This is a genomic window from Anaerovorax odorimutans, assembly GCF_024459955.1.
Lineage (GTDB): Bacteria > Bacillota > Clostridia > Peptostreptococcales > Anaerovoracaceae > Hominibacterium > Hominibacterium odorimutans_A.
The window spans coordinates 1-57671 of the sequence record NZ_JANFXK010000009.1; the positions used below are offsets into that span (position 1 = coordinate 1).

The following is a 57671-nucleotide window of genomic DNA, read 5'->3' on the forward strand; positions in this document are numbered from 1 at the left end:
CTTCGTCGGCTCCCATGGCCAGGCATTCGGCCAGCATGTCTTTGGCCTGCGGCGGTCCCATGGTCAGGGCGATCACTTCCGTCCCCGGCATCTGATCCCGGATCGCCAGCGCCTGTTCCAGCGCGTTGGCGTCGTCGTGGTTCAGGATGGATTCCACTCCGTCCCGGATCAGCGTCCCCGTCTCCGGATTGATGGTGATTTCGTTGGTGTTGGGCACCTGTTTTACGCATACGATGATTCTCATTGTCTTTCGTCCTCCCTATTTAAAGATGTCCCCGGAAATCACCATTTTCATGACTTCCGAAGTGCCTTCGTAGATTTCCGTGATCTTCTGGTCCCGGTACATCCGTTCCACCGGATAGTCCTTGATGTACCCGTAGCCCCCGTGGAACTGCACCGCCTTGTCCACCACGTAGGAAGCGGTCTCCGAACAGGACAGCTTGGCCTGCGCCGCTTCCACCGTGCTGGGAAGGCCACGGTCCCTGCGATTGGCCGCGTGGTACAGCAGGAACCGCGAACCGTCGATCCTCGTTTTCATGTTCGCCATTTCAAAGGCCAGCGCCTGGAACCGGTCCAGGCTCCTTCCGAACTGCTTTCTCTGCTTCATGTAGGCCACCGTCTGGTCGAAGGACCCCTGGGCGATTCCCAGCGCCTGGGCCGCGATCCCAAGACGCCCCACGTCCAGGGAGCTCATGGCCACCTTGAAGCCTTTTCCAAGGGGCCCCAGCAGGTTTTCTTTCGGTATCGCGCAGTCCTCGAACACCAGCTCGGCCGCAATGCTGGCCCGGATGCCCATCTTGTTTTCCTTCTTGCCCCGGGAAAAGCCCGGCGTCCCCTTCTCCACGATGAAGGCGCTGATGCCCTTGTTCCCCTTGCTCTTGTCGGTCATGGCCATCACCACGTACACTTCGGCGATGCCCCCTCCGGAGATGAAGACCTTGCTTCCGTTGAGCAGCCAGTGGTCCCCCATGTCCTTGGCCGTGGTCTGCTGCATGGCCGCGTCGGTCCCGGCGTTGGGCTCCGTCAGCCCGAAGGCCCCCAGCTTTTTGCCCGACAGCAGGTCCGGCAGGTACTTTCTCTTTTGTTCTTCGGTTCCGTAGGTGAAGATGGGCCAGCAGCACAGGGCGTTGTGGGTCTGCACGATGACCCCGTGGGAGGCGTCCACTTTGGACAGCTCCTCCACCGCCATGATGTAGGTCAGGTAATCGGAGCCGGCCCCGCCGTATTCGGCCGGAAAGGGCATGCCCATGACCCCCAGCTCGCCCAGCTTGGCTACCGTTTCGTAAGGGTATTTGGCTTCCGCGTCCAGCTCTTCGGCGATCGGCTCGATCTCCGCCTTGGCGAACTCGCTCACCATCTTCTTCACCATTTCTTGTTCTCTTGAATAACTGAAATCCATTTCTCTTCCTCCTGTTTTTCTCGCGTTTATTGATGCAGCCCCATGGGCTCGTCTTTAAAGATACGTTCTTCCATCAGCTTCAGGTCTTTGGAAATAATCGGCTTGAATTCCATCTGTTCAAAGATATCTTTCTGCAGATTGATTCCCGGAGCAATTTCGATTAAAGTCAAGCCTTCTTTCCGCAGTTCAAAGACAGCCCGCTCGGTAATGTACAGCACCGGCTGCTTTACCTGCACGGCATAGTCTCCGGAAAAGGTTACGTGTTCCACTTCTTTCACGAACTTTTTGCGCGCCCCTTCCTTTTTTATCTCAAGGCCTCCGTTATGGCATTGGATTTCCAGCCCTTTTGCAGTGAATGTTCCGCAATAGCAGACTTTCTTGGCATTCTGAGTGATGTCGATGAATCCCCCTGCTCCGGCCAGTCTGTCTCCGAATTTTGACACGTTCAGATCGCCGTTGGCGGCTGTTTCCGCCAGACCCAGAAAAGCGATGTCCAGTCCGCCTCCCTGATAAAAATCAAATTGAACGTTGTGTTCTAAGATAGCCATGGAGTTTGCCGCTGCGCCGAACTGCGTTCCTCCCATGGGCACGCCGGCAATGGAGCCTGCTTCTACCGTCAGCGTCATGTAGTTGGAGATGCCTTCTTCCGCCGCTACATTGGCGATCACTTCCGGCATGCCGGTTCCCAGATTAACAATGGCGTCCTGCGGAAGCTCCATGGCTGCCCTTCTGGCGATGATCTTTCTCTCGGAAAGAGGCACCGGCGGAATTTCATTGAAAGGAATCCGAAATTCGCCGGTCAGGGACCCGTCATAGGACATTCCCAGGCACTGCATGTTTTCTTCTTCCGTGCCCACTACAACGGTATCCACATAAATTCCCGGAATTTTTACCAGCTTGGGGTCCAGGGAGCCTGCCGCCACGATGCGTTCTGCCTGGACGATCACCCTGCCGCCGCTGTTCTTGCAGGCCTGTGCCATTGCAGTAACGTCCAGCGGACCGATTTCTCTGTGCACGGTACAGTTCCCATATTCGTCCGCGTAACTGGCCCGCAGAAAAACTGCGTCAATGGGGAAAAGTTTGTAGAGCAGCCGCTCCTGTCCCTCTATTTCCACCAGCTTTACCAGATCTTCTTCTGTGGCGTCGTTCAGCTTGCCGCCGCCTTTTCTCGGGTCCACGAATGTGTTCAGTCCCACATGGGTGATGGTGCCGATATTATGAGCCGCAATGTCCCGATACATATGAGTGATGACTCCCTGGGGAAGGTTGTAGGCTTCAATCTTATTTTCCAGAGCCAGCTTTCCCAGTCTGGGCGCCCGGTCCCAATGACCTCCGATTACCCGTTTTACAAGGCCCTCGTGGCCAAAATGATCTCCCCCGGTTCCGTCTCTGTGGCCCTGTCCCGCAGCGAAAAAAAGAGTCAGATTCTTCGGGTGCCCGGTTTTTAGATATCGCTTTTCCAGAGCCTTTGACAGCGCTTCCGGACAGGCGCAGCTGACGAATCCTCCGGTGGCGACAGTCATATTATCCTTAATCTCCATGACCGCTTTCTCCGCGGTCATGATTTTTACTTTTTTCATAAGCCCAAATCCTTATTATTTATTTACAAACTCCGCATTTCGTTTTTCCAGAAAAGCCTTCATTCCTTCTTTCTGGTCTTCCGTCGCGAAGCACATGGCAAACAGCTCGTTTTCAATCCTTATTCCTGTATCAATATCCACGTCCAGTCCCCGGTCGATCGCGGCCTTGGAATATTTCACAGCGATCGGTCCGTTGCCGATCATCTTTTCCGCCAACAGGACCGCTTCTTCCATCAGCTTTTCCGCGGGAATCACCTTATTGGCCAGGCCGATCCGCTCCGCTTCTTCCGCCCGCACAATCTCTCCGGTAAAGATCATCTCTTTGGCTTTGCCTACGCCTATGCGCCTGGGCAGTCTCTGCGTTCCTGAAAATCCGGGAGTAATGCCCAGCCCCACTTCCGGCTGGCCGAATTTCGCCTTTTCACTGGCCAGGATCAAATCGCAGCTCAGCGCCAGTTCACATCCGCCTCCAAGGGCGAATCCGTTTACTGCCGCGATGGTCGGTATCTCCAGAAGTTCGATTTTCCGAAAAATCGCGCTTCCCTTCTGCCCCCAGCGCCTGCCGCCCTGGGTATCCAGAACACTCTGAGCCGCGATATCCGCTCCCGCTGCGAACGCTCTGCCTTCGCCTGTAATAATCAGCGCTCTTGCCTCGGTGTTTTCCGCAATCGCGTCCACCGCCTCCTCCAGCTCAGACAGCACTTCCCCGTCCAGGGCGTTGAGCACTTCCGGTTTGTTTATACTCAGAATTTCTATGCTTTTCCTCTGTTCTCTTTTTATGTACTTCATCTGTCTCCCTCCTGTGCTTCGTTTTCCACGTTTATAACTCACGCAAGCCCTGTGCCAAGAGAGGCCGCTCCGCCCTATAATATTTTCAAAAAAAGGAAAACCCCCTTTATTTCAACATATTAAAGGGGGTTTTCTTCCCAAAAGCAAGGCGATGCTTTTCCAGGGAAAGGACTTTCGCGTTTTTTTCATTGTTTTTTCAAGTCACGGCTGACTAAAATCTTAAAAAGGAGCTCTCTCCCTTTGATTTCAGTGCCTAGCTATTTTTGACTAGCTAGTTATTTTTGATTATCGTCAGGTTTTCGGTATGTATAATCGGGAACATATTTTCTGAGTTTGCGCGCGGCGGTAGTCTGGCTGATCCCTAAAGCCCTTCCAACCGCAACACTTGTCTTGTATTTTTCCAGCGCGCCCAGAAAAATTTCTTTTTCATATTCCTCCAGCATACGGGAAAGGGAGCTGTCGCCGAGATTGACGTTTTTTCTCTGGCCTGTCTGAAATTCTTTAGGAAGATCTTCCGCTTCCACGGTTTTGCCTTTAAAGGTAATCACCATTCGCTCGATGAAGTTCTCCACCTGCCGGATATTTCCCGGCCACTCATAGCCCTCCAACGCTATGAGTGCTTTGGAAGATACGGACAGATCTTTGTGATACCTTGCGTTGAATTTCTCTACAAAATTCAGGATCAGCGGTATGATATCGTCCCGGCGTTCCCGCAGGGGCGGGATATAGATGTCGATCACGCTCAGCCTGTAATACAGATCTTCACGGAATTCTCCCCGTTTGATGGCTTTTTCCAGATCCTTGTTGGTAGCGGCCACCAGCCTGAAATCCACGGTCATCTTTTCCAGACTGCCGATCCTGCTGATGACCTTCTGCTGAATAACCTGCAGGATTTTGATCTGCATTTCCAACGGAAGCTCGCCTATTTCATCGAGAAACAGCGTGCCTCCGTTGGCCAGCTCGATCTTTCCCAGCTTGCCCTTATGATTGGCGCCGGTAAAAGCGCCCTTTTCATATCCGAACAACTCCGATTCAATTAAGGTCGGGGGAATGGTGCCGCAGTTTATCTCGATAAAAGGGCCGCCGGACCGGCTGCTGGTCTGGTGCAGCATTTTAGCGACCATACTTTTTCCCACGCCCGTCTCCCCGGTAATCAGCACATTGGCATCCACCTCAGCGATCTGAAGGATCAAGTCGTTAATATCGGACATTTCTTTGCTTTTGGCAATCAGGGACTTTTCCTCCAGCTCTTTCATTTTAAGATGGTGGATCTCCGCACTGTATTCTTCCATCAATTCGGTCAGCTTGCTGTAATTATCATGCAGAGTCGTCACATTGGCGATATCAATGGAATTAAAGCTGATGACATATTCGATCTCACCCAGCTCATCCAATATGGGAACCCCTGTGGTCAGCACCTTTTCGCCCTTTTTATTGGTCTGCATCAGCGTGACCTTTTTCTTTTCCTTCAGCACCTCAACAGTAACGGAGGGTTTGAAAATCTCCTGTTCTTCCAGCTCATAGACCGATCTTCCAATGACGTCCTCCTTGTCCACGTCGTAATGGTCTTCGTAGGAGTCGCTGACTCTGAGGACGATTCCCTTTCCATCGGTCAGTGTAACATCGTTTTCGTTATCCATGATCCTGAAAACAATGTCCATTCTGCCTTCATGGCATTTTTCTCTTTCGCTGCATTGTGTACAAATACAATTGATTGGATTCATAGCCCCACCTTTCTTTATTTATTATCTTAAGCCATCGCCAAATGCCAGTCAACAAAATCTAACGTGCAAAAAGGAAGCATCCGGAAACAAGGGTTCCTGACGCCTCCTTTTATTTGCGTTTTCATATACCGCACGAACATGGTTTTACTGGATCAGAGCCAGTGAAGCCGCCGGCAGGTAAGTGACGATCAGCAGCACAATGCTCAGAACTCCTGTAAATACGAACGCAGTCTTAAACATCCGGTCAACCGGCACCTTGGATATGGCTGAGGCCACAAACAGAGTGGAGCCGTATGGCGGTGTAACAAAGCCGATTCCCAGATTCAGAACCAGCATGACGCCGAACTGAATGGGACTCATTCCATAGGATTCTACCAGAGGCAGAAAGATCGGGGCTAAAATAATGATAGCCGGAATAATATCGATCAGCATACCGATCAGCAAAAGCACGATATTCAATAAAAGCAGTATCGCGATCTTACTGTCCGTTATACTGGTGATGGCATCACAGATCATGTCCGGGATTCGTTCAATGCTTATGAACTTGCACATGGACGCCGAAAAGGCGATGATAAAACTGGTGATCCCGTTGATGATCGCTGTTTTATAAATCGCGTCAATCAGTTTTTTAATCGTCAGCTCCCTGTAGATAAAAAATCCTACCAAAATGGAATATACCACGGCTACTACCGCTGATTCGGTCGGCGTAAAGATACCGGCGTAAATGCCTCCCAGGATGATAACCGGAGCCAAAAGCGCCCAGATTCCATTCTTGGCGGACACCAGGATATGCTTTGCGCTCGGCTTCGTATCGCTGCCTCCGTAACCGTTCTTTTTCGAAATGATATAGCATGCTATCATCAGGACCAGAGCCATTAACAGCCCGGGGATAATACCTGCGATAAACAGATCTCCGATGCTGGTTCCCGTAGACACCCCATAAATAACAAAGGGGATGCTGGGCGGAATAATGATTCCGATGGCTCCGGCGGACGCCACTAAGGTGCTGCTGAAAACTCTGCCGTACTTCTTTTCTTCCATGGATGGAATCAAAAGCGCGCCGACCGCGGACGTGGTCGCGTTTCCGGAACCGGTGATCGCTCCGAAGAAGGTACTTGTGAGAATAGCAACCATTCCCAGTCCCCCGGTAACGAATCCGATAATCGAATCCGCCAGATCCACCAGCCGTTTCGCGATACCTCCCTCGCCCATGATAACTCCGGCCAGAATGAAGAACGGTATTGCCAGTAATACAAATGAATTAAGTCCTGTAAAACAATTTTGTGAAATCAGAGAAATCGAGACGTTTGAGTAACTCGCATAGGTGCAGATCGTAGACAGACCAATAGCGTATCCAACGGGAACTCCGATGAAAATCAAAAGGATCATTCCTCCGAACAGCATTACAATACTACCCATTTACTCCCTCCTTTCTCTTGACAAACAAATCGTTCACATTTTTATACATTTCTCCGATCAGTCTCAGGCAGATAATGGCGCCGCTGATCGGTACACAAAGGTACGGTATCCACATGGGGATTCCTGTGGACGCTCCGTAAACGCCGGTATCCATCTGCATGCCCACGATTCCTATGCCGTAATATGTGACAATTATGCTTGTGATGAACCAGCATAGGTTCAGGAGCAGTTCCAGCGTTTCCTGGGCCTTGAAAAGTCCCTTTTTCCTCAGAGCGTCGTGGACCAGCCTTACCTGAATATGTTCTTTTTCTTTCATTCCCGCGCTTACTCCCAGCCAGGAGATCCATACAAAGATAAACTTTCCCAGTTCTTCGGACCAGTAGAGAGCGTCTCCCAGTACATAACGGGTAAATACCTGTGCGGCAATAACGATTACCATAATGAGCGTTAAAACAATCAAAACCCATTTTTCAATAAAGTCATAGCCGCTTACTATTTTGCGTATCGTTTTCATTGTTCTCCTCGTTTCCGCATAAGCAACTTTTTTAAATGGGTGTTCCGAATGGCATATCTCCACCCGGAACACCTGCTTTCAGGATTAGAGTCCCATTAATTCATACAGTTTCGGATCAACAACCTTGCTGTATTCATCGTATACTGCGACACTGGCGTCCTTAAAGGTCTTCAGTTCCGCATCGGTCAGGTCGTGTCTCTTGCATCCTGCGTCATCCATGACTTTGCATGCGTATTCTTCCGCTTCCTTAACGATGGATCTTTCCTGTACGCCATAGGCTTCTTTGCTGGCGTCACGAATTACCTGCTGCATGTCTTCCGGCAGGGAAGCCATGAAATCGGTGTTGATGATGCTGGTCATCAACAAAGCCTGGTGGTTGGTCATCGTGTAATACTTGCCGACTTCGTAGAATTTTCCGCTTCTCTGATACAGAGGCGACGTGTCCACTCCGTCTACCGTCCCCTGCTGCAGGGCCGTGTAAATCTCACTGAATCCCATGGGAACCGCTGTGGATTTCCACGCCTTGTAGATGGACATGTTCATCTGGCTTTCCTGACTTCTGAATTTAAGATTCGCTATGTCTTTGACGGTTTTTACTTCTTTTTTGCTGTTCAGCAGAACCTTAAAGGAGCCGTCCGCAAAATCAAGACATTCGATCTTTGAATTTTTCTTCAGCCCATCCTTTAAGATCTGTCCCACTTCTCCGTCCAGGTGCTTGTACATGGCTTCTCTGTCGGAAAATACATATGGCATATCTACCAAATACCAGTTTTCATCATAGGTAGCCAGATAGCATCCGGAGATAATTCCCATCTCCAGATTTCCCATGTTGACAGATTCGGCGATCTCTCTTTCGTCTCCCATGGCTGAATCACAGAAATATTCCACAGTCATCTTTCCTCCGGATTTTTCCTCAACCTGCTTTTTAAAGATTTCCGTAGCTTCTGAGCAAGGGGTGTCGCTGGTTTCATCGGATGCGATACGGATCATGATCTTATCGCCGTCCGCAGAAGAGTCGTCACCGCCACCTCCGCCGCAGCCCGTCATCAAGCCAAAACAAAATATGAGACATAACATTGCAATTAAAACTTTCTTCATGTTCTCCTCCTTTCATAGGGTAAATAATTGACACTAGTTTAACAAGCAATATCTATGCCATTTACCGCTTCCCGGTACGGCCTGACTGCGGGGCATGTCCCCGTTCCGCTGAAAATCCGGCAAATATTAAAGCCGCGTCCAGTAAAAAAAGCAGAATTCTCCGACTTGTGCGAACCCTGTTCCGCTGTTTTAGGCATCTTTTTCTAATCAAATCTGCCTAATATGTTTTTGATGTCCTAAAATTTCCTTTTTTTCAACGTTTCCTGCCTTTAATCAAATTTAGCTAAATAGCCAAAACTGATTAATCCTCCCTTTCCTGGCCGATTTCCCACACCTGGCCCTGCATCTGACCGCATCCAATCTTTCTGTTTTTTGTTTCAGAAAACTCTTTAACCCCTGCTTTTATGGCACTGTTCTTGCTTCTTTATATATGAACAAACCATATTATTAAAAATTTACTAAGGAGGATAAAAAATGTTGAATTTACCGCAAAACGTCACCATTGTCGGCTCTGGAACCCAGGGTTCCATGCTCGCCTTTCGAAGCGCTGCCTTCGGAAGAAAGGTCTGCCTTTACGATCTCTCCGCCGACCAGCTTACCGGCGCCATGGAAAAAATTAAAGGGTGGTTCGGAGACTGGGTGGATCAGGGAAAGCTGTCCCCCGACACAGCAGCGGCAGCCTACCAATCCATGCGCACAGCTACCGATCTGGCGGATGCTTTGAAGGATTGCGACATTATCATAGAAAATGTCCCTGAAATCCTGACCTTAAAACAGTCCGTATGGAAAGAGCTGGATCAGGCCGCGCCGCCCCATACGCTCCTGACAACCAACAGCTCTTCCCTCAAGGCTTCGGACATCGGCGCTTTCATTGATCGAAAGGATAAGACCTTTAATATTAATTTTATGACCCCTACCACGGATGATCTGGTGGAAGTTATGTGGAATCAGTACACGTCCGAAGAGACGAAGGAAGCTGCCCTGGACTTCCTGACAGCGCAGGACAACGTCCCGATCATCACGCAGAAAGAGATCAAGGGATTCTCCCTCAACCGGGTTTGGCGAGCAATCAAGAAAGAAAGTCTCAAGCTGTGGGCAGAGGGATATATCACACCTGAGGATTTCGACCGGGCGTGGATTCTGGAATGGGGCACGCCTCACGGTCCCTTCGGCCTCATGGATAAAGTGGGACTGGACATTGTCGAGCAGATTGAGCTGACCTATTACGATGAAAGTCAGGACCCCAATGATCGGCCGCCTCAGGCGCTGCGTGAAATGATTGAAAAAGGCTGGCTGGGAGAAAAGACAGGTAGAGGCTTTTACGAATACCCCGATCCGGCATACAGCCGGCCCGGATGGTTAAAGGGAAGGAAATGAGGTGAAAACATGCCAATGAAAAAAACGTTTAAAAAAGTCGCTGTCATCGGATGTGGTTTTATCGGCTACAGCTGGGGCGTGGTGTTCGCGAGAAACGGACTGGAAACCTATATGTACAACCGTAAGTCTCCTACCTTGGACAGTGTAAAGGAACGGATGAAGCAGGCTCTGGAATTTCTCGCCGCGGAAGGTATGATTGAAGAGAAAGAAGTGGAGGAATCCCTTGCGCGGGTCCATACCACCGATTCTCTGGAAGAAGCGGTTTCTTCGGCTGATTATATTCAGGAATGTATGTGGGAAGATCTTCCTTTAAAACAGGACATCTTCGTTAAACTGACGGAATTGGCTCCTGCCGGCGTGGCCATCGGCTCCAGCTGTTCCGGCCTGAAAATATCCGATATTTCCGCCAATGTAAAAAATCATCCTGAAAGATGTATCGTCGCCCATCCCACCAATCCGCCGCATTTGATTCCCTTTATGGAAATCTCCGGCGACAACGCTTCACAGGAAATCAAGGACCAGATCTTTGATTTTATGGAATCCATCGGCCAGAAACCGATTCAGTGCAAGGAGGTCTACGGCTATGTGCTCAACCGAATCCAGCTGTCCCTGATCCAGGAAGCCCTTTATCTGGTCAAGGAGGGAATCTGCAATGTGGAAGCAGTGGAACGGGCGCTGACGGACGGCCTGGGTCTGCGCTGGGCGTTTACCGGACCTTACGGCGTTGAAGAATTGAATTCAGCCAATCTCAGGGAAGGCCTGGAAAAATATAAAGATTATATGATTCAGTTCTTTACCCAGGAACAGCAAAAGGTCCACGACTACGATCAGGCCTTTATTGATGAATGCGTTTCAGGCTTTGCCCCGGTTATGGAGGGAAAGAGCCATGAAGAATACCTGCTGTGGCGCGATCAGATGGTGACAAGGGCACGTCTCTTGAAAGAAGCAGCCAAATAGCAAAAGAAAAAATGCCGTATCCGCCAACTGGCTATGGATACGGCATTTTTTACGCGCCGGTTTAATGGTTTTCCTCATACATTGCCCTGCATAAGACTTCTTTACAGGACGGGCACTGGTCGATCAGTTTCACATTAATCCCCCGGTTGCTGCCCAGCTCAAGGCCGTTGCCGCAGTGGGGGCATCTCCAAATCGACTGGATTATGATCTTCGGAATCAGAATCATCAGCACCACCAGCAGCAGCATGGCTAAGGTGGCCAGCACCGAAGTCTCTGAGACTGCGGCAGCGGCGATAAAGGCCCCGCACATGGCCGCAACTCCTGCTATATTGATCCGTTTCACTTTGCGGAACAGCTCTGCGTACTCGCTTTCCTTTTCAGCATCCAAAAGCTTTTTTCCCTGGAGAAACGCCCTTACGGTCAGTGCCGATACGAGGCAGGATAATATGCATGCAAAAATAATTACTAATATCTGCGGATTCATCGTTTTGATACCTTCCTTTCCTGCTGATTAAACGCATACTATATAATCAAGCAAGAATCGTACCATAGGGTGCATCCGGCTAAGCGTTACGGGCGTATTGTTCACACTTCTCTTCCCGGTCTTTTTTGTGATACCTGCCCACGATCGGCAGAATACACGCTGCGATGAGCAGTGCCAGCAAGCCGGCCACCAAAAACAGGGTCGTTCCCGCAAGCGCCGATACCAGCAGCGCTGACAGGAACTGACCGCCGAACATTGCCATCGTACAGAAGCTGATATTGGTTCCCTTGTTTTCCGGCGTGCTTTTATTCACCACCAGACTGTTGAAAAGCGGCGTAGAAAAGCCGAACCCGATGCCTGCAAAGAATACGGCGATCCAAAGCACAACAGCGTTTCCTGAAAGGAAGTACAGCAGAAACGCGATTCCATAAAAACAGAAGGCCGCAAACAGACATCCCTTTGGCTGGAACCGGCTGACAATCTTAGGCATGAATCCGGCGGCCAGAACTGCCACCAGATCCAGCGCCGCCAGATAGTAACCGGTAAAGGACGGACTGTATCCCAGCTTTGTCTGCAAATGAATCGGCAGCGATACCATCAGTGTGAAAAACATCAGCATACCGAGAAAGGCGATTAAAAGCACCAGCGGCAGCGGTACGCCTTTTTCCGCAGGAGCGCTTCCCTCTTCCTCTGCCTGCGCCGCGGCCGCTGCCCGGCCGCACCTTGGAATAAAAATCAGCAGCAGGATCAGAGCCAGAAAGCCCAAACTATATATGTAAAATGGGCTGCGCCAGGAAACATCGGCCAAAACGCCGCTGATACTGAGAAAAATCACTCCGCCGAATTCCATGGACATGCCCTGCACAGCGATCACCTTCAGCTGCTTTTCCCCCTGGAAAAAGGTGGCGATCAGGGCGACGCTGGCATTCATAATGGCGGCAGTGGCAGCTCCTAAAAGAAAACGGTCGATAAAAATGGCGGCTGCGTTTGGCATATATGCGCCGCACACACCAAACAGGCCGTAAAAAAGCAGGCCAAACAGCGCCACCCAGTAAGGCCCTTTTTTGTCAATGAGCCTCCCAAAGAGAATCGCCGTGGCAACCACGCCCAGAGCCGGCGCTGTTACCAGCCAGGAAGCGTAATTCCCCAGCCCATATACCTTGCCCAGTTCCGGCAGAGCCGGCGTAATGGCATTCCCCACCATCACCGTCAGGCTGCTGATGAGCATGATGGCCGCGATCCCCATATTCCCTATGTTTTTCTGCAATCGTTCTTGTGTCATAACTCCTCCTTGCACAACAAAAAAGACATCTTTCCGATGCCTTGCTTTTATTCCTCCTAAAAATGAGTACCAAAAGAAAGCATCTTTTCTGCTTTCTTCTCTCATCCAGACTTTACTGTCGGCTCCGGGATTTAACCGAATTGGCTTGCGCTCGCGGGCTGTACCGCCGGTAGAGATCACTCTTCTAGAAGAAATTGTCCACTATTTATTTTCGTCCTTATCATAGCAAAAACCGCTGGTTCTTGTCAATATGGTTTTGCGGGCAGCCGGAAAATAGATTTCCTGGCCGCCCGCAAAAATTCAAATGATTCTTTCCAAACCTTCTTTGCTGTATTCCCCTTTCTCATCCCTGTCTTTGAGAGCTTTCTGCACCAGCTCGTATCTGGCCTTTGTCACTGGAAACAGGTACATCATTGCCGCGCCCAGCAGGAAGCCGACAGCCGGAAGCACAGTGAGCAGCAGCCCGATTCCGGAAAGAGCGCTCTGGCTCTGCACGGCCGCATTGCCGTCAAATCCGGACAGATCCAGAATCCACCCTGTTATCAACATGCCCAGAGAGGTTCCGATCTGCTGAAATACAGACTGCAGAGAAGAAAGAGTTCCCTCGCTTCTTTTCTTATATTTCAGTTCCACAATCTCAGTCAGGTCATAGATAATCGCAGACATCAGCTGCCAGTAGCCGGCACCTCCGATCGTATAGACAGCAGCCAGTACCAGGAGCATCAGCTGGCTGTGGATTCCGATAACACGGAAAAGAATCATCAGAATCGAGGAAAGGACCAGTGCGATGATATAAGCGTCGCGTTTGCCCCTTTTAATGGCCAGCTTGTTAATCAGCGGCGCAAAGATAATTACCGCAACGCAAAGGACCAGAAAAATCGTTGAGGTATAGCTTTCCGGCAGTCCCAGATTATAAGTAATAAAATAAGCCACACTCCCATTAAAAATCGTATATCCGATAATGGAACAAATAATGGACAGAATTAAGAATTTACAGGGCTTTACTCTTACCACTTCAAAATAATCGCTGAAAATGTTTTTCCGTTCCGCCCTTTTTTCCGGCGGTATCACCAGCTCCTTGCCTTTTGTCTGTCTGAGCATGAAACCAATGGTCAGTACGGCAAATACGCCGCTGATAACTGCTGTATAGGTCCAGGCGGAGGAATTGCTCTTGCCCAGTCCTACGAAGATACCTACAATAAGAAGAGGAAACACCATCCCAAAATAATTGCCTACGGAGTTACAGGTTACTGTATAGGTACGAATTCGCGTCCGGTCATCGTAATCGCTGGTTATTTCTGCTCCCAGAGCAGTATAAGGTACATAAAACATGGAGTATGCCAGCCAGAATACTACGGCGAAAATTGCATAGTACCAGACTTTTCCATTGTCGCTGAGCCCTATATTGGTGAACATCGCTACAAAAGCGATCAGCAGAAACGGCAGTCCCGCCGCAATGTAAGGGCGTCTGCGCCCAGTCTTGCACCTGCTGTTATCGGAAAAATATCCGATAAAGATCGTGAAAAACGCGCTGGCAAACAGCGCCAGAGAAGAAATCGTTCCGGCCTTTCCCGGATCGACTCCTGCTACAGTAGTCAGGAAAAACAGGAAATAGATGCCCACGAAGTTGTAAACCGCACCATCTCCGGCCGTGGCCACTCCGTAGCCCAGTTTTTCTTTAAAGGTTAATTTTTCTGTTCTCCCATTCATCATATCTCTCCTTCGTACACGACTTTACCGTCCATCATCGTCAGCAGCGGCCGCACCTTAAGATAATCCTGCAGCTCCATACCGAAAAGATTACTGTCCAAAACGACGAGGTCGGCAAGCTTGCCTTCTTCCAAGGTGCCCAATTCCTGTTCCCTGCCCAGAGATTCGGCGCTGCCCTTTGTATAAGCCAGCAGTGCGTCCGTTAAAGAAATCCGTTCCTGAGGGTTGACACCGGTAGGCGTTCCGTCAGTCAGACATCTTGTCACTGCCGCATGGATACCGATCATTGGATTCATCTCATAGACCGGGTAATCGGAACCGAAGCACAGCGGAGCGCCGGACTTCAAAAGACTTGCCGTCGGCCACTCATATCTCGCCCGCTCTTTGCCGATGCGTTCCACCTTCTCATTCATATCCAGAGGCAGATGGGTGGGCTGAATAGAAGCAAACGCTCCCAGCTGCGCAAACCGGGGAATATCCAGAGGGTTCACGCTCTCGCAATGCTCCACGCAATTTTTTAAAACGGACAGATCATTTGTTTTCCCCGATTCTTCTATGGCGTCTAAAGCAATTCTTACTGCTCCGTCTCCGATGGAATGAAGCCGAACGCCCCACCCTTCTTTGTTGGCGGCAGTAATCAGCTCCTTATACTTCTCAGGCGGATAATTGGAAAAGCCTTTCTCCCCCGGACGGTCAGCATAATCTTCCAGCAGGCAGCCGCTGTACAGCGAGGTGGTTCCGTCAACAAACTGTTTCAGCCCGGAAAACTTCAGATCATCAAACTGATATTTCTCCCGGATTGCCCTGGCAACATGAAAGTCCGTGCTTTCCCCCAGGCTGGGATACAGGTGGATTCTTGCAGTCAGGCGCCCTTCTTCCCTGGCATCCAGAAGTTTACCATACAGCTCCGGTTCTTCGTTCAGCCGCGGAGAAGCCGACAGGTCACCCACGGAAGTGATCCCGCATCCTGCAATATAGCCCAGCATCCGATCCCGTACAGCTGGCCAATCGTCGTCAGCCACAGCAAAGGCCCTGTCCATGACAAAGCTCAGAGCGTCCACCTCATACAGCAAACCCGTGAGCCGCCCGTTTTCATCTTTTCCAAAGGAACCAAAGCTCAGCTTCTGGTCTTCGCGGATGCCGCATACTTCCATGGCCTTTGTGTTCAGCCAGCAGGTGTGGCCGTCCACACAGAAGAGATACAAAGGAATATCGGGAAACTGCGCGTCTAAAGAATCCCTGCTGGGCGGCGTCGGGTCATCCCAGTTGACTAAAAACCAACCCCATCCCAAAACATGGTCGATATTGGGATTTTCCGCCAAATGTTCTCTTATCAATTCTATGCACGCTTCCTCACTTTTTGCCGGCGCCAGATCCACATAATGCTTGCTTTTGAAAGCGCTCCCCAAGCCAAAATGAATGTGGGAATCAATGAATCCCGCCATTACCAACTGATCTCCATATTGATATTGTTTCGTTTCCCTGCCGACCAGTCCCTCGGGAACCGCTCCCTTTCCTACCGCCTGAATCCGGTTTTCCTTAACCGCTACCCAGCCATTGAAGGGTTCTCTTTCCGTCCCTGTGAAAACCGCCCTGCTCTCAATCAATATATCTGCACAAATCATTTAATTGCCTCCTCACTTATCTAACTAAGACGCGCCCATATTATTTTTCAGAAATTTCATGTTTTTAAGTATAGCCGCTTTACTGTTTTCATACTATTCCCTCTTTTTCCTATTTTTCTGTGTTAAAGGGACTGCTTTTCTAGTATACTGGTAAAAAAGTACTATGAATTGGGAGGTTAATGCCTATGCATACGCTGAGCACCAATAACTGGATTCAGCTGACAGATCTGATTTACAAAATAAACAGTATTGAAGATATACGGAATATGCAGGATACGTTTTTAAAGGATCTTCGCACTATGATTCCCTTTGATATCGCCACCTTTTACCTGCCGTCCGATTTTACTGAGCCTTCCGTTCCCGCAGGGCTGGACGTGCCTCCGGAAGCGATCCCGGCTTATCTGAAAAATATGGACGAGGACTATACCAGGTGGATTTTTTCTCTGTCCAGAAGCATGGTATGCCGTGAAAGCGATTTGTGGAGCGACGAGGAAAGAAAAAAGACAAAATATTACCAGGAGGTCTACAAGCCTTATAACGTCCATTTTGCAATTATAACCGGTATGGTATTTGAAAATGAGTTCGTCGGCTGCTGCTGCCTGTATCGGACTCTTCACAGCGGTGATTTCAGCGACCGCGAAATGTTCATTCTGGACGTACTCAAGGACCATTTAGCACTGTCCCTGTCCAGAAGACTGCTGCCCATGCCGCAGGCATCCTCCCGGGCAGACAGCTTTTTAAAGGAGATTGGCCTTACTAAGAAGGAAAATGAAGTCTTCAACCTGCTGCTCCAGGGGCTTTCCACAGAAGAGATCAGCCAAAAGCTTTACATAAGCCCCAACACGCTGAAGAATCATTTCCAGAGTATCTATGCCAAGGCCGGAGTAAAGAACAAATTTCAATTGCTGAAAAAGGCCCGCCTGTTCTAAGCTTATTAGTAAAACAAAAGTTACCCATATTCCCTTGTTTTCAAGAGAATGTGGGTAACTTTGCAATGGTTTTCACAGTTCATTTCTTTAAATATTATATACCCTGCCTTTACCGCTGACAGGCTTTCACAAATTTGATCGGCACGTCCATGCGCTCCGCAGTCTCCTCTTCCGTGAGACCGCTTTCCAGAAAACGCCGGCAGACAACTTTGATATTCTCGCCTACCTCAATGATATGGCCGTCCGGGTCATAAAAGCGTACCGCTCTCTGCCCCCAGCTATGCTCCCGCACAGGATGCACATATTCAATGTCAGGAATCGAAGCCAGCTTTTCCGCAAAAGCATCGAAATCATCCTCTTCAAAATAAAGCTCGCCATTATTGGCTTTGAGAACGATTGCTTTATCATCCTTTTCAATAAACTCCCGCCAGCTTTCTTTAGTCTGCAGCGATAGGCCGCCGGTGAGGGTGATGTTGCTGCCGAAATCAAGAGTCATGCGCAGCCCCAGAACTTCCTTATAAAAGGCTTTTGAGCGTTCCATATCCTTTACTGCGATCAACGGATTTTTAAATTTCATTTTATCATCCTTTCAAATTTCTTTTCTGATAAGATCTCATTGGTGACAAAGCTTCCATCGTGAAACATGCTGTAGGTCGTGAAAGGCGTCGGTGCGTTCTGCGCCTGCTCTCTGCTTTCGATCTTTACGAGCTTGAAATCGACGCCCTCTGCCTCTGCCATCTGCGCAATCAGCGGCGCGTATTTTTCCGTATGCGGGCACTGGTTAGAGTAATAGAGTACCCATCCCTTTTCATCGATTCTGCCGTCCCGGGCACAGTCCCTGAACCTGGGAGCGGCGATGCCCTCTTCAAAAGGCAGATACAGCAGCTCAAAATAAGGCTCGGCCTGATCGGCAACGCGAAATCCCTTGTACTTCAAATATTTAGGATCGGATAAAAAAGCCATTTTCTTTTTAGAAGAAAGTACGGCAAGGCCCTTCTTTCCCTTTGCTTTGCTGTCCTCGATGCATTGGGAAAGCAGCTGGTCGCCATATCCCTGGCCTTTATATTTTCCCGACACCCAAAGACAGTCGATATACATATAGCCTTCACCGGCAGCAGGTATCCACGCAGCTTCCATAGGCAGATACTCAATAAAAACTTTTCCCCGTACGTCCAGTTTGCGGAACACCAGGCCCTCGCCGATCCGCTCGCGGAGCCATGCCTTTTTTGAAGGTACGCAGTTCTCACCCTTTTTCTCCGTGATAGCGCAGCAGATATGTTCTGTCTCCAGATTGTCCAATGTCAGTGTCTTGAATTCCATTATTCTCCCTTTCTCACCGGATGGCGGATTACCGTCTTTAATTTCTCAGGCGCCGCTTTTCTGGGGTCCGACAGATAGATCTCATGATGCTGCCTTTTCTCTGAAATATCGCAGACCAGACCGGAGTCCTCGATAAAAGAGTCCAGCTTTTCAATTGTGGCCGGTTCGTCATCATAGGGGCCTTTGTGCATCACCTGTGCGCACAGCCCTTCCTCCCAGACCGCAAAGCGGGCCCTGGAAAGATCCAGATGCGGCTTTTTCTTCGCCAGCTCCGCTTTCGCCTGTTCAAAGACATCTTCGCTGACGAATTCCGGCTGACGGATCATAGATGTCCAGAGGAATTTGCTCTTATCCTTAACGTTAACGCCGTCAAAGGGCAGCCCTTCCGTCCACCACAAGCCTTCCAGCGGAGGAACCACATATTCAAAATAACCCTCCGGCGCATTGCCGCCCATTTTACTCATTTTTATCGAATAGGAAAGTCCGTAGAGAAGCTCCAGGGCCTGCTTGTATTCTTCGCTGGTATTGGGATCGCCCGCACCGTCCACCATGATAAAATTCATCTTTGGCACCTGTATGAGGGCGGGCTTTGTTTTTGGCATGTACAAATCCTTGTAGTCCTTTTTGTAATCCACCTTTTTGGGCTTGTCCGCAAGCTGCGCGCAGGTTTTCACCGTCAGCTCCCTCAGGAATTCCCGGTCGTCCAGGTCTTCAATCAGATAAGCCCTCGCGCCCTCATGGGGCTCTGCGATGACAGCATCCGGCATCAACGCTTCTCCTGCCTTAGTGATCTTTACATATAGCTGATCGTCCTCTACAGTAGCGAAAAATTTGCCATCACAGTAGAGTCCGTATTCTCCGAACATCTTTTTGTAAGTAATATCGCCCGCTCCCGCCAGCTGGTCGCAGACAAACCTTACATATTCCAAACTGGAAGCCATTTTGTCACACTCCTTTTCCTTGTTTTTCCCATCTTACCACCTTGAACATGACATCTATATGTCATCATTTCGGATATTTTGAAGCAATCCTGCGTACCAGCAGGGAAAGCTGCGGCCGCAATTCTGCAGGTTCCAAAAGCTGCGCCTGGTCGCCGAAGCTGAGGAGCCAGCTGAAAAGGTTCTCCCTGTCCGCAAAGCCGAACTGAAAGAGCAGCCTGCCATCCTCTGTTTCGGAAAAGCTTTCCGGCCCGAATTCCTCGATGAGCCTCCATTTGGCCGCCGGTTCAAAGAGGACCTTTACCTCCATACTGATAGGAAAGGCTTCTTCCGGCGCCACCCGGTAAGGCGGCACCTCCCTTGCCGTGAAGCTTTTTTCGGAGTGCGTCACTTCCAGCATCCGGTTGAGCTTGAACAGACGATAATCCTGACGTTTGAGACAATATCCCCACACATACCAGGACGTCCACTGAAAGACCAGCAGGTACGGCTCGATCTCCCGCCTGCTCTCGCCTTTGGCCGAATAATAGGTAAAGCAGACCCGCTGGCATTCTTCGATGGCGCTCTGTATCAGTTCGATCTTGGGCGCAAGGGAAGATTTATAATAGGATGAGAGGTCGATGACAATATGCCCGTCGGCGGAACAGACATTTCCGCCCACAGACAGCTTGTCCATCAGCTGCTGATAGCGATTGGTTCCGGAAACGCTGTCCAGACTGCGAAGTCCCGTAAGGATCGACTCCATTTCCTTTGAGGTAAGCAGGGTCCGGTCTATGCGGTAGCCGTCCATAATGGAAATACCGCCGTTTTTTCCCTGAGCGGTCGCCACTGGAATGCCTGCTTTGCACAAGACCTCAATATCCCGGTTGATGGTTCTTCTGGACACTTCAAATTTTTCCGCCAGATAGGGAGCCGTCACTTTTTCCTGTTGGAGTAAAATGGCAAGAATTCCAATCAGCCGGTCGATTTTCATAATAGGGTTCCTCTCTTTCAGACAAAAAATACGGCATCGACCTCTGCAATGTCAATGCCTGTTGGAAACGATCAATCTTCACTTATATCATAACGAATGACCTCAAAGCCCCCGTCCTCAATCTCCAGTGCGGCCATAGTCACCGGCAGAGAAAATCGCCGCCTGCCGCAGCTTCCCGGATTGAGCCACAGGGTTCCGTCTTTTGTTTCGCAGAAATATTTATGGGAATGTCCAAAGACCACCACATCAATGTCTGTAAGGTCTTTGGGAATAAACTTTTTATCATGAACAATGAAAAAAGCGATACCGCCGATTTCCACGCGGATCTGCTCGTCCAGGTCCTTTGCCCACTGGCCCCTGTCATTGTTTCCCCTTACGATATACAGCGGCGCGACAGCCTGCAGCTGGCGCAGCACATCTTCCCTGTCAATATCGCCCGCATGGATTACGCAGTCGCATCCCCGGAGAATCTCCAGCACCTCCGGCCGCAGCAGTCCATGGGTATCCGCCAGGATTCCTATCCTTTTTGCCAAAAGATTCGCCTCCTTCTCACTGGCCTGTCTGGTCTCCACCTTAGACAGCTTTATGAAAACCAGCCCTGCGGCGAAGGTAATCACAGGCACAAGAAAAAATCCTGCCAGTACCAGATCCGGCCCGTGAATCGCCAGGATTCGCAAAAGATATATGAATAATGCAAGGGACGCAGCGCACACCGATATTCCCATTCCTCTTGTGATCAGGTAATACCAGTCCCTGTCCTTTTTCTTTATACTCATACAGGCATTATACCACATAGTTGCTTGACAGACCTAGTTTTCTTTTCTATAATCTATATATTACATTTGTAAGCCAAGGAGAACTCTATGAAAAAACTGCCTCAGATTTCAGAAGCCGAATACGAAGTAATGAAGATCGTATGGGCCAACGCTCCCATCAGTACCAGCCAGGTGGTGGAAAAGCTGACAGCTGTCAGCAGCTGGAGTCCGAAAACCATTCAGACCATGCTGCTGCGCCTGGTGAAAAAAGGAGCGCTTGCCAATGAAAAAGAAGGCCGGGTCTTCGTCTATACGCCTCTGGTGGAGGAGGAAGAATACCGCGCCAGCGCCAGCCATAAATTTCTGGACCGGTTTTATGGCGGAAATCTCAATTCCATGGTACTCAATTTTGTGAAAGAAGACCAGCTATCCCCGCAGGAAATTGAGGAACTGAAAGCCATCCTCGATGGGAAAGGAACCCGAGATGACTGAGCTTTTTTTCTATGGGATCCTTTATTCCTTCATACTGACATTCCTGCTGCTCGTTCTTTTGCTGTCCAAAAGCGCCTTCTCCCGGCTGCTGTCTCCCCGGGGGCAGTACCGTCTCTGGCTGGTCCTGCCGGCAGCGGCAGCAGCGCCCTTTCTGCCTTCCGATCTCTCCGGTCTGTTTTTTCTGCGGGAAGAGACTGTTCCCGCTGCCGGATCAGAGCTTTCCGCAGCTTCCATGCAGCAGCCTTCCGGGATGGAGACAATCCGCGATCTTGCTGTCAGCGCTGACCGGGGTATCCCTCAGATAGCGATCTGCGCAATTCTGGTCCTATGGGCCGCAGGCCTGCTCTTTATGCTGGCCCGGCTGTTTTATCAGCTTTGGAAAAGCCGCATGCTTTTCTGTTCCGCCGCTCCTGTAACCAGTGTTCCCGATACGGAGGTTTTTTATCAGTGCAGAGAGAAAATCCGCCTTAAGCGCCGCGTGTTTTTTGGAAGCTCGCCGCTATGTAAAACGCCTTCCGCCCTGGGTATCCTGCGGCCGGCCGTTCTGCTGCCGCAAGGCTTTCATGGCCGGGACCTGAAATATGTACTGCTCCACGAGCTGGCCCATCACCGATATCTGGATCCTTTTACCAATTTGCTGCTGGCTGTTTTCAGGGCTGTCTTTTGGTTCAATCCTGTCGTTCATCTGACGGTAAAGCAAATTGCTCTGGACCGGGAACTGGCCTGCGATGATCTGGTATTGGAACTGCTGGACGAAAAGGAGGCGCCTCTCTACGGACAGGCGATCCTAAACAGTATGTCAGCCATCCGCCCCGCTGCCGCCCTTGGCTTTGCGGCCGGCAGGAAAGGAATTCACAAGCGGATTCTGCAAATTGCAAAACACCGTTCGGAAACCGCTGCCGCAAAACGGCTCTGCACCGCCCTGATGGTATTTTTCCTCTGTCTTACGGTGCTCTGTGTTCCCTCCGCATCAGCCTTGACCCAGACATCCTATGAGCAGAATCAGGATCTGAATATTCTCCATGAGGATCTGTCGCCGTATTTTGATAATCTGAACGGAAGCTTTGTCCTTTACGATCAGGCCCGGGACCGCTATACCGTTTATGACGAAGAGGCCGCGCGCACCCGCGTCTCTCCCGACTCCACCTATAAGATTTACAGCGGTCTTCTGGCCCTGGAATCCGGTTCCATCACCAGGGACAACTCTGCTTTAAAATGGGACGGTACCGGCTACCCATTCGCTGAATGGAACCGCGACCAGACCCTTGACACTGCCATGGGAAACTCCGTCAACTGGTACTTTCAGGCTCTGGATAAAAAAGCGGGAAAAGAAAAACTTCAGACCTTCTTCGACAAGCTTCAGTACGGAAACCGTGACCTTTCCTCGGGCATTGAAAACTCCTGGCTGGAGGCTTCTTTAAAGATCTCTCCGCTGGAACAGGTTCTCCTGCTTCGGGATCTTTCGGAAAACAGGTGGAATCTTGATCCCCATAATATCGCCGCTATACAGAGGGCCCTTCATATCTCTCCAGGGCTGTACGGCAAGACCGGGACCGGAAACCTCGACGGCCATTCCGTCAACGGCTGGTTCGTAGGCTGGCTGGAAACAGGGTCAAACACCTATTTCTTCGCCGTCAATGTCAGGGGAAAAGACGGGGCTTCGGGGAGCAGCGCAAGAGAGATCGCAGAGACGATTCTGATGGAGAAAGGACTGCTGAAAAAGGAGCATATCTGATGCGATTGCTCCTTTTTCTATTTTGCTGCCTCTATTCTTTCCCTTCCAAAAGCCGTACCTCTTCTTTAAACCATTTCAGCGATTTGACCGCAAAGATGATAATCACGGCCGCAAACGGTATGGCGGTGGCCAGGCATACGGTCTGAATGGCGGAAAGCGGCGCGCCCGCAAACATCAGGGCCAGAGGGATCAAAGCCAACAGCACGCACCAGAACAGTCGGAACATCGGATTCGGGCTGTCGCCTTCCTTCAAATTGGTGGTGACCACGGCTGCCAGTGAAAAGGATGCTGAGTCTAACGATGTAGCCAGGAACAGAATCAGCATCAGAGTAAAGACACTGGCGCTGATTACCTGCGGGATCGGAAGCTGTGCCAGGATCGTCAATACGGTATCGCCCACACCTTTATCGGTCAGCATGGTTACCAGATCCGCCTTGCCGGAAAGCTGCATGTTCATACCAAAACCGCCGTTGATTCCAAAGAGGAACATGCACCCGATGGTCCCTCCCAGAACCGTGCTGAGAATCATTTCCCGCACGGTTCTGCCCTTGGATATCCTGGTAATAAACAGAGCCATTAAAGGCGCATAGGCAACGGCAAAACAAATGTAGAAGATAATCCAGGCTTCTGAAAATCCGCCGTTATTGACCGGATCCGTCCACAGCAGGATATGGAGATAATTCTGTACGGCCAGCGCCGCTCCATTGGTCGTATATTTCAGTATGAAAATGGTCGGCCCTGCCACCAGCAGGAATACGACAAAGGCTATGGCAACATAGATATTGAAATCACTGATTTTTTTCATTCCCTTTTCCAGGCCGATATAGGAGCTGAGAGAGAAAATAACGGCAATCACTATGACGATGATCACCTGCAGGGCGAAGGAGTCCTGTACGCCGAAAATGAACGATACAAAGGATGCGATCAGAGGAACGCCAAGTCCCAGGGTAACGCTCATGCCTCCCAGGGTCGTAATAACAAAGAGGATGTCTATGATCTTGCCAATGAGGGATTTTTCTTTCAGTCCGAAGAGGTCCTCACACACTACGCTGAATCTGAGGCCGGAGTTCTTTCTTTTATAAAAGGAAATCGATACCGGCAATGCGGCCAGTACAAAAGGCGGCCAGCTGATAAGTCCCCAGTATGTAAAGCTGTAGGCCGGCGCCCATTCAGCTGCCGGTGTGGACATGGGATCCAGACCCAGAGCGGGCGCGGAGTAAAAATAGATCCATTCGATAAAGGAGAAATAAATGCTTGCCGAAGCCAGACCGGCACAGATCATCATACCGATGTAGCTGAAAAGAGAGAAATCAGGCTTATCCTCTCCCAGCTTGATACGGCCTGTCTTTGCAAAAGCCAGATAAGCGCAGAGGATCGTAGCGGCCAGGGAGAACCAGAGCAGCGGCGTGCCGAAGGCTTTGGAAACAAAACCAAAGAGCGAATCGATCGCCTTCAGACTTCCCTGAGGGTTAAAGATCAGCGCGGCCGCGATCGCGGCCACGATAATCACACTGATTACTACGATTTCAATGTTTATATTTTTCTGCTTCATCTCATTTGTCTCCTTTTGCAGGAATCCACCACTGATTTTCTCCCCTCGGCGTAGTCACGTATTCCGGCCATCTGAAATCAATCGGCGGCTCATAGTCGCACAGGCATGGGATCCACTTGCTGCCGCCCACGCCTCCTCCGGTGCGCTGCTTGAATTCTTCCTGCGCCGCTGCCAGCTGCTCCGGCTTTGTCAGCAGATCAATAACCGTCAGGCCGATGGTCTGCGAGGCAGTCATAAAGGTCGGATCAATACATTCGGGAATTCCTCCCAGAGCGTTCATAACCCAGGCCGGATAAGCCTTACCCGGCTGCGGCGGTCTCAGGGCCGGACGGCCTATGTACAGTCTTACAGTCGGCGCGTGCCAGCAGAATTCCGTATAGTCATCGGAGGTGAAGTTTTCCTGCCATTCCGGCAGTACCTTTCTCAGTTTTTCTTCACATTCCTGCGGAGTAATCAAATTCTGAATTTCATCGATGAACGGATCCTCCATCGGCTCATAGCCCAGGTTCTTCTGGATCTCTCTGGCTTTCTCTCTGGCCGCCTCGCTGTAGACCGGAGGTCCAACCAGTTCCAGATTCCTGTAGGTCATATCCGCCATAACGTGGTTGGGCAGGCCCGGTCTTGATTTGGCGATCCAGTCCTTTTCCCAGCTGCAGTGGGTTGCCAGCGCGGCGGCCTGAGCGTTCTGATCCAGAATCCGCACTACGGTCTCCGCCATCTCCACATCCGGCACACGGATGAAGAAATGAATCTGTCCGATCTGAGCCGGAATATTGTCTGCCGTAGCCTGACCCAGAGTGGTGATCGTCTCGTTCATGGACCAGCCCACATTATTGGATATCATGTGTTCTTTGAACATCTTTGACATGGTATACATCTGCAGCACCGCGTCGGTAGCTCCCGGGCATCTGGTAGCCGAATGGGAGGCCGGAATCGGAGAATCATCCGGTGATGAAATCCAGGTCTCCGCTTCGTCACAGCGGAAGGTATACATCACGCCATATCCTACGCCGCAGTGGGTATTCCATCTGGTCGTGTTGCACAGAGGCAGCATATAAAACGGATGGAAGCTGATAGCCGCGTCCAAATCATCGTAATAGCCTGCTGCCGCGTGAATCGGCTTGGAAGCTCTCAGCTTTTCTGCCGGCTCTCCGAAGAATTTCAGTTTTCCCGGAATATGGAAGGTTTCCATCGCCGCTTTTGCTGCCAGAAAACCGCCCAGGCTGCTCATTCCCAGCACGGAATGGGGGTCCGTGTGGCCGCCTGCGTAAGGGCTGAGTCCGTCTCTCGGCCGCTGTACCGTATCCGCGGCCTGACAGTTGCCCGGAATTCCGTCGTATTCCGCATAACCGCCGATTACCGGGCCTTCACCGTTTTCCCAGATAGCGCAGAATGCTGTCGGCATCCCGCCGCTGCCCTCTTCCACTTCAAATCCTTCCCTGCGCAAAAGGTCCGTATACCATTTTGCCGACCGGTATTCACGGAAAGCCGTCTCGCCGTAATTCCAGATTTCTGAGTGCCATTCTGAGAAAGTATCCTTTCTCTCTTTAATCCAATCCATTACAAACTGTTTGTTCTTTTCAACCATGTTCTTATCTCCTTCCAAATGATTACGTTTCTTTGCCCTTAATAAGAGCAAGTCCTGTGCCAAAGGGTTAAAACGTTGAAATATCAACGATCCATTCGCATTTTATTTTACAGGCAAAATCAGCGCATAAAAAAAGGACCAGATTTGATCCTTTTTATACGGCATTCTTTTCAGTTTTTTCTGTAAATTCAGACTTGGAAATGGTTTTCTCAACAAAAGGCTCAGTTCTGGTCCTTTGGCTCAGTTTTGGCCCTATCCCGCAGCCTGAGCTTATACTTTTTCAATTTTCTTTTTAGGGTGCTGGCGGAAAGCCCGGTTTTTTCTGCCAGCTCATAGTTGCTGCTGCTGACTCCAATCATACCTTTCAGATAGTACCGTTCGAATTCTTCAAAGGCTTCATCATACGTCTGACGGCTGAAGTCATCCTCTCCCTGTCCTTTCCGGTATTCGCGCCCGAGGACCGTCTCCACGTCGCTTGCGTCAATAGCAGCCCTGGGCACCACCACAATCAGACGCTCCATCACATTGGAAAGCTCGCGGATATTTCCCGGCCAGCTGTAATCACACAGCCGGCTGATAGCTCTGTTCAATATTGTTTTATGGAAACCATACTTCTTATTAAATTTCTCCATAAAGAACTCGATGAAGTAAAAGATATCTTCTTTTCTTTCCCTGAGAGGCGGCAGTCTGACCGGCATCACATTGAGCCGGTAGTATAAATCCTGCCGGAAGGTTCCCTGCCGAATCATGTCCTTCAGATTCCGGTTGGTGGCGGCGATGATGCGGATATCCACCGTCTTTTCTTCCACGCTGCCCACAGGGATGAATACCTTATCCTGAATAAGCCGTAGCAGTTTGACCTGCAGGCCCAGCGGCATCTCTCCGATCTCGTCCAGAAACAGGGTTCCGCCGTCGGCAACTTCCACCAGCCCCTTTTTCCCCGAGTTGCTGGCCCCGGTAAAGGCTCCCTTGGTATATCCAAAGAGTTCCGATTCCAGCAGCGTTTCCGACAGAGTACCGCAGTCGATCTTAACAAAGGGTTTATCCTTTCTCAGACTGTGCCTGTGAATCCATCTGGCATGAACATCCTTTCCGGTTCCCGATTCACCCTCCAGAAGCACCAGAATATCCGTAGGAGCGATCCTCGCCAGAAGGGAAACCGTCTTTTCCATGACCTTGCTGCCTGTAACCATCTCCGACTTTTCGTCTTCCCTGACTTGCAGCTCTTCCAGCTGCCGCTTGTATTTTTCAGCGATGGCTTTTACTTCCTCGCTGTCCCTTTTGATCTTGTTCAGCTCCGTTACATCACGCTCGTTGATGTATACCCATTTGATCTCATCGTCTTCAAAGATGGGGATTCCCGTGATAACCAGCTGTTTTCCCCCTTTGTACTGCATGAGGCTGACCGGCTTTCTCTCTCTGAGGGTCTTTACCGTAACAGAGACTTCATAAATCCCTTCTTCCTCCAGTTCGCTGGCCAGCCTGCCCACAATATATTCTTTATCCACCTCCTCCAGCCGTTCGCTGGCCGGGTTGATATAGACGATTCGCCCTTCCCCGTCAGCGATGATAATTCCATCGTAGCTTACCTCAAAAAATTTGATCCATTCATCGCTGATCCAACTGAGCCCTTCCATCTATGGTTCTCCTTTCTCGGTTTAGAAGAATTTTTCCAGGATTCCCTTGCTCTTACCGACCACATATCCGCTGCCGCCCCGATCCTTCACATCTTCCACCATAGTCACCAGAAGGCGGGAATCATCAGTTCCCTTGCCGGGCGTAAAAACGCAGAACCAGCCCAGCTCCGTTCCCGAGGTGTCCTCTTTTGACGCTTTGATCTCGGCGGTTCCGGTTTTTCCGGCCAGCTTGACCTTCGAAAGCTGCGCGCCGTGGCCGGTACCGTTGGGATCACTGATTACCTTTTCCAGATCTTTTGCCACCACAGCCGCCGCTTTGCTGTCAAAAGCATGTTCGATCCAGTAAGCCGTCTCATCTTTCAGCTCCAAATGGGGTTTCATCATGCTCCCCTCGTTGGAAAACGCCGAATAGATGGACGCCATGTGCAGGGGGTTAACCAGAACCTGTCCCTGTCCGTAGCCGCTGTCCGCCAGCTGTATCTCACTTTCAATGGCCTTGTTATCACTGCTGTACTGAGAAGGGTTCATGCCCAGCGCAAAGGGAATCTCCTGGCCGAAGCCCGCCTTTTGCAGCTGCGCTGTCAGGGTATCGGCCCCAATTTTCAGCGCTGCCTTGGCAAAATATATGTTGTCCGAATAGATCAAAGCATTCTCCAGATTGGCGGAGCCGCTGTACTCATGGAGCGTAGTCACCCGATACCCGCCCCAGGACTTGCTCTTCTGCCAGCTGAGGCCGCTGTGCCCCAGATCTTCACCGGGGTCCAGTTTTCCGGTGCCCGCGCCGATGGCTCCGATTACAGGCTTGAGAGACGAACCCGGCGACCAAGTCTGTTTAAAACGATTGTACATGGGAGTGTTTTTATCCTCGTTAAGCTGCTTCCAGCGTTTCTCCGACATACCGACCACGAAATCATTGCTGTCATAGGACGGCGTGCTCACCAGAGCCAGTACCTCTCCGTTTTTAGGATTCATCATGATTGAACAGCTCTTGTCTTCTTTGTATGTATCGTACAGACTGGACTGAGCAGCGGAATCAATGGTCAGCTTTATATCCTCTCCGTCCTTTTTCGGCCGCTCGGCTACCACGGCCTTTTCGCTGCCGTTTTTCCTGTAGATGATAATTTTTTCGCCGTCCATACCGTGGAGGCGTTTTTCGTAAAGCTTTTCAAGACCGCTCTTGCCGATGACGCTGTATTGGTCGTAGCCGTCATCCTTGCGGCTTTCCAGCTCCTCGGCGCTGATCCCCTGAACATATCCGATCATATGCGCCGCCTTCTCGCCTAAAGGATAGACTCTGCTCTCTTCATCGCCGATAATCACTCCCGGGATTTTCAGCAGCTCTTCCTGTACGCGGGCATTTTCCAGATCCACGGTGCCGGAGGGTTTTTCATTGACTTTTTTCAGTTTTTTTATGGGCACCAGCAGGTCGTCCTTCACCCATTTGGCGCTCAGCTTCTTTTGAATGTCCGCTGCGCTCATATCCAAAAGAGCGGCCATTTTTTCCAGATCAGCGGAAGGGTCATCGCTCATTTTTCCGGGGATCAGGCCAACCGCCGCTACGGCTCCCTTACCTGCCAGAACAGCTCCGTTGCGGTCATAAATCGTTCCCCGGTCCGCTTTCTCGGCACGAACCTTTACCTTGTCGTCGCTGTCCAGCTGAGGAAAGATCAGACTGTCATTCCATACGATGCGGTATCTGCCCTTTTCCGTATGTATTCCGGCTTCATTGGGAAAACGGATCTCCCCCACACGGGAGTCCATCACCGTTTTATACTGGACCGCGCCTTCTTTTTCCTGATCTTCGATCATACTGATCCTGATATTTTTTGCTTCAATGCCCTCGTAAATATTCCGGTTGCGGGTTATGAAGTCCTTTTGAGTAACCCTCTCCTGACTCTCCTGGTCCAGCATTTTGTACATGGCTTCATAATCTTTCTTTTCAATGCAGGCCATATACTGCTTCAGAACCTTCTCCGGGCTTTTGAGGATTGCTACTTTATATACCAGCAGCAGGACTGCGGCAAGTAAAATTACGGCTATGATGATAAACACGATTTTATGTCTTTTCAGTACATTCATTTTCTGCCTCCATAGTTCGACTTACAAGTGTAATTTTTTATATCTTACAACTGTAAGATATAATTGTCAAGTGCAAGGTATCCGGGTGGCCAAAGTCCGGAGCATTTACGAGGATTAAACAAAAAAGACAGGCAATCGGAAAAACATGCCTGTCTCACAAGTTGTCATCGCACTTTTACGCTAGTCCGCATAGGTAACCAGATCTGAAACGCTCTTGCGTCTGGGCGCTTTCGGATCTTCATCCGGATAACCGATGGCAATCAAAGCCGCTACTTTCTGACCTTCCGGGATTTCCACGACTTCGCTGACTTTATTCTCATCAAAGATTCCCATGATGACCGATCCGACTCCTTTGTCGTGAGCTGCCAGGCAGAAGGTCTGCGCAGCGATACCCGTATCGAATACGCCCCAGTCAGCGCCCTTGGGAGTCGTGGCGGAACCGTCCTTTTCAAGACCTGAACGGCCTTCGATCATGGTCACGATTACCAGCGCCGGAGCATTGCGCAGGGTATCGATATTGTATTCGAATCCCAGTACGCAGCTGTCGGCGATCTTGTTCATCTTACCCTGGTCCTCCGTAACGATGTATCTGGTAACCTGGGTATTTTTCCAGGATGGAGCATAAGCCGCCGCATCGACAATCTCGTTGATTATCTCATGGGGCACTTTCCTGTCCTGAAACTTACGAACACTTCTTCTCTCTTTAATGCATTTTATTGTTTCCATACTTTATTCCTCCATTTTCGGGCCCGGGGCCCGCAAATATTTTACCTGCTTCACTAAATGATTCTATCACCCGGAAAATTTTATTACAAGAGATAAATCAGAGCATGCTGATGAAAAGATTTAAAAGCCCAATGACAAGGCCGATCAGCGCCCCCAGATTGACGATGGCGTTGAGCTCCTTTTTCATTACCGACAAAATCAGCGCTTCCAGCTTGACAACATCCATGCCGCGCACTTTCTCCTCTACGATTCCGGCTATGTCGAGCTTTTCCAGCATTTCCTCCATGGTATCTTCCACGCAGGTCGCATAGAGCTCCTCCACAATCCGGCTCATATGTCCCCGTTCCAGAGGCAGCTGCTGCGTCAGATTTCCAATGGTCTGCTCCCCGATCTTGTCCAGCTCTTTTGTAACGATGGGGCGTATTTTATCTTCTCCGTTTTCGTCTATGTAGCATTCGATCTCCTCCCCGATGGGCGCGGCCACCGATTGGATCACCTGGTCGTTGAACATCATGGCCAGCATGGTGCCCTGCACCTTTTCCCGGACTGCCTGGCTGCCTTCCGTGACCACGATATTGCTGATGTCCATCTGGCGGATGCCTTCCATGATTTTTCCCGTAATCCGATCCTCCAGCTTGAGCTGAAGTTCGTCATACCTCTCCTTAGTGAGATAGCCGCAGGCCCCTTCTTCTATAGAAACCTCGCTTTCTCTTGCCCTCAGAAAACGCTGCCAAAGTCCGTCGGCGATGGATTCCTTGATCTGATCCGCCGGCAGAGCCTTTGCCAGATCCTCCTTCGTCAGCAGTACCTCCCCGATGGCTGAGCCGATGGCTCCCGCCAGCTCGTCCTTCCTCTTGGGAATCAGTCCCGGAGTAAAGGGCAGCCTGTGTTTTCCCACCATGACCGGCCGGTGGGGTTTAAACAGCATTTTCACTGCGATAAAATTGGTGCAATAACCGATCAGCGCCCCAATCAGGGGACCTGCTATCAGCTTTAATACGAACATATCTTCATTCCTGCCTTTCCTTTGTTGTTCTGGTCCGCTATATTTTTATACGATTCCGTTCAGCTCCTGGTACAGCGTTTTCGCATAGCTGTCCGTCATTCCGCAGATAAAATCGGTCACCAGCAGCAGCCTCAGGTACAGCTTTTCCACCGGTCCCTTATCCTTCGCGTAGATGTGATAAATACCTTTATAATTATCCGATATCAGCGCCATCAGCTTTTTGCTCACATCGCTCTGAGTCTCGGGAGTATCGTAATAGACAGCCGCGGAGACGAACTTGTCCAGGAGGAAGTTGAATATCGTCTGGGCGGCAATTTCCAGCTTGAGAATCGGCTCTGTGTTAAAAGCGTAATCAAAGGCGATATCACCCAGAGCCTGCATCATCGCTTCCCCGTAAGTGCCTGCAAAAAGATCCTTTTTGTAGCTGCCCTTCATGATACTTTGATAATTCCGCGTAAAGCCGAAGGTTGCGCAGGCGATGAGACGGCCCTGCAGATAAACGATCCAGGTCTGTACCGCATTGAGCTCCGGTGACGAAATACCCCTCTGGCGTGCTTTCTGATAACGCCTTTTCAGCGATTCCACCATTTCCCCATATTCTTCGTCTCCTTCCGGGGCCCGGTTTTCCAGCTCCATGATCAGCCGTTCATAGCTGATACATCCCTTTTTGCAGGCATCCTCAATATCAGCCGTCTTGTAGGCGATATCGTCGGCCGCCTCCAGAATAAAGGTCAGCGGGTGGCGGTTTCCTCCGGTTCCCAGGCTTTCCTGCAGATCCAGGAACAGATCCTCCTCCGCATGATAGTAGCCCATCTTCTTATCCTTGATGTTGCCGCTGTATTTGTTAATCCCCAGGGAGGAAACCGGATACTTAATCATGGTTCCCAAAAGGGCTTTGGTGAGATTCATGCCGTGTTCATCCACCAGAAAATGCAGCTTGGTTACCAGCCGCAGGGCCTGGGTGTTGCCCTCAAAGTTGTAAAAATCCTCTCTCATCTGCGGAGAAAGGAGTCTGCTTATGGGCATTCCCTGAAATTGCAGCCGGGGCAGATTTTCCCGGAACCATTGACGGATTGCCGTCTCCCCGAAATGGCCGAAGGGCGGATTGCCGATGTCGTGCAGCAGACCCGCGCACTGGAGGATGTCGCAGATGTCAGCTTTATAGGAGGGCTGAAAAGTCTCGTCTCCGATATTTCTCAGAATCTGTTCGGAAATATTCTGGCCCAGGGATTTGCCGAAGGATGAAACCTCCAGTGAATGGGTCAGCCTGGTCCGAATAAAATCGCTTTTATCCAGTGGAAAGACCTGTGTCTTATCCTGCAGCCGCCGAAACGACGCGCTGTTGATGATTCTGTGATAGTCCTTTTCAAACTCTGTCCGCAGATCGCCGGAGCCGGCCCCGCTCCTGTAGCTGCGAATCCGCTCCGGACATAACAAATTACTCCAATCCATATGACATCCTTTCTCTTTATAGCTTGATCCCAAACTCCTGTATCAGGAGTTTACGGTACTGTTCTTCATCGGTTATGACAGCCTCTTCCCGCACGCCGTCCAGCACACGGGTAAAAAGATTGTCTTCTATGGATACGCTGCCTCCCGGTATGCGGCGGCTGATTACCCTTTCTCCGGAAGAGAAAAAGGAGTCGGGATGGGTGAAGCAGAAATGGCTCAGGGGCACGAAATCCACTTCATCCTCAGGCATCATGGTAAACTGCATGGTTTCCTCCGGCCCGCTCTTAGACATATACAGCAAGGTCCACCAGTAATCATCCTCCCTGCGGATACGGAAGGTTTGGCCGGCGCTGCTCTTTTGGCTTCCGTCTTCCACCTTGACCGCGCAGGCGGGCTGAGGTCCGCCGTAGCCCACATCGCAGAAATAAATACCGTCATTGAGCCGTACCAGCGCCGCCCGGTGGGAGGACGGAGGGAAAAAGTCTTTTCCCCGCAGCACCCGGCACCGGCATGCCCAGGCGTCGAAGCCCAGGGCAGTCAGCAGTTTCAGAAAAAGCGCGTTCAGCTCAAAACAGCAGCCGCCCCGTTTTCTGATAACAATCTTATCGAAGATGACTTCCGTATCCAATGAAACGGTCAAATGTTTATCACTGGTATCAATATTTTCAAAGGGTACCTGATACTGGTGGGCCAAAATCAGCCGGTCCAGATAAGCTTCGTCGGGCTCCTGCGGCGCATCCATGCCGATTCGGTCCAGATAAGCTTTGGTACTGGGTAATTTTCGGTATAATCCTTCATACATCGTTTCCGCCCCCTGTTTCACAATATGACATATTATTACACTCAGCCCCTGCTCTGTCAAGAGGCCGCGGGGATATCGCTTTGACCTGGGGCCTGAAAAATGATAACATCTATATAGAAGAAAAAGGAGGACGATATGCAAATCGATTTAACTGAAGGAAAAGTTACCAGGTCCATGCTTTTATTTGCGCTGCCTTTGATTTTAGGGAATCTGCTCCAGCAATTGTACAACATTGTGGACACCCTGATTGTCGGGCGGATTTTGGGGCCCGGCGCTTTGGCTGCCGTGGGTTCATCTTTTACACTCATGGTTTTTCTCACATCCATCATATTGGGGCTGTGTATGGGAAGCAGCGTTACCTTTTCCATGTTTTACGGTGCGAAAAAGGAAAACGCCTTTCGCTCGTCCCTTTCCTTCTCCTTCTTTTTCATCGGGCTTCTGACCATAGGCATCACTTGCGCGGTTTTTCTTTTTACGGGGCCGATCATGTCCATCTTAAAGATCCCGCCGGAAATCTACGATGAAACGAAGGTATACCTGCGGATCGTCTTTATCGGAATTCTCTTTACCTTTGTTTTCAACTATTTCGCGGCAGTGCTGCGTTCCATCGGAAATTCCGTAGTTCCGCTGATTTTTTTAGGAATTGCCTCACTGATTAACATCGGCCTGGACCTGCTCTTCATTCTCAGCTTTGGCCTGGGTATTGCCGGAGCCGCCTGGGCTACCGTAATCGCACAGTTCATATCCGCTGCCGGCCTTGCGCTCTACTGTTTTCGCCGCCTGCCGATCCTCCGCATTGAAAAAAGGCATATGCGGCCGCCCAAGGCGATCTGCTGGAGCATTATCCGCCTGTCTCTGCTGACCAGCATCCAGCAGTCCATCATGAATTTTGGCATCCTGATGATCCAGGGACTGGTCAACAGCTTTGGCGTAGCGGTCATGGCCGCTTTTGCCGCCGCCGTAAAGATCGACGCCTTCGCCTATATGCCGGTGCAGGATTTCGGCAATGCTTTTTCCACCTATATCGCACAGAACTTCGGCGCAGAAAAAAAAGACCGTATCCGCCGGGGAATCCGGTCCGCAGGCCTATGCGCCCTTGTTTTCTGTATCGTTATCTCTGCCCTGGTATGCTGTTTTGCGGAGCCGCTGATGAAGATCTTCATCTCTTCTTCCGAAACAGAAATCATCCGCATCGGCGTCGGCTACCTGCGAATCGAAGGTGCTTTTTACTGCGGTATCGGAATTCTGTTTTTACTGTACGGATTTTACCGCGGCATCGGCAGAGCCGGAATATCGGTCATTCTCACCATCGTTTCCCTGGGCACACGGGTGCTTTTGGCCTACACCCTGGCGCCTACCGCCGCCGGTCTTTTGGGAATCTGGTGGGCAATCCCCATCGGCTGGTTCCTTGCGGATCTGATCGGTATCCTCTATTACTTCCGCCTGAAAAGACGTCCCTCCATGCACAGCTGGATGCATTAATAGTTTGACCCTTCCGGGTTGACATGGACCATACAGTGCTTCACCTGCGGGAATTCCTTTTCCACTGCGTGATGCACTTCTTCTGCGATGCGGTGGGCCTCTTTCAGTGAGAGGTTTTCATCCACTGCGATCTCAATGTCCACGTAGGAACGAGCGCCGAACATTCTGGTCCGCATCTCGTCCACGCGTTTTACCTTGGGATTGCTCAGAGCCAGAAAGATCATGCGATCCACGGTTTCCGCGTCGCAGGCTTTATCCACCATCTTATCCATTGCGTCGCGAAAGATATCAATGGACGCTTTGGCAATAAAGACGCAGATCACTGCGCTGGCCAGGGGGTCCATGATCGGCAGTCCCATACGGGCGCCGAGAATTCCCACAAAAGCTCCCACCGAAGAAAGGGCATCGGATCTGTGGTGCCAGGCATCGGCCATCAATGCTCCCGAATTGATCTTCTTCGCCGCTCTTCTCGTATACCAGTACATCCATTCCTTGATGCCGATGGAAACCACCGCCGCTATCAGCGCCAGTTTGCCCGGTATGGCGATCTCTTCATAATTTCCCGCCAGAATCTTTGCCGCGGCCTCAAATCCAATTCCAATGCCGGTGGCCAGTAAAAAAATCGCCAGCAGAATGGATGCCACACATTCCATTCGCTCATGTCCGTAAGGATGCTCCCGATCGGACTTTTTGCCGGAAATGGAAACCCCTGCAATGACGATCAATGTGCTGAGAACATCTGATGCCGAATGGACGGCATCGGAGATCATTGCTCCTGAGTGTGCCAAAAGCCCTGCCGCCAGCTTAAATGCGGACAGGAAGAGATTCACTGCGATGCTGATTATAGATACCCGCATGGCAATCTTTTTATTTCTGGTCTGAAGGTTACCCGTATCTTTTTGCTTCACGTTCATCACCTCCCCGCGCTTTTCTGAAATCCGCTCCATTGATTCATAGTATGAAAAAACAGAATATTTGTCAATGGTTTTACAAAGTTTGCAGATAGGTCAACTTTTTTGCGCGATTTGCATAGACTATGACGGGAGGTATTCACAATGAACATAAAACGCTGGCATATTGCCGGAATTCTCTTTACCGTCGTCCTGGGAACGCTGACGCATTTTTTCTATCACTGGTCCGGGGAAAATCCTCTGGTGGCATCCTTCTCCGCAGTCAATGAAAGCACCTGGGAGCACCTCAAGCTCCTGGCAACGCCCATGTTTGTCTTTTCAGCTGTCGAGTATTTTGCCTATGGGAGGCACAAACCCGGCTTTATCGCCGTAAAGCTGCTGTCTGTCCTTTTGGGAATGGCTGTTATCGTAGTTTCCTTTTATGGATATACCGCTTTGCTGGGTACCAACTATCTGCCTCTCGACATCGGCACCTTTATATTGGGTGTCCTTGCCGCCTACCTTTTCAGCTGGCAGCTGCTGAAAAAGGACGCCTTTTCTTCATCCAAAGCGGATATGCTGGCAGGAATCGGCGCTGCGGTTTTAATTGTCTGTTTTGTGCTCTTCACGATTCAGCCGCCCCACGCCTTTATCTTTGAAGATCCGATCACCGGGGCCTACGGTCTGTAAACAATAAAAGAGCTGGCGGCTTTTCCGGCGCGCCAGCTTCTTTACCTGAACGTTTTTCTTATTTTACGGCTGAGAACAAATCGTTGAGTGCCTCGCTCATGGTCGGATGGGTGAAGATCTGATTTGCCAGAACCTTGTAGGATGCCCCCAAATCCATAGCCAGCTTGATCTGGTTAATCATCTCGTGGGATTCACTGCAGAACAGAGTGGCTCCCAGAATCTCCTCCGTGTCTCCGTCTATTACTGCCTTGAGTAATCCGGTCGGCTGCTGCAGGACCTGGGCTTTGGGGATAGCCGGCGCGGGCAGCGACGCAGTCTTTACGTTCTTGTAACCCTTTGCCCTGGCTTCCTCTTCTGTCAGCCCTACCCTTGAAAGCGGCGGATCAATGAATACGCTGTAGGGCACGTTTCTGTTTTCCGCCGTATAGCTGCCGCCGGTGAGGGCGGATTTTACAACCCGGTAATCGTCCAGAGAAACATAAGTAAACTGCAGACCGCCGGCCACGTCGCCCATGGCAAAGATATGGCTTTTGCTGCTCCTTCTGTTTTCGTCTGTTTTCACCGCTCCGTTTGGAAGGGTTTCCACGCCCGCTTTATCCAGGTTCAATTCTTTCGTATTGGGGCGCCGTCCGGTGGCTACCAAAAGGGCGTCGCCCAGGACAGTCTCGCTTTTGCCGCCGACTTCATATTCCACCTGCACAGCCTCTCTGTCTCCTGAGATCTGTTTGGTACCGGCGCTCATGATAAAGGTGATTCCCTTCTTTTCCAACGCTGTTTTCACAGCTTCGGCGACCTCGCGGTCTTCACGGCCGATAAACAGGTCCTCCATCTGCAGAACCGTCACCTTGGAGCCGAAGGAAGCGTAAAAGGAAGCGAATTCCAAACCGATATATCCGCCGCCCAAAATAATCAGGTGCTTAGGCAGCTCTTTCAGATCCAGCAGCGTTTCACTGGTATATACCCTTTTGGCTTCTGAAAGCCCGGGAATCGGCGGAACAAATGCCGCGGATCCGGTATTGATAAAGATCTGCTCACCATAGACAGTTTCTTCTCCATTTTCCAGCTGTATCAGGACTTCATGCTCGGATACGAAGCTGCCTGTTCCATCGTAGATGGTCGCGTTATCGCTGGCATTGACCTTATCGTAATTCTTCTTGCGGAGCATTTCTACCAGCCGCTGTTTTTCTTCCATCGAGCTTCTGTAAAATTCCGCCTTCTCTTCAAAGGAATCAAAGTGAAAGGCTTCTGCCAGTTCCGCGCTGTGAACCAATGATTTTGTGGGAATGCACCCCACATTGATGCAGGTGCCGCCATACATCTTGTTGGACTTTTCGATCAAAGCCACCTTTTTTCCCTGGCCGGCCAGATCTCCTGCCAGCGTCTTTCCACCTTTACCAAATCCGATTATTACTGCGTCATATTTTTTCATGATCGCTCTCCTCTCATTTTTCAAATACCTTTCGATCGATGTCCGCCAATGTGATCCCTTCCAGTTGTTTGATGCACAGGCCGTTCATCTCTTCATAGATCTCATCCATGATCCCTGCCATACCGGAAGCGATCTGACAGTTCATGTCCGGGTCGCCGGTCTTCTTGGATACTGTGATCGGTACCTCTTCCACTGCTTCGCAGATCTGTGCCAGAGTGGCGTTTTCCGCCTCTCCCTGGAAATAGTAGCCGCCTCCGTTGCCTTCCTTGGTCCGCACCAGCCCCGCTTTTCTTAGCTTTACGAGAATCTTTCTGACTCTGGCCGGATTGGTACAAACGTTTTCCGCTATCTTTTCACTGCTTTGACAATCGCCTTTATGATTTAAAAACACCAGCGTATGCACTGCTATTGCAAATTCGCTTGTCAACCTTATCACCCTCTTTTTTATGTGTGCTTTACCTCTCCTGTAACTGTAATTATAATTTTTACAGTTCAATATGTCAAGGACTTTTTGAAAAAAATTACCGTACCGGCCTGTTTCCTTCTCCGATACGGTAATACTATTCGCTTTGCAATTTAATCTTCCGCCCACCGGAGCAGAGTCTCACCCTCGTCCTCCGTAAGCTTCATGGCTTTGCACAGTCTTTCGATTTCCGCCCGGGGCAGAACGTAGGAGCTGTCTGTGCACAGCTTGGTAAAATCGTCCTTTTTCATCCCTGTCTGGGAAAACGTTATCTCGCCGCTGGCGATTTTCCGGTCGTAAATTCGGAAAAACGCAATGGCAAAGGATTCTGTCATGATGCACCTCCTGCTGTTTTTTTCAGAAATCCGCGGTCTATAACCTCTTTTCTATAGAAGTATTCGCCCTTTTTGTCATAACCTTCGGTCGCATGAACGATTGCCACTTCTCCGGTGTTTTCATCCAGTGCGAAATGATCTTCGCTGATGGAGACGTGCCAGTAGTTTTTGATCTGCTCGTTCTGCTGGCGATAGAGCTTGTCGCAGGTTTCGATCCCCTCATCGAGGATTTTATCCGCGTATTTTTCCGGAAACATATCCTGAATCGAAGATGCGTATTCCAGGCTGTCTTTCGGCAGCCGCACATCGCTTATCCGCAGCGTCATGCCATCTGCTTCCGCAGTCACGATCAGCGGATAGCATCCGCCTGCCACTTCATAGGCGGCATTCTTATACTTCACGTAACTGCCGGATACGTCCCACATGTAAAGTTTGATCTGAGCGCCCTCTTTTTCCGCGCCGTATAGTTTTATGGAGTTGATCGTTTTGACCTCTGTAAACTGACTCTCGTACCCCTGATATTGATCCATTTCATTGAGCTGTGCCACCAGGCTTTTCATCTGGTCAGCTGTAAGCCGGAAATCCCCCTCCGTCTTTTCCGCACAGCTGCAGCAGGTCAAAATCAGCATCAGAGCGACCACTATCGCACACAAATAATTTTTCATTATCTTCCTTCTAATTGCCTGATCCCCGCGCGCCCACACTTAAAACATGCACGGAGTTCTGAATTGGTCTCTTAAAAGACCAGTATCATCATACCCGAGACCCGGTGAAAAGGCAAGCCTTTTCCGCCTATTGAGCTATGTCGGAGGCGTCTTTTTCCCTGAGAAGCAGGGTGGTACCGCCTTCATACAGCTTGTGAAAGCAAAAGCTGTAGAGCGCGCCCAGAAAATTATTGATAATACGCAGGGCAATGGCTCCCGGAAGACCAAAAATTCCCACAGCCATGGATAAAGCGCCCAGGCAGTTGAATACGGTCTGCCAGCTGTAGGTTCCGGAAAATCCCACGGCCAGGCCGCCCAGTATTCCCATATACGCGCCCGGATCCCCGGGGAGAATTTGATAGAGGACGGCAAACAATGCGCATCCCCCAATGACGCCGATTATCCGCTGCTTCACCCGGGAAGGCACGGTCTCCTGTACCGGCGGCAAAAGCGACATGCAGGCAAAGCCCATCCACATGACCCGCGGGATTCCCAGAAGGCTGGCAATGAACATGCCCAGTGACAGGCCCAGGGCCATTTTTATCTGCCAGCGGGTTCTCTCATTTAACGTAAAGAAATCGCGGAATAGTCCTCCGATCCCCTGGGGAAATTCTTTTTTTCTGTGATTGATATAAAAGACAATGCTCACCAGGACCGCTCCTGTCATCAGCGCCAGCACGCGCCGGATATAGGCGTCCCCGGAAACATCATAGCCCATCAGCATCAGATATCCCAGCACAAAGGTCGCGTGGTTATACAGGTAAATGTTGTGACAGCTCAGGACCAGTATGGACAAAATGCTGACCAGATTGATTCCCAATGCGGCTGCCGGACCTACAAGTCCTGCTAAATGGGGGCCTGCCGCCAAAATCGCGAACAAAATCGGAATGACGACCAGCCCATGCCGGGAATCGATATCCAAATCCGCTTTTCTGATGGTGAGAATAGCAATCAGCACGATCACGCCGGGAATACTGTTTTCCTGGCCAAAGATAAGCGAAAAAGATACGACTACTGCCATACAAAAAAAGATACAGAGAATATTCTTCAGCACAAAGGCGCATTTATAGATTCGCTTTTCTCTCTTTGCCTGGGTTTCTCTGAGCAGCCGCTTGGTATCCGCCGCGTTAAGCTGCATAACATCGTAAAATTTCATCTCTTTATCCCCCCAACTCATTCCTGCGGCGCGTTGTTCGCCATATCGATCAGTTTCATCAATTCCGCGAAATTTTCTTCCCCAAGATCGCGCCATATTTTATAGACCGGTTCTAAATAATACTGGTATGTGCCTTCCATCTCCTTTTTTCCCTCGCCCGTAAGAATCAGAAAATAGCTTCTTCTGTCTTTTGGGTCCTGTTCCTTTTTCAGAAAACCCTTTCCGCTCAGCTCTTCGATGAGCTTGCTGACCATGGGCTTGGTCAGACCCGTCTGTTTGCTGAGCATGAGAGGCGTTACCGGTTCTTTTGCCATCGCCACCCTCGAAAGAAGGTCCAGCGACTCTGCGGAAAAATGCTCGGACTGCCGCTTTCTTCTCACGTTCAGCCGGGCAAAGAGACGGATGCTCTGCATCTGCTCCATCATATAGATCCAATCTTTTTCTGCCATAAATCCTCCAACAAAAAACTAATATAGTTCATAAAGTGAACTATATTAGTTTATGTGTTTTTTATGCAATTGTCAAGAGCTATGCGGAAAAATCTACGATGCGGTCATAGCGCTCCCGAAGCTCCTCCTGCATATGATGGGTAATAGTAATCAGGGTCAGATCCTTTTCCTCCAGCAACTGGCGTTCGATGGCACAGGCAGTCTTTTGATCGACAGCGGAGGTCCCTTCATCCAGGATCAGAATGGGCGTTCTACGGATCAGCGCCCTGGCTACGGCAACACGCTGTCTCTGGCCGCCTGAAAGCCGGTTCCCGTTTTCCCCGACTCTTGTATGTATTCCGTCATCCAGCTGATCCAAAAAACCGGCCACGCCGCTCCTGTCAAGCGCACGTCTCAGCTCCTCTTCTGAAAAGCTTTCATCCAGACAGATATTCTGATAGATATCGGTGTCAAAGAGATAGACGTTCTGATGAATCACAGAAATCAGGCTGCTGAGCTGACGCCCGTTCATTTCCCGAACCTCCCTTCCGTCATAGCGTATGCTGCCTTCGTACCGGTTGGAATATCCGGTCATCAGCTTGGTCAAAGTTGTCTTTCCGCAGCCGCTGTCCCCCAGAAAGGCATACTTCTTTTTTGGTTCGATCTGAAGGTCGACTCCCCGCAGGACATCGTTACCTTCCTCATAGCCGTACTTCACAGATTCAAGCTCCAGGCCCCGGTCAAAGCTTATCGCTTCCTCATTCTCCGGCTCCTTGTCCGGGCCGGTCTTCGGTTCCTCAGCACACAGCTGTTCCAGCTTTTTGAGGATCGGTTTCATACCGGTCATTTTCGGGAAATTCTGCATGATTACCAATACCGGAGTGCTGAACGTGCCGCTCAGCTGGATCAGAGCCAGCAGAGTTCCGGCCGTGATCCTTCCCTTCAGCACCATATAGGCTGCCACGAAAACGACCACCACAATGCTGAGGGTTGACAGCATATCCGCCAGACTTTCGTTAATGGCTACCAGACGGTCTGCGCGAAACTTGCCATTGGCAGTCTGCCTGTTTTCCCTGCGGAATTTTTTCAAAATATGGCCTCCGATGGAAAACCCCCGGATCACTTCGTAGCCGCTGAGAAAGTCTTTGGCTTTGGCAGTAAACACAGCCAGCTTTTCCGAATAGGCTTCCTGTCTTTTCTGCAGGGCCTTTCCCAATAGCGCCGGCACCAGAAACATAAGCAGCAGGAAGAAAATCAAAATCACCGTAATCAGAGGACTCAAATAGCAGAGAATTGCCAGCGTGGCTAAAAACAGGGCCACCATCTGGACCGACAGCAGCAGGGGCACCAGAAAATTTTCTTCGATCAGTTTTACGTCGTTGACAATCATAGAGAGGTAATCGGCCGAATTGCTCCTGTAATATTCCTCTGGCGTTTTGCCCATCACGCCCTGAAAGATACGGTCCCGCAGATTCCTGGTGACGTTGCGCAAAAGGACTTTGCCGCATAAAGCCTCCGCAAATCCAATCAAGCAAAGCGCCACCATATAGACAGCAATACCGATAATCAGTTTGCTGAACCCATCCACGTCTCCCTTTACCGCCACATCGACAATGCGCTGCAGAATAATCGAAACAAAAGCAGCCGCCACTGCGCTCACTGCTCCCAATACCACAGATAAAGTCAAAATCCCCTTATCCTTCCCCACACATAGTTTCATAACCTTCCCCTTTCATTTCATATTCATCAAATTTTTTCGTCACTCATAGAATACTATATAGTTTTGTTTTCGTCAACTATATTTTATTTATATCAAACACCGTTCTAAAGAAGGACGGCGGATTTCTCTCCTCCCTTAAAGAACCGCAAAAAGGGCGCATAGAGAAAACAGCTTTTCTCCATACGCCCTTCAACATTCCGTTATTCATACTTTTTTACAGCAGCAGCTGCCGTATATGGTCCAAATACTCTTCCACCGCCTCCTGACGCAGGTAATAATAAATCCTCCCGTCTTTTTTCTCCACGCCTACAAATCCGCAGGCAAAGAGTACGTTCATGTGGTGGGACATGGTAGACGGAGACAGTTTCATGGCTTCCGCCAGTTCCAGATTGTATTTTCTGGATTTTTTCAGCTCGCAGAGGATATCCAGCTTGCTTCTGTCGCTGAGCGCTTTCATCCTGGTGATGACAAGTTCCTTTCTCTCATCGCTGCCGCTGCCTTTTTTTATTAAAAATTCCATGAAAACGCCCTGGTAGCACTTTGTATAGTAGACCTGCTGAGACATTCCCGCAATCAGAGTCGGATAAACCGAGGCGCCTGGCGCGCAGATCCCCACCAGCTCGGAAAACTGCCTGTCATCGTATTGTTTGTAGCTGCGCAGGAAGGGTTCCAGCGCTTTGGACATCTCGGAGCAGGCCTTCTCATAGGCCGGGATATTGACCCGGATCATCTCCAGCAATATGGAAACCCAGTATTTTGGACGCCGCATAAACTCCAGCAAATGCCACTTTAGGCCTTCCTCCGCCGGCAGATTCGAAAGAAAGGAAATCAGCTCCTTCTCATCGGGCAGCTGCGGACACTGTGCTTCTCTGAGGGAGGTCACCTTTTCTTCATCATCCCGCAGCAGGAAACCGGTCATATTTCGGATCTCCTCGTCGCCGGCGGATTCAAAGGATTCCAGCCAGTGCTGATTTTCCGCGATCAGCACGGCCAGCAGCAGAAAAAACTCTTCGCCTCCACCGAACAGAAAGTCCGAATGTTCTGCCTGACAGGGCACCATATGCTTTTTGAAATTTTTCACATACCGCTCGATGAGTCTGACATACTTTTTATAAAATTTTTCACCGTCAACGCCCAGTTCATTGAGCTGCCGAATCACCTCTTCCCGGTCCTGGGGGCTGGCGCAATTGTACAAAAGCCCCAAAGTTTCAAAGACCGGATCGAACTGATATTTGATTTCAAATTCCATTGGTTTTCTCTCCTAACCCGCTCTACAGCAGCAGTATCCCTTCAATCGACCGCTCGACATCAAGGAGGGATATCAGCTTTCCTTCATAACGGTACAGCCCTTTTTCCCTCCATAGGTCCGCATCGTCTTCGCCCGAAGATCCGCTTTCCTGTACGATTGCGGCAGCGCCGGCCGGAATGATATTGAGCTGTGCTTCCGCCCGGAGGCCAAACTGGTATTTTAGATGTTGCATAATCAGGATCACAGGCTGTATGGCCGCACCGCCGTTTTTAAGTTCAATGATCGGCACAATGTTCCCTTTGTAATTGCTCATCCCCAGAAACCCATCGGGCAAGGCCGGAATTCGGGATATTGGCAAATCAAAACAGATTTCCGTAACATAGGAAAATTCCACGGCATAATTCTTTTCTTCCCCTGACAGCAACAGCAATTCGTTCTTATTGTTGGACGTCATAGACTGCCTCCCTCTCATACTGGCTTATTAAAAGGCCGGGGTCCAGAGCAGCGCAGACAACGCCGTCTCCCATGGTGCCGAATCCGGTGATTCCCGTCCGCTTTCGAAAATCGGGTCCCATAAGGGGCGGCAGAGGTTTGACGACGACTCTTTTCTGCGTATACATGAAATCGACTAAAACACAGCCTTCTTTTTCCACATTCTTCACATAGATAACGATCGACGAATCGGGGGCGCTGCTCTCCATTCGGTAAAACTTCCTAAGATCGATCAGGGGCACCATGCGGTCTTCATAAAGGATGTACTGCCGGCCGTTGGTTTCCCGGATGTTTTCCCGGTTGGACCGGTAATCCATGAACCGGAATACATAGCGCGACGGAAGGGAAAAACGGTATTCTCCCACCTGGAATCGAGTACATTCCATCGTTGCCAGAGTCATAGGCACAGTTATTATAAACTTACTGCCCTCTCCCGCTTCACTATGTATATGCAGCTGTCCGCCGATCTCTTCCACAGTGTTCTTTACCACATCCAACCCGACGCCTCTGCCTGAATAGGCCGTCACCTCTTGGTTGGTCGTAAAGCCCGGCTGCAGGATCAATTCGCAGATCTCATCGGAGCCATAGGCTTCCGCCGGCTTATTTAAAAGCCCCTTTTCTCTGGCTTTCTCAAGAATTTTTTCCTCATCCAAGCCTCTGCCGTCATCGCTGACCGATATCAGCAGTTCTCCCGACATACTTTCAACGGAGAAAGTGATGGTGCCTCTTCTCTTTTTTCCGACGGCAAGACGTTCTTCAGGAGTCCCAATCCCATGGTCTACCGCATTGCGGATCAAATGTATCAGGGCTTCGGAAATCAGATCCACTACGCTTTTGTCCGCTTCGATATTGGCACAGTTCACCGCCAGGTCGATTTCCTTATGCTGCTCTCTGCCGATATCCCTCAGGGTCCGCCTCAGCTTTGGTATCAGCTTTTCAAGGGGAACCAGTCTGATCTCCATAACCGTCCGTTCCATTTCATAGATCAGGCGATTGATCTGATACGCCGTTCCCTCTTTCAGGTCGTCCATGCCTGCTTCTGTCAGCCCGCTGTCCAGGTTGAGCATTTGAATAACCATTTCTCCGGTCAGATTCTGCAATTTATCCAGACGGTCGGAGCGCACGCTGATAAATTCAGCATCTCTGCTTTCCTGCCGGGCCGCGGGCTTTTCTTCTTCCTGCCCCAGCTCCTGCCTCTGAGGCTTCTCTTCCTGTGAAACTATCTCGCAGTTTTTTACGAACAGCCCTTTTGAAAGACATTCTAAAACATCTTCTTCCTGTTGGGTTTCAAAGCGGATAAACACTCCGTTTTTATTGATATACTCCGCTCCGTCGGCCGCTTTTTCCAGATTGGGAGGATACGTTTCCACGCAGGAACAAAGTCCGCTGATCTGCCGGACCAGCATATAAGCCCGAATGTTTTCCATACGGCAGTTTTCTTCAAAAACCACTCTGACTACAATGCCGTCTTTCTCTTCCAGGCCGCCGGGAATTCCCTGCTCTTCCTCTGTCGTTTCCTCAGACTCCGGAAGCCGGATTTCCTCACCCGCTGCTTTTTCCAAATACGCCGCGGCCCGTTCCTCGATCTCCTGCGTGCTTTTGGGAGCGTAGTCTTCCTGACTCATCCGCTCCATCTCATCTTCCATATGGTCGAGGGCATCTAAAAGCAGGTCAAAAAGCTCCGCTTTCGGCTGTTCGACAGTGCCGTTCTGCTCTCTGTAAAATGCAAAAAGGTCTTCCAGCTTATGAGCCATGGAAGACATTTCCGTAAGTCCCATCATCGCCGAGGAACTTTTTATCGTATGCATAACCCGAAAGATACTGTGAATATCCTCCTGAGTAAAACAATTGTTTTTTTCCGCGTCCAAAAGAACTGTGCTCAGCTGTCCGGTAAGCTGCCGGGTTTCCAGCAGATATACCTGCAGCATTTCTTCAGCATCCGAATCAAAATATCCCATTCCCTACTCCATCCACTCTTTACTTTCATACCAGACACTGCGGTTCTTTCCCGACCGCTTTCCCCGGTACAGGGCTTTATCGGCACAGGCGATGCTTTCTTCAATGCCTTCCTTCTCCTGATATTCGTGAAGGCCCATCGTTATGGAGCAGAAGAATTCATCCTCTCCGTGGAAGATCGGGAACGCTTCAATTTCTCTGCGGATCTTCTCGCTGAGCTGGTATGCCTCCTGTTCCGTCACATCGAAGAGAACGATGAGAAATTCTTCTCCGCCCCAGCGCACCACTTTATGCCCGCGGCAATTGGCCTCCAGAATATTGGCAATACAAACCAGCGCCATATCTCCGGCATCGTGGCCATATGTGTCGTTTATGATTTTAAAGTCATCAATATCCGCCAGAATCAGAACGTTTTTTCGTTCGCCGCTCTCCTTTGTACGGATGTCCTCCATCAGGTCGCCGACTACATATCTGCGGTTATACAGGCCCGTCAGACCATCGCGAAACGCCATGTAGTTGAGCTTTTCCATACTGTTTTTCAGCTCTTTATTCTGTCGGTTGAGTTCGTCCTTCTGTATTTTCATTTGCAGATGGGCATAGACTCTCGAACGCAGCTCTGCCTGAGCAAAAGGCTTTTTTATATAATCGCAGGCCCCCAGTGAAAAGCCTTTCACCACATCGTCATCCTTATCTTTTGAGGTAAGAAATATGACCAGGGCGTCGTTCTGATCCGCTGCTTTCAGTTTTTCCATCAGCTCATAGCCATCCATGTCCGGAAGGACTACATCCAGCAGGATCAGGTCCGGCTGATATTGCCGGATCAGTTCCACCGCCTCTTTCCCAGAATGGGCCTCACAGACAAAGACGGGTTCTTCTTTCAGCGCCATCTGTACCTGATTGCAAATTAGAATGCTGTCATCCACCACAAGGACTATCTGATTCGTTTTCTTATCATCCATATAAATATATCCTCCGACTCTACAATATCCTCAGCTGCTGTTTGATGGATTTGACTTCCAGCCTCCCGTCATCAGCAAAAAAAGAAATTGTTCTTCCGTAATTCTTGCCTGTGTCTTCCGCCGCTATTCGTATCGCCCTTTCCGAGAGAGCCTTTTTAACGGCCTTTATATTTCTTTCGCCGATCTCCCATTCCCAGCCCGGGACAGAAAACATCTTTGCCCCGCCTGCGATCTTGGCAATCAGCTGTGATTCCTTTGCTCCGTGTCTTTTCATATCCCGGATCAATGCCTTTACCCCTTCGTCGGCAAACTTGTAAGGGTTCGTCTGATCCCTGGATTCCATCTTTCCCGGAAGTATGATATGGGCCATGCCGGCGATCTTTCTCTCCTTGTCATACAGGCATACGCCCACACAGGATCCCAGTGCGTAAGATATCAGAAATTGATTCTCTTCGGCAATCTTTCCTTCCGCTAAACCTACTGTGATTTGTTTCATTTCGTCACTCCCTGATACTCGAAAGCATCGCTTGGAGAGATTCAAATTCGGGCAGAAACAGTATACGTCCCATGAAAGACTGTCCGCCCATGCGGAATTTGTTTTCAATCAGCAGGATATCATCACTGATCTTTAAATACCGGGACAGCGGCACGCTCAGAATCGCCCCGCCCATGTCAATGCACATCTCCGGAACCGTCACATTCATCTCCAGATCCAGCAGCTGGGACAGCGCCCGTATGTAAGAACCGCACATGATATTGCCCATCTCACAGATCAGGGACCGATCCATGTCATCCAAAGCGTTGAGGTCGCGTTCTTCTCCTCCCAGGACAGCCCGCAGAATATTCTGGGTAAAAGTCTCGCTCAGCAGAAAAAGAAACATCCCCTCCAGCTTTCCCGATACCTGAACCAGGATACCGGTCTGCAGCTCTTCCGCTTCTCCCACGATCCGGGAAATCTCCTGATATTTCACGATTTCCACTCTCGGGATCTCAATCTCCAGTAAATGTCCCGTCATTTGAGAAAGCGATGTCATCGCATTGCCGGTTCCGATGTTTCCCAGCTCAGCGAGAACATCCAATGAGATTTGATCCAACTCCGTATATTTGCCCATTGTGTCTCCTTCATTTTACAGTCTAAATTTCAAATCTTTCTACCAGTTCCTTGAGGATCTGCGCCTGTGCGGACAGTTCTTCGCTGGCAGCCGCGCTTTCCTCGGCAGTAGCCGAATTTCCCTGTACGATTTCCGATATCCGTTCCACGCTCTGCCTTATCTGCAGAATCGCCTCAGCCTGCTGAACGGAAACCTCTGAAATGGTACTTACCATCCGGTTGACGGACTTTGCTCCTTCAACGGATTCCCCGAGAGCCTGCGCCGCGGAATCCACAGCTTCTATACTCTCATTTACGGTCATCGTATTCTTTTTAATCAGGTCCGCTGTCAGTTTGGAGGCTTCCGATGACTTGGCCGCCAGCCTACGGACTTCATCAGCTACAACAGAGAAACCTCTGCCGGCTTCTCCCGCTCTGGCCGCTTCTACGGAGGCGTTCAGAGCCAATATATTCGTCTGGAAGGCAATTTCATCGATTTCCTTAACGATCTTATTGATTTCATTTGAATTGAGTTCCATCTCCCGCATTGAATCCGTCACGGCCTTCATCTGTTCGTTGCTCGCTACAATGCTGTTTCCTACCGCGTCGGCCGCTTCACTGGATTTAACCGCGTTATCGGCGTTGGACTGCACGCTGTCGGAAATATCGTTGATGCTGGACGCCAGTTCTTCAATGGAACCTGCCTGTTCCGAAGCGCCCTGCGCCAGGGCCTGAGCGCCGTTGGACACCTGCTCGGATCCGCCGGAAACCTGTTCGGCGCTGACTCCGATCTGGTGGATGGAATCCCTCAGCAGGTCACTGATTTCATTGAGAACTTTTCCCAGTTCGATGAAATCTCCTTTAAAGGCAATATCCGTATGATAGTTGAGATTTCCCTTTCCCAGCTCTGACATATTTTTTGTGATTTCTGAAATGTACAGGCTCAATGCGGCCGCGGTCGCTCTCACGTCATCAGCCAGTTCACCCATTTCATCCTGCGAGGTGTAGGACAGCTGTGTGCTGAGATCCCCGTTGGCAAGGGCATTGGCTGCTTTTTTCACTTCATTGACCGGTCTGACAATGCTTCTGGTTATGGTGATGCCGATTACGATTGTAAAGGCCAGTATGACAAGTGCTATCACCGAGATCAAAATGACGATCCGCACATCCGTCCGCTGCCCTTGCTCCAGGCTTTGCTCCGCGTCTTCAATGGACAACTGCACCACATCCGACAGCGTAGCCCTTACTTTCGCAGCCTCAGGTTCGTAATCATTAAGATATGCGGTAAGCGCTTCCTGATCTTTACCTGCGTCAAGCAGTGCGATCACATTATCCCGTTTCACCGCCAGTTGGGGGAACTGCTCTTTCAGGACGCTTACCTTCTCCTCACCGCTCACATAGCCTGATGCTAATTGCTCAATCTCGTCGTTTACGGACTGTGCGAGTTTTTTTGTTTCCTCCAGGTATGCGGCCTCATCAACCGTCTTATCGGTTGCTGTCAGAATCGTCAGGTTCCGGCCCACTGCCTGCAGGTTGGCAATTGCCTGAAGAGATGATTGTACGTTGGCGAACGGCTCATTATACAGCTTTTCTACTCGATTGGACATGGAATTAAAATTGCTGATTGCGATCACAACCGTAGCAATATATAAAATAATGATGATCGAAAAGGCGAGAATCAGTTTTCTGCTTATTTTTAAGTTTTTGAAATACGTTTTCATTGATTATCTCCCTTTTAAGCTCTTTCCGGCATCCAGTTTTCTACGACTTTCATAAACTCATCGCCATTGAAAGGTTTTACGATAAAATCGCTGGCCCCGGCTTCAATGGCCTGTGTAATCATCATTTCCTGTCCTACGGCAGAGCACATGATGACCTTTGCTTCCGGCTCCATGGAAACGATCTCTTTCAGTACCTGTATGCCCGATTTTCCCGGCATGGTAATATCCAGAAGAACCAGATCCGGCTTTTCTTCTTTAAAGAGTTCCAGAGCCTGCTCTCCGTTTTCCGCTTCCAGGATCTGTGTATATCCACCCTTTTCCAGGTTGGTGCGTATAACTTTTCTCATAAACATCGCATCGTCTACAATCATGATTTTCTTCATAGGTTCTTCCTCTCTTTCCCATTTGCCATATATACTGCCGGATGTACGGATTCCAGACAGGTTTCTTCTTTGGCCAGCAGTTCCGCATGGCCGATCAAAAGGTACCCACCCGGAGTTAAACAGTTTTCCAGCTTTTTAATCAGCTTTCTCCTGGAGGCTCTGTCAAAATAGATCATCACATTTCTGCACAAAATTAAATCGTATTTCTCCGCTGCCGCCGGGTCCATCAGGTTCTGCCTTTTAAAACAAATATTTTCTTTCAGCCTGTCGTCTATACGAAAGCTTTTTTTATCTTCTGTCACATGACAGTACTCCTGCCGCAGATTCAGGGGAATGCTCTCTATCTCCCGGATGGGATAGATACCCTCCCGGGCCCGGCGGAGGGCGTCTTCCGATATGTCCGTTGCCAGAATGCGCACGCTGGCCGACTGCCCTGTCAGTGCCGTGTATTCCCGCAGTGTCATGGTCAGAGTGTAGCATTCCTCCCCCGTAGAGCAGCCTGCGCACCAGATATTTACAGTCCCGAACTGCTTCTTTTGAAAGAGGTCCGGAAAGATCTCGCTTTTGAGGATCTGAAAGTGGTTCACTTCCCTGAAAAAATAGGTATAATTGGTAGTAAGCCGATTGATCATTTCATCAGCAATCTTTCCGGTCCGGTCCTTTTTCAGAAGCTCCAAATAGCCGCGGAATGAGGTCATTCCCTGTTTCTCCAGTTCTCTTGCCATTCTGCATTCAATGAGGACTTTCTTTTTTTCCAGATTGATGCCATAATGTCCGAGCATGTATTCTACGATGTCGGCAAATTCCTGTTCTTCTAGCCTAATCACTTTTTATCTCCCATATTCCCGGCATTACTGCTGTAAGAGCACTGGGTTCGATATCGTCCTGCGACGGATATTCCGCAGTGATTCCCATTAAGCCGTCCTCGTCTGTTTTTATTATGATTCCGCATCCTTCACCATCTCCCAATCGGTAGTAAACCACGATCTGTCCGTCATAAAGGGATATTCCTCTGATATTTGCCCCTGCCCCGGGAACCCTTTGTATCCGTGGCTGCGCCAGAATAGCCGCCACTTTGTTCTTTTCAATATACAGGGTCCTGTTTTCATTTATTGCGGTTATATATTCCATTTAGCTGTTTCCTTTTGGTTCTTCGAGATCCGGCCGGGCAGCTGCCGCGCTTTCATACAGGATCTTTGGGTCCAGAACATAGGCCAGCAGCTCCCGCCCGGATTCATCTTCGCTTTCAATGGGCACGATTGCCGACAGATAACGGTTCTCATCAGTCCGCACTGAATCAGGCAGCGGTCTTTGCGCCTCCCTGGGAACTGTGCGCAGATTGCCAACCTGCTCCGCCGTCAAAGCGAATGTTCTTCCCTCATGAGAAAGCAGCAGCCGATAGCCGCTATTTTTTCTTTCTTCATCAGCGCCTGTCAGCTTTGCCAGGTCAACAAAAGGAATGTCCTCTTCCCTGCTGTCTTTCCTTTCGACGGTTTTTATATAAAAAACAGGGACAAAAAAAAGGAGCTCGTCTGATGTAATTGTAATATATAAATCATCCAGAGTCCCCATCCTTATTCCACCTTTCCTGTCAAAGCCTGCTGTCTCAATAATACTAAATTTTCATTGAAAACACAAGTGCTGTGCGGAAAGATATTTATTTCCATATCCAAATAAAATCCACCGCACAGCAGCATATCAAACCTCGTTTTTCTTCTTTATTTTATCTTCCAGCTTTTCAAGAGGCCGGTGCCTTTCGCCGCTTCGGTCAAGGTAATTGCTGCGAATGGCCTGATTGACGGCTTCGATGTCTTCTTTGAGCCCTCTGGCGGAAATACGCATCGCACCCTCTCCCCATATAATCATCTGCACCATGTTGTCAGAAGTGGCGACAGTTACATCGTGGGTTCTGCCGATTTTATTCACCGCCCGTTCAATGTACTGATCGGCTGTCTCAGCCTCTTTTGTATAGATTACGTAAAGATCGCCGTGTTTTTCAACGGAGCCTTTGCCCCCTTCCACCTTATAGGCATCAAAGACTACAATCAAAGTGTCTCCTTTATAACCCTGATAGTTGCTGAGAATTTCGATCAACTGTTCCCTGGCGCTGTCTAAATTAACCTTAGCCAGCTCTTTCAGTTCATCCCAGGCAAAGATCATGTTATATCCATCCACCAGCAAATATTTTTCCCGCGGTTCTTCCTGGTTATATTCCTGCTGCCTTTTCAGGAAATCCGGCATTTTCTCCGCTGGGTCCAGCGGCCTTTGGAACCGGGCGTTCTGTCTTTTTGATTCCCCATAGGTTCTGGTAAAGATTTCTTCCAGCTCCTTATCATCCCCATGACCGGAGCTCCGATGACTGGAGAAATGCGGTTCAGGGGAAACCTGTGGTTCCTTTTTTTGAGGCCGCCAGCCGCTGTCCACATGCATATGTTCTTCCACTTGATCCCAGCTGACGTTAAAGCCTGCCCCATGGGTGCAAAAGACTGATCCTGTGGGATTCTCCGTATCCTTTTCCGAATCGTAGCCTCTGGCCTCGATCACCTCCTGTTGGTTATGGCACGGACCGTATCCCTTAAAGGCGCAGGACAGGCTTCCCCGTCCTTTTGTGTACATGACTACTTCATTCTGGTACTGAGCCATGGAAGCTGCCGGAGCCGTTCCGGTCAGTACCGCCGTATCACCTTCTGTTTGGGGAGGAAGGAAGCTGCCGTCCATCCTTTGGATATCGGCCATAGCCCGTCCCACCATCTCCTGCGGCACCTCCAGACGAAAATCATACAGCGGTTCCAGAAGGATGCTTTTCGCTTTTTTCAGACCCTGACGCAGCGCCCGATAGGTAGCCTGCCGGAAATCTCCCCCTTCCGTATGCTTTAGATGGCCCTTTCCCGCAATCAGGGTAATCTTCATATCTGTAACCTCTGACCCTGTCAGAACTCCGATATGGGTCTTTTCCTCCAGGTGGGTCAGGATCAGACGCTGCCAGTTGCGGTCCAGCAGGTCCTCGCTGCAGTCGGCGGACAGGACCAGCCCGCTGCCCCGCTCACCGGGCTGCAAAAGAAGATGAACCTCCGCATAATGGCGCAGCGGCTCGAAATGTCCCACACCCTCTACCGGTTCTTCGATTGTTTCTTTATACACGATACTGCCGGAGCCAAATTCCACTTCTATGCCAAAACGCTCCGAGATCCTGCTCTTCAGGATTTCCGCAGCCACTTCGCCCATGAGCAAAGCATGGATTTCTCCCAGCCTTTCATTCCAAACGATGCGCAGCTGCGGCTCCTCCTCTTCCAGCTGGCGGAGCTTTGTCAGCATACTGTGGGCGTCGCAGTCCTCCGGGAGCAGCACTTGATAGTTCAGCACCGGCTCCAGAACGGGAGTAAGGATTTTGCTTTCCTTTCCCAGACCTTCGCCGGCAAAGGTTTTTTCCAGGCCCGTAACCGCACAGATGGTTCCCGGACCAGCCTGATCCGCTGTCTTGAACTGGCTGCCGGAATAGAGCCGAATCTGATCGACCTTGTCTTCCCATTCTCCGTTCCCGCCGGTAAGAAGATCCTTTACCCGCAGGCTGCCTCCTGTGATTTTCATATGGGTCAGACGGCGGCCCTGGGAATCTCTGCTGATCTTATACACCCTGGCTCCGAATGCACTCCCATATTCCCGGCAGACGGAGAATCGGTCCATGCCTGCAAGAAACTCCTCAATTCCTTCCATTTTCAGCGCCGAACCGAAATAGCAGGGAAAGACTTTCCTGCTTCTGACGGCCTCCGCGATATGCCCTGCGGATATCGCCTCTGTCTGCAGATATTCTTCCATAAGCTCCTCAGAGCACATGGCAAGTTCTTCACAGAACAGAGCTTCGTTTTCCTTTTCCGCGCCAAAATCGACGCATCTGTCGTCCAGCCGCTTTTTCAGCTCGTCCATCCGTTTGTTTTTATCGGTGGCCGGCTGATCCATCTTGTTGACAAACAGGAATACGGGAATCCCGTAATGGCCCAGCAGCTTCCACAGGGTAAGGGTATGGCTCTGAACGCCGTCCGCGCCGTTTATAACCAGGATGGCATAGTCCATCACTTGCAGCGTGCGCTCCATTTCCGATGAAAAGTCCACATGACCCGGGGTATCCAGAAGGGTTACCTCTTTTTTGCCCAGCACAAAACGGGCCTGCTTGGAAAAGATGGTGATTCCTCTCTTTCGCTCCAGACTATCCGTGTCTAAAAAGGCATCCCCATGATCGACTCTTCCGATCTTCCTCAGGCTTCCGCTGCTGTACAGCAGCGCCTCCGATAAAGTTGTCTTGCCGGCGTCTACGTGGGCAAGGATGCCCAGACATATATGTTTTGTTGTTGTCTCCGCCGATTTGTTTTTCTTGTTTTCAGACGTGTTTTCCATGAATCTACGCCACTTTCATTCTAACTTTTAGTTCTTGAATAAAATGTTGAAAACTCGGTGATATATTCTCCTCAAAACAAAGTTCTCTCCCAATATTATCCGCCCATTCGCACTTTGCTTTTCCAGTTGCGCTATAACTTTTTTTAGATTTCTTTTTAAGCTCTGCCAGTCCACCTGGATAAATCATATTTGCCAGAACTTCCCACGTATCAACAAGTCCATCTTGCTCATAACCTGATAAAAATTTTGTTTTTGCATTTGGATAAGCTCTCATGATCGCATTTTCGTCTCCCAACAACCATGCTTCCATCTCTTTTACTGCAACGCAAAAAACATGATCTGTTATCATGATCGATTGTTGGGCCACCCGTTCCAACTGTTGCATAAACTCTTTTGTATCACGCCTGTCATTATCCAGAATAATTACTATTGCTGCTCCATTCATCTCTTGTAGACATCTGTCAAACCCTCTTAAATACCGATAAAGATTATCTAATAAATTGCCCCCTTTGCGTTCCATTAAATCTCCCTTTGTTCTAAGGTTGCCTATTCCCGTAAACGCTTTCGTATTAAAATAAATCGACTGTTCCGGATACACTAATTGCAATTTTTCCATCACATGACCAACCAGAATTTCCGTTGACCGATCTTCAATTAAAAATTGAAAATACATACTCCTATCTCCCTATTATCCAAAATATTTGTTGTACCACATATCCCCTAGCGGAACGCCTTCTTCTGACAAGGCTTCAACAAATTGATATTCTGTTGCTCTTTTGATCATAGCAAAACCATCTTCTCCTTTTGTTAATACCCAAACATCAGTTGGGCTGAGGGCATTTACAAAAAAAGGACTATGTGTCGTCACAAATAACTGCTTAGAAAATCCGCTTCCCACACTTTGTATCATTTCATCTGCTAACAAATTTAAATACTGGTGATATAATCCGTTTTCCGGCTCTTCGATAAATACAAGCTGCCGTGGATTACTTTCATGAAGCAGTAAATAATATGCAAATAATTTCAAAGTACCATCTGACATTTTGGGAGAATAAAACGCTTCTTTAAATCCTGTCTCCCAAAACTTCAACATCATCTGGCCATTATCAAACCGTACCGGTTCTATTTTTTCAATACCAGGGAGTTTTGTTTGAATCTCCCTTAATACTTTTTCAAATTCCTTTTTGTTTTCCCGATACATATATTGCGCAACATTATTAAGATTGCTTCCGGTTCGATTGAGGTAAGGCTGAGGTGCCGCTGTCTGTATCTTTCTGGCTTCATCCGGTGAAAAGTAACATAAATACCAGCTTTTCAAAAAGTTCAAAAACCCCTCAATGCGTTCATATTGCTTCATTGCGCCCAATGTCACAATACCCAGTTTTCTAACGTCCGCCAATTCCATCTCAACTTTCTTCCCTTTTACACTCCTGCCTTCTTCGTCAGCTCCTCCTTCTGTTCCCTCAAATGCGTACCCCTTTCCATTTTGAAGGTAGAAAAAAGATAGCAGTCGTCCTTGTCCTTCTACTCTTTCTCTTAAGCGTTCTGCCTTTACGTAAGGGCGTCCCATCGGATCCTCATCTATATGCAATTCATAAATAATCGGATGCGTTCTGCTTGTCTCTCTATAATATAATTCAAACGCAATCGGTTCGTCCACTCCCTGTGAACGAATCTGATGAAATCCCCCTCTGTTCTTTTCATCACATGCGGCTTCAACACCCAGTTCCAAACAATCTGCTATAAATCCAAAGACATCCGATAAAGTGCTTTTTCCATTTCCACTTGCTCCAATAATTGCTGTTATATTATTCAGCGTTTCAGCATTTTGATTGGAAAGCGTTTTTCCCATAACAATATCCCTAAGGGGACCGAAATTCTGAATTCTAAGTCCCTCAATTTTTCCCATACCACACCTCCGGTACTTTATCATAAACTTTTATATAGTTTCTCATTTTAGCAACATTATAGCATTTCTCCACACGATTGTCATATATTCAGGCGGTCAGCGGGGATCACTCCTTCGATCCAAGGCTGATCCGATCCAGGATTGAGATCAGCGCCTCATAATCAATGGGCTTGGAAACATGATCGTTCATCCCTGCTGCCAGAGATTTGGCGATATCCTCCGCAAAGGCGTTGGCTGTCAGAGCGATGATGGGAATGCTCTCCGCCTGCGAATGACCGCAT

General features: G+C 49.7%; 54 protein-coding genes, 1 pseudogene and 1 riboswitch (1 of these 56 running past the window's edge). Of the genes and pseudogenes, 7 read left to right on the top strand and 48 right to left on the bottom strand.

Annotated elements, in window-relative coordinates:
• The 8 genes and pseudogenes from NE619_RS09010 to NE619_RS09045 form a co-directional block, all read right to left on the bottom strand.
• Window positions 1-244: pseudogene (locus NE619_RS09010) on the bottom strand (electron transfer flavoprotein subunit beta); the annotation flags it as partial.
• Between the two features lie 15 nt (window positions 245-259).
• Window positions 260-1399, bottom strand: a complete 1140-nt coding sequence (locus NE619_RS09015; RefSeq protein ID WP_256132086.1) for an acyl-CoA dehydrogenase — start codon at window positions 1397-1399, stop codon at window positions 260-262.
• Between the two features lie 26 nt (window positions 1400-1425).
• Entirely contained in the window at window positions 1426-2979 is a 1554-nt protein-coding gene (locus tag NE619_RS09020) for an acyl CoA:acetate/3-ketoacid CoA transferase (protein ID WP_256132087.1), read from the bottom strand.
• 15 nt (window positions 2980-2994) lie between these two features.
• On the bottom strand, window positions 2995-3768 hold the full coding sequence (locus NE619_RS09025; protein WP_256132088.1) for an enoyl-CoA hydratase-related protein: 774 nt from the start codon (window positions 3766-3768) through the stop codon (window positions 2995-2997).
• 275 nt (window positions 3769-4043) lie between these two features.
• Complete coding sequence (locus tag NE619_RS09030) at window positions 4044-5429, bottom strand: sigma-54 interaction domain-containing protein (RefSeq protein WP_256132089.1); 1386 nt, start codon at window positions 5427-5429, stop codon at window positions 4044-4046.
• Between the two features lie 207 nt (window positions 5430-5636).
• Window positions 5637-6911: a TRAP transporter large permease gene (locus NE619_RS09035; protein WP_256132090.1), complete on the bottom strand. Its 1275-nt coding sequence runs from the start codon at window positions 6909-6911 to the stop codon at window positions 5637-5639.
• Entirely contained in the window at window positions 6904-7425 is a 522-nt protein-coding gene (locus tag NE619_RS09040) for a TRAP transporter small permease (protein ID WP_256132091.1), read from the bottom strand. The genes NE619_RS09035 and NE619_RS09040 overlap by 8 nt, the downstream gene beginning before the upstream one ends.
• 84 nt (window positions 7426-7509) lie before the next feature.
• Window positions 7510-8523, bottom strand: coding sequence for a TRAP transporter substrate-binding protein (locus tag NE619_RS09045; RefSeq protein WP_256132092.1), 1014 nt, complete (start codon window positions 8521-8523; stop codon window positions 7510-7512).
• A 474-nt stretch (window positions 8524-8997) separates the two neighbouring features.
• Here NE619_RS09045 and NE619_RS09050 point away from each other — a divergent pair, with 474 nt between their 5' ends.
• The gene (locus tag NE619_RS09050) at window positions 8998-9900 is read left to right on the top strand and encodes a 3-hydroxyacyl-CoA dehydrogenase family protein (protein WP_256132093.1); all 903 of its coding nucleotides are present in this window, start codon (window positions 8998-9000) and stop codon (window positions 9898-9900) included.
• Window positions 9901-9909: 9 nt separating this feature from the next.
• Complete coding sequence (locus NE619_RS09055) at window positions 9910-10857, top strand: 3-hydroxyacyl-CoA dehydrogenase NAD-binding domain-containing protein (RefSeq protein WP_256132094.1); 948 nt, start codon at window positions 9910-9912, stop codon at window positions 10855-10857.
• A gap of 61 nt (window positions 10858-10918) precedes the next feature.
• Here NE619_RS09055 and NE619_RS09060 read toward each other — a convergent pair whose 3' ends face one another.
• From NE619_RS09060 to NE619_RS09075, 4 genes are all read right to left on the bottom strand, one after another.
• The gene (locus NE619_RS09060) at window positions 10919-11341 is read right to left on the bottom strand and encodes a hypothetical protein (RefSeq protein WP_256132095.1); all 423 of its coding nucleotides are present in this window, start codon (window positions 11339-11341) and stop codon (window positions 10919-10921) included.
• 79 nt (window positions 11342-11420) lie between these two features.
• Window positions 11421-12623, bottom strand: coding sequence for an MFS transporter (locus tag NE619_RS09065; protein ID WP_256132096.1), 1203 nt, complete (start codon window positions 12621-12623; stop codon window positions 11421-11423).
• A gap of 89 nt (window positions 12624-12712) precedes the next feature.
• A riboswitch (FMN riboswitch) is annotated at window positions 12713-12820 on the bottom strand.
• Window positions 12821-12923: 103 nt separating this feature from the next.
• Window positions 12924-14333: an MFS transporter gene (locus tag NE619_RS09070; protein ID WP_256132097.1), complete on the bottom strand. Its 1410-nt coding sequence runs from the start codon at window positions 14331-14333 to the stop codon at window positions 12924-12926.
• Window positions 14333-15958: an amidohydrolase gene (locus NE619_RS09075; protein ID WP_256132098.1), complete on the bottom strand. Its 1626-nt coding sequence runs from the start codon at window positions 15956-15958 to the stop codon at window positions 14333-14335. The genes NE619_RS09070 and NE619_RS09075 overlap by 1 nt, the downstream gene beginning before the upstream one ends.
• A gap of 185 nt (window positions 15959-16143) precedes the next feature.
• On the opposite strand from NE619_RS09075, the gene NE619_RS09080 reads away from it, so the two are divergent.
• Window positions 16144-16887, top strand: a complete 744-nt coding sequence (locus NE619_RS09080) for a helix-turn-helix domain-containing protein (RefSeq protein ID WP_256132099.1) — start codon at window positions 16144-16146, stop codon at window positions 16885-16887.
• Window positions 16888-16996: 109 nt separating this feature from the next.
• On the opposite strand, the gene NE619_RS09085 is transcribed toward NE619_RS09080, so the two are convergent.
• From NE619_RS09085 to NE619_RS09110, 5 genes are all read right to left on the bottom strand, one after another.
• Window positions 16997-17464, bottom strand: coding sequence for a VOC family protein (locus NE619_RS09085; protein ID WP_256132100.1), 468 nt, complete (start codon window positions 17462-17464; stop codon window positions 16997-16999).
• Window positions 17461-18207, bottom strand: coding sequence for an N-acetyltransferase (locus tag NE619_RS09090; protein ID WP_256132101.1), 747 nt, complete (start codon window positions 18205-18207; stop codon window positions 17461-17463). Before NE619_RS09090 ends, NE619_RS09085 begins: the two co-directional genes overlap by 4 nt.
• Window positions 18207-19148, bottom strand: a complete 942-nt coding sequence (locus tag NE619_RS19010; protein WP_330640691.1) for a GyrI-like domain-containing protein — start codon at window positions 19146-19148, stop codon at window positions 18207-18209. Before NE619_RS19010 ends, NE619_RS09090 begins: the two co-directional genes overlap by 1 nt.
• Window positions 19149-19212: 64 nt before the next feature.
• Window positions 19213-20118, bottom strand: coding sequence for a helix-turn-helix transcriptional regulator (locus tag NE619_RS09105; protein WP_256132102.1), 906 nt, complete (start codon window positions 20116-20118; stop codon window positions 19213-19215).
• A gap of 71 nt (window positions 20119-20189) precedes the next feature.
• Window positions 20190-20894 (bottom strand): metallophosphoesterase family protein, encoded by a 705-nt coding sequence (locus tag NE619_RS09110; protein WP_330640692.1) that lies wholly within the window; start codon window positions 20892-20894, stop codon window positions 20190-20192.
• An 87-nt stretch (window positions 20895-20981) separates the two neighbouring features.
• On the opposite strand from NE619_RS09110, the gene NE619_RS09115 reads away from it, so the two are divergent.
• Window positions 20982-21365: a BlaI/MecI/CopY family transcriptional regulator gene (locus tag NE619_RS09115; RefSeq protein WP_256132103.1), complete on the top strand. Its 384-nt coding sequence runs from the start codon at window positions 20982-20984 to the stop codon at window positions 21363-21365.
• Complete coding sequence (locus NE619_RS09120) at window positions 21358-23100, top strand: BlaR1 family beta-lactam sensor/signal transducer (RefSeq protein WP_256132104.1); 1743 nt, start codon at window positions 21358-21360, stop codon at window positions 23098-23100. The genes NE619_RS09115 and NE619_RS09120 overlap by 8 nt, the downstream gene beginning before the upstream one ends.
• 31 nt (window positions 23101-23131) lie before the next feature.
• Here NE619_RS09120 and NE619_RS09125 read toward each other — a convergent pair whose 3' ends face one another.
• The 8 genes from NE619_RS09125 to NE619_RS09160 all read right to left on the bottom strand — a co-directional run bounded on the left by NE619_RS09125 (window position 23132) and on the right by NE619_RS09160 (window position 33942).
• Entirely contained in the window at window positions 23132-24652 is a 1521-nt protein-coding gene (locus tag NE619_RS09125; RefSeq protein ID WP_256132105.1) for a BCCT family transporter, read from the bottom strand.
• A 1-nt stretch (window position 24653) separates the two neighbouring features.
• Entirely contained in the window at window positions 24654-26240 is a 1587-nt protein-coding gene (locus NE619_RS09130; RefSeq protein ID WP_256132106.1) for a hypothetical protein, read from the bottom strand.
• 221 nt (window positions 26241-26461) lie between these two features.
• Complete coding sequence (locus NE619_RS09135; protein WP_256132107.1) at window positions 26462-27877, bottom strand: sigma-54 interaction domain-containing protein; 1416 nt, start codon at window positions 27875-27877, stop codon at window positions 26462-26464.
• 21 nt (window positions 27878-27898) lie between these two features.
• Complete coding sequence (locus tag NE619_RS09140) at window positions 27899-29956, bottom strand: penicillin-binding transpeptidase domain-containing protein (RefSeq protein WP_256132108.1); 2058 nt, start codon at window positions 29954-29956, stop codon at window positions 27899-27901.
• 180 nt (window positions 29957-30136) lie between these two features.
• The gene (locus tag NE619_RS09145) at window positions 30137-30682 is read right to left on the bottom strand and encodes a nitroreductase family protein (protein WP_256132109.1); all 546 of its coding nucleotides are present in this window, start codon (window positions 30680-30682) and stop codon (window positions 30137-30139) included.
• 97 nt (window positions 30683-30779) lie between these two features.
• A complete protein-coding gene (locus tag NE619_RS09150) occupies window positions 30780-31688 on the bottom strand; it encodes a DUF445 domain-containing protein (protein WP_256132110.1) in 909 nt (302 codons plus the stop codon).
• A gap of 45 nt (window positions 31689-31733) precedes the next feature.
• Window positions 31734-33140, bottom strand: coding sequence for a deoxyguanosinetriphosphate triphosphohydrolase (locus NE619_RS09155; protein WP_256132111.1), 1407 nt, complete (start codon window positions 33138-33140; stop codon window positions 31734-31736).
• A gap of 16 nt (window positions 33141-33156) precedes the next feature.
• Window positions 33157-33942, bottom strand: a complete 786-nt coding sequence (locus tag NE619_RS09160) for an arylamine N-acetyltransferase family protein (protein WP_256132112.1) — start codon at window positions 33940-33942, stop codon at window positions 33157-33159.
• A gap of 135 nt (window positions 33943-34077) precedes the next feature.
• On the opposite strand from NE619_RS09160, the gene NE619_RS09165 reads away from it, so the two are divergent.
• A complete protein-coding gene (locus NE619_RS09165; protein ID WP_256132113.1) occupies window positions 34078-35424 on the top strand; it encodes an MATE family efflux transporter in 1347 nt (448 codons plus the stop codon).
• Here NE619_RS09165 and NE619_RS09170 read toward each other — a convergent pair.
• Entirely contained in the window at window positions 35421-36332 is a 912-nt protein-coding gene (locus tag NE619_RS09170; protein WP_330640693.1) for a cation diffusion facilitator family transporter, read from the bottom strand. The genes NE619_RS09165 and NE619_RS09170 overlap by 4 nt on opposite strands.
• 147 nt (window positions 36333-36479) lie before the next feature.
• Here NE619_RS09170 and NE619_RS09175 point away from each other — a divergent pair, with 147 nt between their 5' ends.
• Entirely contained in the window at window positions 36480-37004 is a 525-nt protein-coding gene (locus tag NE619_RS09175; RefSeq protein WP_256132114.1) for a DUF6512 family protein, read from the top strand.
• A 58-nt stretch (window positions 37005-37062) separates the two neighbouring features.
• On the opposite strand, the gene NE619_RS09180 is transcribed toward NE619_RS09175, so the two are convergent.
• From NE619_RS09180 to NE619_RS09285, 22 genes are all read right to left on the bottom strand, one after another.
• A complete protein-coding gene (locus NE619_RS09180) occupies window positions 37063-38433 on the bottom strand; it encodes an FAD-dependent oxidoreductase (protein WP_256132115.1) in 1371 nt (456 codons plus the stop codon).
• A 13-nt stretch (window positions 38434-38446) separates the two neighbouring features.
• Window positions 38447-38860, bottom strand: coding sequence for an Rrf2 family transcriptional regulator (locus NE619_RS09185; protein ID WP_256132116.1), 414 nt, complete (start codon window positions 38858-38860; stop codon window positions 38447-38449).
• A gap of 149 nt (window positions 38861-39009) precedes the next feature.
• A complete protein-coding gene (locus NE619_RS09190; protein WP_256132117.1) occupies window positions 39010-39231 on the bottom strand; it encodes a hypothetical protein in 222 nt (73 codons plus the stop codon).
• Window positions 39228-39896, bottom strand: coding sequence for a hypothetical protein (locus tag NE619_RS09195; protein ID WP_256132118.1), 669 nt, complete (start codon window positions 39894-39896; stop codon window positions 39228-39230). Before NE619_RS09195 ends, NE619_RS09190 begins: the two co-directional genes overlap by 4 nt.
• 127 nt (window positions 39897-40023) lie before the next feature.
• The gene (locus NE619_RS09200) at window positions 40024-41091 is read right to left on the bottom strand and encodes an FUSC family protein (RefSeq protein WP_256132119.1); all 1068 of its coding nucleotides are present in this window, start codon (window positions 41089-41091) and stop codon (window positions 40024-40026) included.
• 17 nt (window positions 41092-41108) lie between these two features.
• Window positions 41109-41540, bottom strand: coding sequence for a MarR family winged helix-turn-helix transcriptional regulator (locus NE619_RS09205; RefSeq protein WP_256132120.1), 432 nt, complete (start codon window positions 41538-41540; stop codon window positions 41109-41111).
• A 79-nt stretch (window positions 41541-41619) separates the two neighbouring features.
• The gene (locus NE619_RS09210; RefSeq protein WP_256132121.1) at window positions 41620-43239 is read right to left on the bottom strand and encodes an ABC transporter ATP-binding protein; all 1620 of its coding nucleotides are present in this window, start codon (window positions 43237-43239) and stop codon (window positions 41620-41622) included.
• 214 nt (window positions 43240-43453) lie between these two features.
• Window positions 43454-44488 carry an ArsR/SmtB family transcription factor gene (locus NE619_RS09215; RefSeq protein ID WP_256132122.1) on the bottom strand — a complete coding sequence of 345 codons (1035 nt, stop codon included), beginning with the start codon at window positions 44486-44488 and terminating at the stop codon, window positions 43454-43456.
• Window positions 44489-44510: 22 nt separating this feature from the next.
• Window positions 44511-44942, bottom strand: a complete 432-nt coding sequence (locus NE619_RS09220) for a chemotaxis protein CheW (RefSeq protein WP_256132123.1) — start codon at window positions 44940-44942, stop codon at window positions 44511-44513.
• Window positions 44926-46938, bottom strand: coding sequence for a chemotaxis protein CheA (locus tag NE619_RS09225; protein ID WP_256132124.1), 2013 nt, complete (start codon window positions 46936-46938; stop codon window positions 44926-44928). Before NE619_RS09225 ends, NE619_RS09220 begins: the two co-directional genes overlap by 17 nt.
• Before the next feature lie 3 nt (window positions 46939-46941).
• Entirely contained in the window at window positions 46942-47895 is a 954-nt protein-coding gene (locus tag NE619_RS09230; protein WP_305146610.1) for a diguanylate cyclase, read from the bottom strand.
• A gap of 19 nt (window positions 47896-47914) precedes the next feature.
• On the bottom strand, window positions 47915-48391 hold the full coding sequence (locus NE619_RS09235; RefSeq protein ID WP_256132125.1) for a chemotaxis protein CheD: 477 nt from the start codon (window positions 48389-48391) through the stop codon (window positions 47915-47917).
• 4 nt (window positions 48392-48395) lie between these two features.
• Window positions 48396-49007 (bottom strand): chemotaxis protein CheC, encoded by a 612-nt coding sequence (locus tag NE619_RS09240; protein WP_256132126.1) that lies wholly within the window; start codon window positions 49005-49007, stop codon window positions 48396-48398.
• A 22-nt stretch (window positions 49008-49029) separates the two neighbouring features.
• Window positions 49030-50706 carry a methyl-accepting chemotaxis protein gene (locus tag NE619_RS09245; RefSeq protein WP_256132127.1) on the bottom strand — a complete coding sequence of 559 codons (1677 nt, stop codon included), beginning with the start codon at window positions 50704-50706 and terminating at the stop codon, window positions 49030-49032.
• A 14-nt stretch (window positions 50707-50720) separates the two neighbouring features.
• The gene (locus NE619_RS09250; RefSeq protein WP_256132128.1) at window positions 50721-51089 is read right to left on the bottom strand and encodes a response regulator; all 369 of its coding nucleotides are present in this window, start codon (window positions 51087-51089) and stop codon (window positions 50721-50723) included.
• Entirely contained in the window at window positions 51086-51916 is an 831-nt protein-coding gene (locus NE619_RS09255; protein ID WP_256132129.1) for a CheR family methyltransferase, read from the bottom strand. The genes NE619_RS09250 and NE619_RS09255 overlap by 4 nt, the downstream gene beginning before the upstream one ends.
• Window positions 51909-52220, bottom strand: coding sequence for a phosphoglycerate mutase (locus NE619_RS09260; RefSeq protein ID WP_256132130.1), 312 nt, complete (start codon window positions 52218-52220; stop codon window positions 51909-51911). The genes NE619_RS09255 and NE619_RS09260 overlap by 8 nt, the downstream gene beginning before the upstream one ends.
• Window positions 52221-52661, bottom strand: a complete 441-nt coding sequence (locus tag NE619_RS09265; protein WP_256132131.1) for a chemotaxis protein CheW — start codon at window positions 52659-52661, stop codon at window positions 52221-52223.
• A 126-nt stretch (window positions 52662-52787) separates the two neighbouring features.
• Window positions 52788-55481: a translation factor GTPase family protein gene (locus NE619_RS09270; protein ID WP_256132132.1), complete on the bottom strand. Its 2694-nt coding sequence runs from the start codon at window positions 55479-55481 to the stop codon at window positions 52788-52790.
• 4 nt (window positions 55482-55485) lie between these two features.
• Window positions 55486-56154, bottom strand: coding sequence for a DUF4276 family protein (locus NE619_RS09275; RefSeq protein ID WP_256132133.1), 669 nt, complete (start codon window positions 56152-56154; stop codon window positions 55486-55488).
• Between the two features lie 15 nt (window positions 56155-56169).
• Window positions 56170-57390 carry an AAA family ATPase gene (locus NE619_RS09280; RefSeq protein WP_256132134.1) on the bottom strand — a complete coding sequence of 407 codons (1221 nt, stop codon included), beginning with the start codon at window positions 57388-57390 and terminating at the stop codon, window positions 56170-56172.
• Window positions 57391-57496: 106 nt separating this feature from the next.
• On the bottom strand, window positions 57497-57671 hold the 3' end of the coding sequence (locus tag NE619_RS09285; protein WP_256132135.1) for a hybrid sensor histidine kinase/response regulator. It continues 2657 nt past the right edge of the window; 175 of the gene's 2832 nt are visible here — the last part of the coding sequence; the start codon falls outside the window, past its right edge — the gene reads right to left on this strand; its stop codon occupies window positions 57497-57499.

Bases quoted from the DNA above. Each gene is read 5' to 3' on its own strand.
- NE619_RS09015 (WP_256132086.1), bottom strand. From the start codon at position 1,399: ATGGATTTCAGTTATTCAAGAGAACAAGAAATGGTGAAGAAGATGGTG.
- NE619_RS09020 (WP_256132087.1), bottom strand. From the start codon at position 2,979: ATGAAAAAAGTAAAAATCATGACCGCGGAGAAAGCGGTCATGGAGATT.
- NE619_RS09025 (WP_256132088.1), bottom strand. From the start codon at position 3,768: ATGAAGTACATAAAAAGAGAACAGAGGAAAAGCATAGAAATTCTGAGT.
- NE619_RS09030 (WP_256132089.1), bottom strand. From the start codon at position 5,429: ATGGACATTGTTTTCAGGATCATGGATAACGAAAACGATGTTACACTG.
- NE619_RS09035 (WP_256132090.1), bottom strand. From the start codon at position 6,911: ATGGGTAGTATTGTAATGCTGTTCGGAGGAATGATCCTTTTGATTTTC.
- NE619_RS09040 (WP_256132091.1), bottom strand. From the start codon at position 7,425: ATGAAAACGATACGCAAAATAGTAAGCGGCTATGACTTTATTGAAAAA.
- NE619_RS09045 (WP_256132092.1), bottom strand. From the start codon at position 8,523: ATGAAGAAAGTTTTAATTGCAATGTTATGTCTCATATTTTGTTTTGGC.
- NE619_RS09050 (WP_256132093.1), top strand. From the start codon at position 8,998: ATGTTGAATTTACCGCAAAACGTCACCATTGTCGGCTCTGGAACCCAG.
- NE619_RS09055 (WP_256132094.1), top strand. From the start codon at position 9,910: ATGCCAATGAAAAAAACGTTTAAAAAAGTCGCTGTCATCGGATGTGGT.
- NE619_RS09060 (WP_256132095.1), bottom strand. From the start codon at position 11,341: ATGAATCCGCAGATATTAGTAATTATTTTTGCATGCATATTATCCTGC.
- NE619_RS09065 (WP_256132096.1), bottom strand. From the start codon at position 12,623: ATGACACAAGAACGATTGCAGAAAAACATAGGGAATATGGGGATCGCG.
- NE619_RS09070 (WP_256132097.1), bottom strand. From the start codon at position 14,333: ATGAATGGGAGAACAGAAAAATTAACCTTTAAAGAAAAACTGGGCTAC.
- NE619_RS09075 (WP_256132098.1), bottom strand. From the start codon at position 15,958: ATGATTTGTGCAGATATATTGATTGAGAGCAGGGCGGTTTTCACAGGG.
- NE619_RS09080 (WP_256132099.1), top strand. From the start codon at position 16,144: ATGCATACGCTGAGCACCAATAACTGGATTCAGCTGACAGATCTGATT.
- NE619_RS09085 (WP_256132100.1), bottom strand. From the start codon at position 17,464: ATGAAATTTAAAAATCCGTTGATCGCAGTAAAGGATATGGAACGCTCA.
- NE619_RS09090 (WP_256132101.1), bottom strand. From the start codon at position 18,207: ATGGAATTCAAGACACTGACATTGGACAATCTGGAGACAGAACATATC.
- NE619_RS19010 (WP_330640691.1), bottom strand. From the start codon at position 19,148: ATGGCTTCCAGTTTGGAATATGTAAGGTTTGTCTGCGACCAGCTGGCG.
- NE619_RS09105 (WP_256132102.1), bottom strand. From the start codon at position 20,118: ATGAAAATCGACCGGCTGATTGGAATTCTTGCCATTTTACTCCAACAG.
- NE619_RS09110 (WP_330640692.1), bottom strand. From the start codon at position 20,894: ATGAGTATAAAGAAAAAGGACAGGGACTGGTATTACCTGATCACAAGA.
- NE619_RS09115 (WP_256132103.1), top strand. From the start codon at position 20,982: ATGAAAAAACTGCCTCAGATTTCAGAAGCCGAATACGAAGTAATGAAG.
- NE619_RS09120 (WP_256132104.1), top strand. From the start codon at position 21,358: ATGACTGAGCTTTTTTTCTATGGGATCCTTTATTCCTTCATACTGACA.
- NE619_RS09125 (WP_256132105.1), bottom strand. From the start codon at position 24,652: ATGAAGCAGAAAAATATAAACATTGAAATCGTAGTAATCAGTGTGATT.
- NE619_RS09130 (WP_256132106.1), bottom strand. From the start codon at position 26,240: ATGGTTGAAAAGAACAAACAGTTTGTAATGGATTGGATTAAAGAGAGA.
- NE619_RS09135 (WP_256132107.1), bottom strand. From the start codon at position 27,877: ATGGAAGGGCTCAGTTGGATCAGCGATGAATGGATCAAATTTTTTGAG.
- NE619_RS09140 (WP_256132108.1), bottom strand. From the start codon at position 29,956: ATGAATGTACTGAAAAGACATAAAATCGTGTTTATCATCATAGCCGTA.
- NE619_RS09145 (WP_256132109.1), bottom strand. From the start codon at position 30,682: ATGGAAACAATAAAATGCATTAAAGAGAGAAGAAGTGTTCGTAAGTTT.
- NE619_RS09150 (WP_256132110.1), bottom strand. From the start codon at position 31,688: ATGTTCGTATTAAAGCTGATAGCAGGTCCCCTGATTGGGGCGCTGATC.
- NE619_RS09155 (WP_256132111.1), bottom strand. From the start codon at position 33,140: ATGGATTGGAGTAATTTGTTATGTCCGGAGCGGATTCGCAGCTACAGG.
- NE619_RS09160 (WP_256132112.1), bottom strand. From the start codon at position 33,942: ATGTATGAAGGATTATACCGAAAATTACCCAGTACCAAAGCTTATCTG.
- NE619_RS09165 (WP_256132113.1), top strand. From the start codon at position 34,078: ATGCAAATCGATTTAACTGAAGGAAAAGTTACCAGGTCCATGCTTTTA.
- NE619_RS09175 (WP_256132114.1), top strand. From the start codon at position 36,480: ATGAACATAAAACGCTGGCATATTGCCGGAATTCTCTTTACCGTCGTC.
- NE619_RS09180 (WP_256132115.1), bottom strand. From the start codon at position 38,433: ATGAAAAAATATGACGCAGTAATAATCGGATTTGGTAAAGGTGGAAAG.
- NE619_RS09190 (WP_256132117.1), bottom strand. From the start codon at position 39,231: ATGACAGAATCCTTTGCCATTGCGTTTTTCCGAATTTACGACCGGAAA.
- NE619_RS09195 (WP_256132118.1), bottom strand. From the start codon at position 39,896: ATGAAAAATTATTTGTGTGCGATAGTGGTCGCTCTGATGCTGATTTTG.
- NE619_RS09200 (WP_256132119.1), bottom strand. From the start codon at position 41,091: ATGAAATTTTACGATGTTATGCAGCTTAACGCGGCGGATACCAAGCGG.
- NE619_RS09205 (WP_256132120.1), bottom strand. From the start codon at position 41,540: ATGGCAGAAAAAGATTGGATCTATATGATGGAGCAGATGCAGAGCATC.
- NE619_RS09210 (WP_256132121.1), bottom strand. From the start codon at position 43,239: ATGAAACTATGTGTGGGGAAGGATAAGGGGATTTTGACTTTATCTGTG.
- NE619_RS09215 (WP_256132122.1), bottom strand. From the start codon at position 44,488: ATGGAATTTGAAATCAAATATCAGTTCGATCCGGTCTTTGAAACTTTG.
- NE619_RS09220 (WP_256132123.1), bottom strand. From the start codon at position 44,942: ATGACGTCCAACAATAAGAACGAATTGCTGTTGCTGTCAGGGGAAGAA.
- NE619_RS09225 (WP_256132124.1), bottom strand. From the start codon at position 46,938: ATGGGATATTTTGATTCGGATGCTGAAGAAATGCTGCAGGTATATCTG.
- NE619_RS09230 (WP_305146610.1), bottom strand. From the start codon at position 47,895: ATGGATGATAAGAAAACGAATCAGATAGTCCTTGTGGTGGATGACAGC.
- NE619_RS09235 (WP_256132125.1), bottom strand. From the start codon at position 48,391: ATGAAACAAATCACAGTAGGTTTAGCGGAAGGAAAGATTGCCGAAGAG.
- NE619_RS09240 (WP_256132126.1), bottom strand. From the start codon at position 49,007: ATGGGCAAATATACGGAGTTGGATCAAATCTCATTGGATGTTCTCGCT.
- NE619_RS09245 (WP_256132127.1), bottom strand. From the start codon at position 50,706: ATGAAAACGTATTTCAAAAACTTAAAAATAAGCAGAAAACTGATTCTC.
- NE619_RS09250 (WP_256132128.1), bottom strand. From the start codon at position 51,089: ATGAAGAAAATCATGATTGTAGACGATGCGATGTTTATGAGAAAAGTT.
- NE619_RS09260 (WP_256132130.1), bottom strand. From the start codon at position 52,220: ATGGAATATATAACCGCAATAAATGAAAACAGGACCCTGTATATTGAA.
- NE619_RS09265 (WP_256132131.1), bottom strand. From the start codon at position 52,661: ATGGGGACTCTGGATGATTTATATATTACAATTACATCAGACGAGCTC.
- NE619_RS09270 (WP_256132132.1), bottom strand. From the start codon at position 55,481: ATGGAAAACACGTCTGAAAACAAGAAAAACAAATCGGCGGAGACAACA.
- NE619_RS09275 (WP_256132133.1), bottom strand. From the start codon at position 56,154: ATGTATTTTCAATTTTTAATTGAAGATCGGTCAACGGAAATTCTGGTT.
- NE619_RS09280 (WP_256132134.1), bottom strand. From the start codon at position 57,390: ATGGGAAAAATTGAGGGACTTAGAATTCAGAATTTCGGTCCCCTTAGG.